Source organism: Luteibacter mycovicinus, from assembly GCF_000745235.1.
Classification (GTDB): domain Bacteria; phylum Pseudomonadota; class Gammaproteobacteria; order Xanthomonadales; family Rhodanobacteraceae; genus Luteibacter; species Luteibacter mycovicinus.
This window is the reverse complement of sequence record NZ_JQNL01000001.1, coordinates 853,351-908,286: the sequence shown is the minus strand read 5'-3', so window position 1 is coordinate 908,286 and position 54,936 is coordinate 853,351. Positions and strand designations below refer to the sequence as shown.

Here is a 54,936-nt window from a genome sequence, read left to right as displayed (position 1 = left end):
ATCTCGTTGGCGAGCGATGGCGCCTGGGCATGGACGGAGGTGACGAAGAGCAGGGCGATCAGGGTAAGCAGACGGTGCATCAGGGGGATCCGTGGCGGAACTTGCGAATGAGGAGGCGCGGTGCACGTGGCAGCATGCCGAGAAGGAGTCGCGTGTGCATCGCCGTGATACGCGCGTTGTCGCGCCACATGCGGAAATGCGAGAGTCCGTTCTCCGGGTAGATTACCCGCGTTGGCAGGTTGCGTACCGGCACGCCCCGCCAGTACAGGCGCACCGCGATCTCGGTGTCGAAGTCCATCCGCGTCGGCAGCGGCTTGCGGGCGATTTCGGCACGCGTCTCGGCAAGCGGATACAGGCGGTAGCCGCACATCGAGTCCTGAATGTCGAAGGATAGCGTTTCCGCCCAGACGCAGACGTGTGTGAGGTATCGACCGTAAAGGCGCGCGCGGGGCACCGAATCGTCGTAGATCGGCTTGCCGCAGATCATGGCTTCGGGTGCGGCTTCCGCCGCCGCGAGAAAACGAGGCACATCGGCCGTGTCGTGCTGACCGTCGGCGTCGATCTGCAGCACATGGCTGTAGCCCGCGTCGTGCGCGGCAACGAAACCCGCCGTCAATGCGGCGCCTTTGCCGCCGTTCTCCGGCAGGCGGATGAGGCGAAGGTCGTCGCGACCGCCGACAAGCGCGTCGAGGATGATCCGCGTCTCTTCGTTCGAACCATCGTCCACGATCAGCACGGGCACGCCATGGGCCGCGAGCGCATTGGCCGTCGCGCCGATGGTATGTCCGTGGTTGTAGATCGGTACGACCGCGCAGGGCGCGAAGGATCGCGCCGCGTCGTCGCGCGGTCCGGGCCTGCCCCCCATCGGTCGGCTCAGCGAGCGACCAGCGTCTGCACGGTGGCGACCACGTCGCCGACCGTACGCACGCTCTTGAAGTCCTCGGGCTTGATCCGGGTGCCGGTCATGTCCTGCACCTGGATCGCCAGATCGATCGCGTCGATGCTGTCCAGTTCCAGGTCGGTGAAGAGGTTGGCGTCGGGCGTCACCTTGGCCGGGTCGATCTCGAACGTCTCCTGCAGCACGGTGCGCAGGCGATCGAGTACATCGTCGAAGGTGAAGGTTTCAGCTGGGATCGCGCTCATAGCTCGGTAAGTCCATTTCATCCCCGGACGGGCGATCCACCGGTTGCGCGGGCAAGCGGGAGGCGGCGCCATCACCGAGGCGATGAAGGTGATCGGAAGTCTCTGGTTGTCGCCGCCTCTCGGACGGCATCCCCTGGGCCCCAAAAGCGCCGTGTAGGCAAAGCCTTACAAGATCCCCAGGGGCGACAAAAGTGTAACAGATCGCGCCCCTGAGCCAAGGCCGATCGTGTGAAATCGTGGGAATCGGCGGGCGCGTCGCGCCGATTCCCCGGCAGCCGTTGGCGCAGGCCCTTCGCGACGTATAGGCGGGTGGCGTCCGCCGCGTCCGCCCGGACACGGCGCCGGCGGACACCACGCGTCCGCGGACACGGAAATTTTTATGTCACATCGTGCGAAATGGCGCCGCAGGGCGGTCTGGCAGGCACATCGGCCGTTGGCACGACCGATGCAATCTCCCTGGTGAAAGCACTTCCCATCGTCCAAGGAGAACGACCATGAAATTCGAAACGATCCTGCTCAAGGGCTTTTTTGTCGCCGCCGTCCTGACCTGCCTGCTTACCTTCGGCGCCATGGTCGGCACCAGCACCCCGATCGCCAGCCCGACGCTGGTGGCGTCGGGGCGCTGATGCCCGGGCATCGCTCCCTCAGGGCATCTGCACCACGCAAATGTCTTAGCGTCCAACGTCGGCGGACCGGCGACGTGTGGAATCGACCCAAGGTCGTAGTCCGCAAAGAAAAAAAGCCGCCGGATCGCGCCGGCGGCCCTTAGTCTTGCCAGTTCCGCAAAGCGGCGGTTCCACGAACCGACACGGTTACGCGGGATTGACGTTGCTGGCTGACCCGCCGGGGTTGCCGGTGTACGTTACGCGCTGGCCATCCTTCGCTGTGGTGTAACCAGCGAAGGAGAGATCCTGCATGTTGCTGGTCTGTCCTTCCGGACGCACGCTTCCACGCTTGAAATTGTTGGCCTCGGTAGTGAAGACAATCAGGGTGCCGATAGGCATGACTTGCTCCTTGTCAGGTGGTTGGCTCGGCAACGTGCCGGGCCAGGAACAGTGTCGCTCGATGGTGCCGGGTGTCCAGACGCGCCGATCCGGCAGAAAAAAAGCCACCGGATTGCTCGCGGTGGCTTTCTTGGGCTCGCAGATAAACGCTTACTGACCGCGCATGCGGCCCTGGAAACGCGGCGCGCCGTTGCCCATGTGGGGCAGACGGATCTTGCCGATGGCGCTGATGCGCTCTTCCGCCATGCGGTCCGCGGCCTTGTAGGTCGGGATGTTGTCGCGCGAGGAGATTTCGAAGATGCGACCGACGTTGTAGTAGATCGTGCGCATCATGCGCATGGCGCGCTCGCGGTTGTAACCGTCGATCTCGAGCGAGACGTTCATCACGCCGCCGGCGTTGACCGCGTAGTCCGGTGCGTAGACGATACCGCGACGGGCGAGTTCGTCACCGATCGCGTCGGTTGCCAGCTGGTTGTTGGCCGCGCCGCAGATGATCTTCGCCTTGATGCGGTCGATGGTCTGCTCGTTGACCGTGCCGCCCAGCGCGCAGGGGCTGTACACGTCGGCGTCGACGTCGTAGATCTCGTCGAGACCCACGGCTTCGCAGCCCAGTTCGTCGACGCAACGCTGCACGGCATCCTTGTTGATGTCGGTGACGAACACCTTGGCGCCCTGCTCGCGGAGCAGCTTGATGAACTCGCTGCCGACGTGGCCGCAGCCCTGCACGGCGTAGCTGTACTTACCCACGTCTTCGTTGCCGTGCTTGGACTGCAGCGCGGCCATCAGGCCCTGCAGCGTACCGAACGCGGTGAACGGCGAAGGGTCGCCCGAACCGCCGTGCACCTGATGCACGCCGGTGACGTACTCGGTTTCACGGTAGACGTATTCCATGTCGTTGACGTCGATGCCCACGTCTTCGGCCGTGATGTAGCGACCGTTGAGCGAGTTGACGAAACGGCCGAAGGCGCGGAACAGCGCTTCGGACTTGTCCCTGGAGGGATCGCCGATGATCACGGCCTTGCCGCCGCCGAGGTTCAGGCCGGCCACGGCATTCTTGTACGTCATGCCGCGCGACAGGCGCAGCACGTCGTTGACGGCATCCTGCTCGGTCTTGTACGGCCACATGCGCAGGCCGCCGAGGGAAGGACCCAGCACGGTATTGTGGATCGCGATGATGGCCTTCAGGCCCGCGTCCTTGTTATGGCAGAAGACGACTTCTTCGTGGCCCGTGTTGGCGATGGTTTCGAAAATCATCGAACGCAAACTCCAGTGACAAGCGGCAGCAGCACCGCCTCTAGGTGATGACCGGCGGCGGGGACCACCGGTCGATAATGACGTTCCAAAAAAATCGCCCCGGCCTGGAAGGGCGGGGGCGATCTGTCGTGTCAGGTGCCTAGTTTAAACCGTTGTGAGCGTCCGTGTAGGTGCGGCGCAGCAGATGAGGCTCAGCGGTGCCAGTGAGGGTCGCGGACCCAGGTCTCACGCTCGACGCGCCAGCCCCGGCCGTAGGGGTGCCACACCGGCGGGCGGTAGACGTAGCCGGGACGTACCGTGGCCCAGCGGCCGCCGACCCAGACGTAGCGGCCGCCGTACCAGTTCCAATAGCCAGGCGCCCAGACATAGCCGGCGCGCGGGGGCGGGACGCGCTCGAAGCGCGGCGGCGGCGGACGGGTGCCGACGGTGACCTCGACATATTCCCGTGCCGCGACCGGCGGGGTGTAGCTTGCGGCGCCGGCGGCCAGGCCCATGACGGCGACGGCGGCGAGGGTACGGGTCAGCTTGGTCATCGGTGTTCTCCTTCGCGAGGTTCCGCGGATGCGGATTCGGGGGCCAGAACGCGGGTTCCTTCGAGCGGGTTGACCCGCCGGGGCGCGTAATGTTCAGCTTCGCGAAAGCTTCCCGTGGGGGAACCTTGCGACGCTCCGCTGCTCCAAGACCCACATGCCCACTCTTACCGCCACCGGCCCGCTCCCGCCCATGAAGCCTCCCCGCCGTTTTGGCGTGCGCACCATCGCGACCCTGCTGGGCATCCGTTTCGCATACCGGCTGGGCAGTCGCCTGGCACCTGCGCGCACGGTGGCCCACGCGGCGCGGACCTTCCAGACTCCACTGCCGAGCAGCCGGGTTCGCGCCGCCTACGCCGCGACCACGATGTCGGCGCGGCGTGAGACGGTGCGACTGGGCGGCGAATCGATCGAAACCTACATCTGGGGCGACCCTGCGACGCAGCCTTACATCCTGCTGGCTCATGGCTGGTCGAGTCTGGGCTTGCGCTGGGAGTCCTGGGCACCGTGGCTTCTCGCCAAGGGCTGGGCCGCGGTGTCCTTCGACCAGCCCGGTCACGGTCACAGCGGCGGCGATCTGTGCACGCTGCCCGATTTCGTCCGGACGCTGGCTGCGGTGGGCTGTCACTACGGTGACGCGCACGGCGTCGTCGCCCATTCACTGGGCGGCGCGGCCGCGACGCTGGCGCTGGAGGACGGGTGGACGGCGAAGCGGGTGGTGCTGATCGCTCCCGCGGCGGACCCCCAGGGCGCCACGCGGCGCTTCTCGCGCTTCGTCCGCCTCGCCGAGCATCTGCGTCCGTCGCTGCATGCGGCGCTGACCGAGCGCACCGGCATACTCATCGACGATCTGCATATCGCGCATCACGCGCCGAAGCGGACCCAGCCCGCCTTGATCTTCCACGACTTCTTCGACCGCGATGTCCCGGTGGAAGAGGGGGAGCTCTACGCGCGGCTGTGGCCCGATGCCACCTTGCTGAAAACCCGCAGACTGGGCCATCGCCGGATCGTCGATGACGAAAGCGTCATGACCGCGGCGATAGCCTTTCTGGATGGCGTGGAGCTTCGCTGAGCCCGCCACATAGTCCCCCCTTCGAGGAGCGAGCCATGACGACCACCTGTGCGGTGTGTGGAACGGAGCACGACGAAGAGGCACTGGAACTGGGCTACCGCCGGCCGGACGCCGTGATCGATCTCGATGCCGCTACGCGAGCCGCGGGCGTATTCGAGAACGACGACCTCTGTGTCATCGATGCGAAGCGTTTTTTCGTCCGCGCGACGTTGCCGCTGCCGGTTAACGGACGTAACGGAAATTACCAGATCGGTGTCTGGGTCGAAGTCGCTTCTTCCGACTTCGACCGGATCGGCAAACTCTGGACCGACCCGGGTCAGGCGGCCGAGCCTCCCATGTCGGCGACCCTGGCGAACGAGGTGCGTCTGCATCCGGACAGCCTCGGGCAGGCCTTGCTGCTGCAGCTCACGGGACCGAAGACACGCCCCCAGGTGTTCGTGCGTGACGCGACGTATTCGCTGGGTGCCGAGCAGCGGCACGGCATCAGCGCGCACCGGGCGAGCGAATACTCGGTCGGACTCAGGGCGGCGTGAGGCGTTACGCAGTGCGGCGGCGTATCGCTGCACTGCGTCAGAGGTCCCGGCACGGGCGGGGATAGAATCGACCGGTTCCCTCCCCAGACGTCGCGTTTTCCCGGAGTTTTCATGAGCTCGCAGCCCAAGCACATCCCCGCCAGCCACACCGACGCGGAGGCCACGCCGCTGCGCTTCGTCACGGCGGCCAGCCTGTTCGACGGCCATGACGCGGCGATCAACATCATGCGCCGGATCATCCAGAGCCAGGGCGCCGAGGTGATTCATCTCGGCCACAACCGCTCGGTGGAAGACGTCGTGCGGGCCGCTCTCCAGGAAGACGCGGATGCCATCGCGCTGTCCTCCTACCAGGGCGGGCACGTCGAGTATTTCAAATACATGGTCGACATGCTGCGCGAGCGTGGCGCGGGTCATGTACGCGTGTTCGGCGGCGGTGGCGGGACGATCACGCCGGAAGAGATTCGCGAGCTGCAGGATTACGGCGTCGAGCGCATCTATCACCCGAACGACGGTATGAAGCTCGGTCTCACCGAGATGATCGAGGACGTGATGGCGCGAACTCGCAGCGCCGTTCAGTCGCGCGTCGAAGCGGCGCCGGCCGACGTTGCCGTCGAGAACGAGATTTCCATCGGCGCGATGCTTTCGGCCATCGAAGAAGATTCGCTTCCCGAAGCCGAACTCGCCCGCCTGCGCAAGGAATGGCAGCTGGCGGGTAACAAGACCCCGGTGCTTGGCCTGACCGGTACGGGCGGCGCGGGTAAGTCGTCCGTGGTGGACGAACTGTTGCTGCGGTTCCTGCACGCGTTTCCGCAGATGCGGATCGCCGTGCTCGCGGTCGATCCGACCCGTCGCCGCAGCGGCGGCGCGTTACTCGGCGACCGCATCCGCATGAACTCGCTGCGCAGCCCGCGCGTGTATATGCGCTCGATGGCCACGCGTCGCCAGCACGCCGCCACCTCGATCGTGCTGCACGACTGCATCGATTTTCTCAAGGCCCAGGCTTACGACCTGGTGATCGTCGAAACGGCGGGTATCGGCCAGAGCGACTCCGAGATCGTCGACCTCGTCGATTTCCCGGTCTACGTGATGACCAGCGAATACGGCGCCGCCAGCCAGCTCGAGAAGATCGACATGCTGGACTTCGCCGAACTGGTCGTGCTCAACAAATACGACAAGCGCGGTGCCGAGGACGCCCTGCGCGACGTGCGCAAGCAGTGGAAGCGCAACCGCACCGCGTTCCAGATGGCCGACGAGAAAGTGCCGGTCTACCCGACCATCGCCAGCCAGTTCAACGATCCGGGCGTCACCTGGATGTTCGACAACCTGTGCCGTCTGCTGCGCGAGAAGCTCTCGTTGCCCGACGCGGTCTGGACGCCCGATGTCGACACGACATTGCGCGAACCGCGTGCCACGGTGCTGATTCCGGGCAATCGAGTGCGTTATCTGGCGGAGATCGCGGAGCAGGGGAGAGGCGTCAACGGCGGCATCGCGAAGCAGGCCGAGGCGGCCAGCAAAGCGCAGCACTACTACGAATCGCTGAAGGATATCGGCGACGACGCCCTGCCGCGTGCGTTCGATCTTTACGACCATGCCTTGCTCGCGGTCGACGGCGACCGTTCGCTGGCCACCCTGCGTCAGCGCTACAACGAGGCCGTGCGCGAGCTCACCAGCGAAGCGATCCACCTGCTGCGCGAGTGGCCTTCGCGCTTCGAAGCCGTCACCGCGGAGTTCAACGAATACCAGGTGCGCGACAAGGTCATTCGCGTCGAGAACTACCGCGAGTCGCTCAGCCACCAGAAGATTCCGAAGGTCTCTCTGCCGAAGACGAAAGACTGGGGCGAGCTGCTTTCGTTCCTCATGCGCGAGAACCTGCCGGGGCACTATCCGTACACGGGGGGCGTGTTCCCATACCGGCGCGCCGGCGAGGATCCGACCCGCATGTTCGCGGGCGAGGGTACGCCGGAGCGCACCAATCGTCGCTTCCACTACCTCTCACTGGGTGGCGCGGCCGCGCGTCTTTCGACCGCCTTCGACTCGGTGACGCTGTATGGTGAAGATCCCGCGCCGCGTCCCGATATCTACGGCAAGATCGGCAATTCCGGCGTCTCCATCGCCACGCTCGACGACATGAAGAAGCTTTATTCCGGCTTCGACCTGTCCGCGCCCTCGACGTCGGTGTCGATGACGATCAACGGTCCGGCCCCGATCATCCTCGCCATGTTCATGAACACGGCGATCGACCAGAACATCGAGAAGTACCTCAACGAGGACGTCTCCCGCTGGGAGGCCGCCAACGCGCACATCGCCCGGCTGTACCCGGGCGGCGACCGGCCGCGGTACCACGGCGAGCTGCCCCAGGGTAACGACGGCCTCGGTCTCGGCCTGCTTGGCGTGTCCGGCGAAGAAGTGGTCGATGCCGAGACCTACGCGCGGATCAAGGCCTGGACCCTGGCCAACGTGCGCGGCACCGTGCAGGCGGACATCCTCAAGGAGGACCAGGCCCAGAACACCTGCATCTTCAGCACGGAGTTCGCCCTGCGCATGATGGGCGATATTCAGCAGTACTTCGTCGATCACAAGGTGCGCAATTTCTACTCGGTGTCGATCTCCGGGTACCACATCGCGGAAGCGGGTGCGAACCCGATCAGCCAGCTCGCCTTCACGCTGTCCAACGGCTTCACCATCGTCGAGTACTACCTCGCCCGTGGCATGAAGATCGATGACTTCGCGCCGAACCTGTCGTTTTTCTTCTCCAACGGCATGGACCCGGAATACACGGTGATCGGCCGCGTCGCCCGTCGCATCTGGGCCCGCGCGATGCGCGAGCGTTACGGTGCCAGTGCGCGCAGCCAGATGCTGAAGTATCACATTCAGACGTCGGGGCGTTCGCTGCACGCGCAGGAAATCCAGTTCAACGACATTCGCACGACTTTGCAGGCGCTGTATGCGCTGTTCGACAACTGCAACAGCCTGCATACCAATGCGTACGACGAGGCGATCACCACACCGACGGAAGAGAGCGTTCGTCGGGCGGTCGCCATCCAGCTGATCATCAACCGCGAGCTCGGCCTCAACTTCAACGAGAATCCGTGGCAGGGCAGCTACGTCGTGGACGAGCTCACCGATCTGGTGGAAGAGGCCGTGTACAAGGAGTTCGAGGCGATCAGCGAACGCGGCGGCGTGCTTGGCGCGATGGATACGATGTACCAGCGCGGGAAGATTCAGGAAGAATCCATGTACTACGAGCACAAGAAGCACGACGGCTCGCTTCCCCTCATCGGCGTCAACACCTTTCTGCCCCGGGATCACGGCGGCGAGATCGCCACGGAGATTGAACTCATCCGCTCGACGGAAGAAGAAAAGGGCCAGCAGATCGACAACGTGCTGCTCTACGGCAAGGCCCGCAACGGCCTGGCCCCGGACAGCCTGACCACCTTGCAGAAGACCGCCCGCGATCGCCGTAACGTCTTCGAACAGTTGATGGACGCGGTGAAGAACAACTCCCTTGGCCAGATCAGCCACGCGTTGTACGACGTGGGCGGCGAGTATCGGCGGAATATGTAAGGCGGCACCCATCGCCAACCGGATCGGCTCCCACCAGAGCCGCTCTGCGGTTAAGCTCCGGGTTCTCCCAGGGAGCTTTTCATGCGTCGGATCCTCTTCTTTCTCAGTCTGGTCGTACTCGCCTTCCAGGCGCGCGCGGCGGACGATGTCCCTCCGCACGACAGCTTCACCATGCCCGGGGTAACTGCCGCCGAAACGCGGCACATCAACGTCTACACACCGCCGGGCTATGCTGCCTCGAAAGCCCGCTACCCGGTCCTCTACATGCCCGATGGCGGCCTGGAAGAAGATTTTCCGCACGTGGCCAGGGCGCTCGACGAGGGTATCCGCAAGGGCGAGATCCAGCCGCTGATTCTTGTCGGCATCGAAAACACCGAACGTCGCCGCGACATGACCGGACCGACCTTGGTCGCGTCGGACAGGCGGATCGCACCCCGCGTGGGTGGATCGGCCGGCTTTCGAGCCTTCATCGCGACGAAGCTGGTGTCCGAAGTCGGCAAGCGATATCGGGTCGACGGCCACAGAGGTGTCATCGGTGAATCGCTGGCCGGACTTTTCGCGCTGGAGTCGCTTCAGCGGGAGCCGAAGCTGTTCGACACGGTGATCGCCATCAGCCCCAGTGTATGGTGGAACGCGGGTGCCTTGATTCGTGATCTGCCGGTGGCCATGGCGGAGGGCGATCCATCGCCCCACCGCATCTACCTGACGTCAGCCGACGAGGAAAACATCGCTCCCGGTGTGGAGCAGCTTGTCAGGACGTTGCGTTCCAGCTTGCCCAGGCGCGCGGCGACGATCGAATACGTGCCTCGTCCTTCAGCGCATCACGATACGATCTACCGCGAGTCGGAGGCGCAGGCGTTGCGCTGGGCGTATCCGCCGATGGATAACTAGTCCGTCGCCTGGCGGCTTCCGAAGTCGATCTTCGTAAGACCACGAACTTTTGCTTCCGTCAGTACCTTGGTGACGTCCTCGTAGCTTGCGTTGTCGGCCGCGGCGATGACAAGGCGGGGCGGCTGCGCCGAGGCGGCGGCGATATCGATCTGCCTTTCGAGTGCCGCATCGGTGACGAGGGTCCCGTTCCAGAAAATCGAACCGTCGGCGTCGATCGCGACGCGTGCCGGGTCGGGCTCGACGTCCGTCGATGACCCGGGAGCGGGGAGGTCGACCCGTGCCTTATGCGCGACCACTGGCGCGGAGATCATGAAAATGATCAGCAGTACGAGAAGCACGTCGACGAGCGGGGTGACATTGATGCCCGAAATCGGGGCGGCGTCGTTCCTTGCAGAGAAAGCCATGGTTCTTCCTCCAAACGTTATCGATGTGGGTGTGCCCTGGTGCCGGGCCATAGGGGGATGCCCGGCAGGGCCAGACTAGGTGTCGGATGGGGCTTCCCACAAGGCCGCCGTCGGGTTCATGATGGCCGGATCGCCGACGATCGCCGCCATTCCGGTTCGAGGCTTGAACCAACCGCACCGTTCGTAGTCCCATGGAGACGTTTTTTCGTGGGAGCGTTACGTTGAGCAGTCAGTCGTCGGGTTCGAAGTGGGTCGCAGGTTTGTTGATCGTGGCGATCCTCGTGGTAGCGGGTATTTTCGTCTGGCGCGAGAAGCAGGCGCGCGATGCCGTCACCGCGCCACCTTTCGCCTCCGCGTCCTCGACGGCATCCGCTCCCGCTACGTCCGTGCACGACGCCGCGCTGCCGGAGCATCCGATCGATCCCGCCCGTGGTTCGACTTCCGCGCTTCCCGCGCTCGATCAGAGCGACGACGAGGTGCTGGCCGGGTTGCTCGCGCTCACCGGCGACGAAGCGTTGAAGTCGCTGCTGAAGTCGGATGCGATCGTGTCGCGGATGGTTTCCACCATCGATGCGTTACCGAAGCAGACTGTCGGTATGAACGTCCTTCCCTTGCGTACGCCGACAGGCCGGTTTCAGGTCGTTTCCGACGACGGCAATTTCGTCGCGTCGAAAAAGAATGCGGATCGCTATGCGACCTACATGTATGTCGCCGATCGTGTAAGTCCGAAGGCCGCGGCCGCCTGGTACAAGCACAACTACCCGTTATTCCAGCAGGCGTATCGCGACCTTGGTACGGGCGGTTATTTCAACGATCGCCTCGTCGAGGTGATCGATCACCTGCTGGCCGCGCCGGAGCCGAAGGGCAATCAGCAGCTGCTTCCGGAGAAGGTGGGGTATGTCTACGCCAATCCCGCGCTGGAGCAGCTGTCGGTCGGGCAGAAGTTCATGATTCGCGTCGGTCCGGAGAATGAGGCGAAGTTGAAGGCTAAGCTGCGGGCGTTGCGGGCTGAAGTGGTGAGTCAGAAGGACGAGGCGAGGGATTCGGCCGCTCAGGACTGAGGCGGGTTGAATCGCCAGCAGGCTGGCTCCTACCCGAGCCAGCCCTGCCTGCTCGAGTGGGAGCCAATCCTGTCGGCGATGCCCCTCGATCAGACCTGCCGATCGGTCAAGGCGCCTTCTGCGTCGGATCCCGCACCGGCACGCTGATATTGCAGAGGTCGATCTTCCCCGCCGGGCGCGTGTAGAAATCGTCCTTACGATTGCGCTTGGCCTCGATCACCGCCGAGAACGTCTTGCTGTCGGTGCGGAGCACCTGGATCGGCGTGCGCTCGGCTTCGGGAACGTCCGCCGCGAGGCGAACGCTCTTGATCGTCACGCGCTGCCCGGGCTTGTCGTAGAAGCCCATCGGCTCGCCGCCACGCGGGTAGGCGGCCAGCAGATCCATTCCCTTGATGACTTTGCCCGCTACCGCGAGGTTGCGGTCGAGGTTGCGCGGGGCCTGGCCGATGATCGCGTAGAGCGAGCTGCCGTTACCCGTCTCGGCGCCGACGTCGCGTGCAACGCCCACGGTCCCGTAGCAATGGGTGATCCAGGCCTCGCCCTTGTCGCGTGCGACCGGGAAGCCTTCGGAGAAACCGACTTCCGGTGCGTAGACATCGCCATCGGGAAGTTTCGTAAACGGAAACGCCTTGCCGTCCTTGCGGGTGAACTCGGGTGACAGGGTTTCCTTCGCCGTACCGAGCGATTTGGCCTTCTTCTTGTCGTCGCCGTCGGGATCGCCCCACTGGGTAACGAAGTTGTCCTGAACGCGGATCACCTGGGTGCCGTCGAAATAGTGTTCGCGAATCAGCGTGCGGATGTTCCCGGCATGCAGCGGCGACCAGTCCTGGGCCAGTTCGATGACCACGCGGCCCTGCGGCAGGTCCATGTAGACCAGATTCTCGGGGTCGGGCGTGCGCCATTCCGCCGGGGTGGACTTCGCCAGGAGCTCCTTCGGCGTGGGGGTATGGGCCTTCTTGGCCTCATCGGCAGCCATCGCGGGCAGGGCGATGGTGAGGGCGAGCGCGAGGCAGGTGCGAGCGAGCATGGGTTCCCCGTCAGTGATTGCTAACGGGGTGAAAGTAGCAGAGCCCGGCGAGTTCCGCTTATCGCCGTCGATATCGGGGAAAAGGGCTTTAGCCCGACAATCCCAACAGAGCCTTCGGCTCCAGATAGGCCTCCAGTCCGAGCACGCCGTACTCCCGTCCCCAGCCCGATTGCTTGAACCCACCGAACGGCGCCTTCGGATCGTGCTTCAGCGAATTGATCGCGACACGACCCGCGTCGACGCGTTCCGCGACGCGGCGTGCGCGTGCCTCATCCGCGGAGAAGACGTATGCCTGCAATCCATACGGCGTGTCATTGGCGATGGCGATTGCATCCTCGTCGCCGTCATACGCGATGATCGAGAGCACCGGTCCGAAGATCTCCTCGCGGGCAATGGCCATGTCGTTGCGGACATCGGCGAACACGGTCGGTTTCACCAGCCAGCCACGCTCGTAGCCGTCCGGCCGTCCCTCACCGCCGGCGATCAGGCGCGCACCGTCGTCGATACCGCGGCGTATATAGCCTTGCACACGATCCCACTGCTTGCGGCTGACCATGGGTCCGACCGTCGTGGCCGGATCGGACGGATCGCCTGACACGATATCGTCGATTGCCGCTACGACCATTGCTTCAAACTCGGCAAGACGCGCCCGGGGCACCAGCAGACGTGTACCAGCGATACACGCCTGCCCACTGTTGTTGAAACCCGCCATGACGGCGAGCGGCAACGCGACCGCGAAGTCCGCGTCGTCGAGGACGATCGACGGCGACTTGCCACCGAGTTCCAGCGTGACGCGCTTCAGCGTATCCGCCGCCGCCCGGACGATGCCTTTGCCGACGGCGGTCGAACCGGTGAACGACACCTTGGCGATATCCGGGCTGCCGACGATCTCGGCGCCGACCGTGTCGCCGCGTCCCGTGACGATGTTGAACACGCCCGCTGGCGCGCCGGCTTCATGCAGCGCTTCGGTGACGATGCGTGTCTGCAGCGCGCTCATCTCGCTGGGTTTGATGACGGCGGTGCAACCTGCGGCGAGCGCCGACGCCAGCTTGCCGCAGATGAAACCCGCATTGCTGTTCCAGGGCGTGATCAATCCCGCCACACCGACAGGCTGCATGCGCACGGTGGCGCTGCCCATGCGCGGTTCGAAGTCATACTCCCGGAGCGTCGCAATGACGTCCAGAAAGACGCCGGACGCGTGCCCGGTCATCCAGCGTCCGCGCGATACGGGTGCGCCGTACTCCTCGACGATCGCGGCGAAGAGGTCGTCCTCCCGCGCCACGATCGCGTCATGCATGCGCTGAAGCAGGGCGATGCGCTCCTCGATCGTCGTCCGCGAGAACGCGGGGAAAGCCCGCTTCGCCGCCGCAATGGCCTGCCGGGCGTCTTCGGCATCGGCCAGACGTACCGTCCCGATGACTTCCTCGGTCGCCGGATTGAACAGGTCGAAACGTTCCTCACCGTGGGGAGTGACAAACGCGCCATCGATATAAATGTGGTCGATCGTGTGCATGAGAGGCTCCCGTCGTGGAGACGGTTCCCAGCATGCGCCCGACCCATTAGTCTGATAAGACGGACAACGGTGGATGGGTCATTAAGCGGGAGAGGACAATGCGTACCGGTCTTACGGAATTCGAAGCCGTGCTGGCGGTCGCGCGGCACGGTAGCTTTCGCGCCGCGGCGGGTGAGCTGAATCTCTCCACCTCAGCCCTTAGCCAGTCCGTCGCCTCGCTGGAGGCCCGGCTCGGCACGCGGCTTTTTCACCGGACGACACGCAGCGTCCGGCTGACCGAAGCCGGCGAGCGCTTCGTGGCCGATGTGGCCCCCGCCATCGCAAGCCTCGGTGTGGCGATCGAGCGGGCCAGCGACGAGGGCGATGCACCGCGCGGGACGCTGAGGATCAATACGTCTTCCGGGGCCGCCCGGCGTGTGATGGCGCCGCTGCTGGTGCCCTATCTGACGCGCTATCCCGACGTGCGGCTCGATCTGGTCACCGACGACAGGCTTGTCGACATCGTGCGTGATGGGTTCGATGCGGGCTTCCGCACCGCGGACATCGTGCCGGGCGACATGATCGCCGTCCCTTTCGGGGAGCCGATCCGGTTCGCCGTGGTCGGCTCACCCGGCTACCTCGCGGCGAACGGCACGCCGCGCAATCCGTCGGATCTCGCCCGCCACCGCTGTATCCGGGCGCGTATGCGCTCCGGCCATATCTACCACTGGGAATTCGAGCGGCACGGTGAAGCGATCGAGGTCGACGTGCCGGGCGTGCTGACGCTCGACGAGCCGAACCTGATGCTCGAAGCGGCCCGCGCCGGCCTGGGCCTGACCTACCTCACCGAGTTCAACGTGGCGGAAGATCTTGCGTCCGGCAGCCTGGTGAGGGTGCTCGAGGACTGGACCCCGCCGTTCGACCGGCTGTGCCTGTATTACTCCGGCAGGCGCCACGTACCCGGCGCGCTGCGCGCGCTGATCGACCTCATCAGGGAAACCGGCTGAGCGCATGGGCCAGGGGTCACGGCAAACGTTTGCGACGCGGGGGGCATCCTATGCCGCAAGATGTCACGATCCGGACCCCGCATGTACCGTCGCCTCGCCCTGTTTGCCACGCTCCTCTTCGCTACGGCGGCCGCCCATGCCGAGGTGACGATCGACGGTCATATCGACCCTGCCGAATGGGCGGGGGCGAAGCGGATCACGGATTTCCGCGACACCCAGCCGATGAACGGCAAGCCGGGTAGCCAGCCGACCGAGGCCTGGGTGATGTCGACGCCCAAAGGACTGGCCGTGGCTATCCGGGTCACCCAGTCCGCCGACATCCCACGCTCGCGTCAGCAGACCCGGCGCGACGAGGATGCGATGGTCGATCGCGTCAATGTCATGGTCGACTTCGACGCGGACGGCCGTGTCGGTTACGACTTCGAGGTGCGGTCGCAGGGCGGCGTGGCCGACGAGGTGATCACCAACGAATCCGATTTCAGTTACGACTGGGACGGACGCTGGGATCACGCGGTCAGTGAGGACGCGGACGGTTATTCGGTGGAGATCCTCATCCCCTGGTACATCGCGCCGATGCGCAAGGCGAGCGGCGATACGCGCACGATCGGTCTGTATGTCGACCGTGTGATCGCCGCCACGGGAGAGCGCATGGCATGGCCGGCGATCGCGTTCGATCGCGGCAGGTTTCTCTCCAGTTTTCAGCGCATCGAGGTGCCGGCATATTCGCAGTCGTTGTTCGCCATCACGCCTTACGTGGTCGGCAAGGTGGATCGCGCGCACGGCGGCACGTCGTTCGAGCAGGGCGCGGACATCCTCTGGAAACCCAATGGGCAGACGCAGCTCACGGCCACGATCAACCCCGATTTCGGCCAGGTCGAGAGCGACGACCTGGTGGTCAACTTCTCGCCCGAAGAAACCTTCTTTACCGACAAACGCCCGTTCTTTACCGAGAACCAGGGCATCTTCGACTTCAGCCTGCTCGACGACTATTCGCAGTTGGTCTACACGCGCCGGGTGGGTGGTGCGGCGGATGACGGCAACGGTGCGGCCGATATTTCCACGGCGGTGAAGGTGAACGGCAGCGTGGGTTCGACCAGTTACGGCATCCTCGCCGCGCAGGAAAAAGGCGACGCGGGCCGCACGTTCGGCGCGTTCCGTCTGCTGCAGAATGCGGGCACCCAGTCATTCGGTCTGCTCGCCACGCGGGTCAACCACCCGTATCTCGACCGCGACGCCAACGTGCTTGGCCTGGACCATCGCTGGCAGCCGAACGAGCGTTTCACCATCACCAGCAACGTGGTCGGCAGCAAGATCGACCAGCCGCGCAACAACAGCGACGGCCTGGGCGCCACCAGCATCGCGTTCTGGGAAATGAACGATGTCTGGAGCCAGCAGTGGCTGGGCATGTACTTCGGCAAGCGACTGGACATCGACGACTTCGGCTACCTGCCGCGCAGCGACATGGAGTATCTGCATTGGGAAGTAAGGCAGCGTCAGGCCAATCTGCCGGCCGACTCGGCCTACGCCTCGCATCTGTGGCGGTATCGTATCTCCGAGCAGAAAAACACCGAGGGCGTGGTCGTGCGGCAGCGTCTTCGCATTCAGCGCAACAGCCAGCGTCGCGATGGCGGCGACGAACTGTGGCGGCTCGATGCCTTCACGGCCGCGTATGACGACCTGCTTACCCGCGGTGGCAACAACCAGCACACGCCACCGACCGCGAAGCTGACCTACGATCGCACCCGCCCGCGTATCGGCCGCTGGGCGTGGGAAGCGGAGGGCTTCGTCAGCGGCAACCAGCTCACCGGCTATCACCGGCTGGGCTACTACTTCAAGTTCACGCCGACGTACTTCGTCACCGATGCGTTCAGCGTCTTCGCTGGCGCGAGTTACGAATGGGACCCGAACTGGCTGATCTGGCAACACGACAACCTCGTCGGCGCGTATGACGGCCGTACCGTCGGCCTCGACAGCGGCCTCAACTGGAATCTCGGTAACAAGCAGGAGCTCCGCGTCAAACTGCAGACCCTGGCGGTGGGCGCCAAGCTTCGTCGTCGCCTGGAGATCACGCCCACCGGCGCGGCGGTCGACAGTGATGAACCGGTCGACGGTCTCGGCGTGGCCAACCTCGGCTTCCAGATCCGCTATCGCTACGAGATCGCGCCGCTGTCGAACCTCTACGTCGTCTATAACCGCGGCGGCTACGCCGAGGATACGGATGACGAACTCGACGGGCAGTTTCGTCGTGGTTTTGGCCTCAAGGACGTTGAGGAAGGCCTGATCAAGGTGGCTTACCGCCTCGAGTTCTGAGCCTCGCCTTCACATGGGTTGTGGCCTCCTCCGGCTATGCCACGACACACGACCCCATCCGAGTCACTCAATCCCGTGCCCGGCCGGACCATCGGCGAGCACGGTATCGTCGGGAACCTCGATACCACCGCGCTGGTCGCCAGCGACGGCACCATCGACTTCATGTGCTGGCCGCATATGGACAGTCCCACGGTGTTCGCCGGACTGCTCGATCCGGAGAAAGGTGGCGAGTTCACCGTGACGCCCGACCTTTCCGATGCGCGCACGATTCAGCTCTATGTCCCGGAAACGAACATCCTTATTACGCGCTGGATGGCGGAAGCGGGAAGCGTCGAGCTTACGGATTTCATGCCGCACCCGGACACGCAGCCGCGCGTCGCCAACTGCCTCCTCCGATGCATCCGTGTGCCTCGGGGCAAGGTAGTGATCCGTGTGCGCTGCCGGCCGCGCCTTGCGTATGCGAGGCATGTCCCGGAGGTCTCGGAATACGGTGATTCGGTGGTATTTCACGATGGGCCTCAGTCGCTGCGCCTCGCCGCGAGCGTGCCGCTTCTGATCGAAGAGGGCGAGGGCGCCGTGCACGCCGAGTTCGAGCTGAACCCCGGCGAAGAAGTCTGGTTCATGCTGGGCGACGAAGCCCATGACCCCTACGATGAAGCCGAGTGCCGCGCCGCCTTCGACAGCACGGCGGAGGCCTGGCGCCGATGGACGCGTCGCTCGACCTATCGCGGCCGCTGGCGCGAGCGTGTCGACCGTTCAGCGCTGGTGCTCAAGTTGCTGACGTCGCACCGGCATGGTTCCGTTGCCGCCGCGGCCACGTTCGGCCTGCCGGAGGCCACCGGCGCGGGGCGCAACTGGGACTACCGCGCGACGTGGATACGCGACGCGTCTTTCACCGTGTACGCCTTCATGCGACTCGGCTACATCGACGAGGCCGAACATTTCCGCCGCTGGATGGAAGCGCGGCTGGCCGATCTGGATCGGCATTCGGCGTTGCGCATCATGTATGCCATCGACGGTGAGGAAGCCGAGGACGAGGACGTGCTCGATCACCTCGCGGGGTATGCGGGGTCGCAGCCGGTGCGCATCGGCAACGCCGCGCGCACACAGACGCAGCTGGATATCTTCGGCGAGCTGATGGACAGCCTGTATCTGGCCAACAAATACGGCCGCGCCATCAGCCGTGCCGGCTGGCTGCACGTCGTCCGCATGGTCGACCATGTCAGTCGTCACTGGAAGGATGCCGACGAGGGCATCTGGGAAATGCGTGGCGGCAAGCAGCATTTCCTGCACTCGCGGCTGATGTGCTGGGTGGCGCTGGATCGCGCGGTGCGCCTGGCCGGTAAACGTTCCCTGCCAGGGCCCATGGTCGAATGGGCGACGGAGCGGGATCGTATCGCCGAGGATATCTGGAACAATTTCCGGCATCCCGAGCATGGCTACTTCGTGCAGACCAAGGGCGGTAAGGATCTCGATGCCGCGCTGCTGATGATGCCGCTGGTCCGCTTCGTCTCGGCGACCGACCCGGTGTGGCTGGCGACGCTGGATGCGATTCGCGACCAGCTGACCGACGATGGCCTGGTCTTCCGCTATCGCAATGCCGACGGCCTGGAAGGGGGAGAAGGCGCGTTCACGACGTGCACCTTCTGGTACGTCGAGTGCCTCGCACGTGCCGGCCGTCTGCACGAAGCGCGCGAGGTCATGGCGCGCGGGGTGCTGTACTCGAATCACCTCGGACTGTTCTCGGAAGAACTGAGCCTCCGCGCGGAGCAGCTGGGTAATTTTCCTCAGGCGCTCACGCATCTGGCCTTCATCAGCGCGGCTTACTATCTCGATCGCCAGCTGACCGATCCGGAGGGGCAGGTCTGGCAGCCTTAGACCAGCTGCAGATCCCGCGGCTTCGCACCGGGGAAGACCCGTGCGAGTTCGGCGTCGGATAAGGCGTACATGCGACGCAGCATGCCGCCGAGTACGTCGCGATAGTTGTTGAGCACCGGGTAGTCGCGATTCTGCAGGAGGTTCTGTGCATTGACCGCCACTTGCTGGCCGGCGATCCGGCCACCGCGCACCTTTCCGCCAAGCACCCAGTACGTCGTACCGTGGCCGTGATCGGTGCCCTTGTTGCCGTTCTCGCGAAACGTGCGGCCGAACTCCGACACGACCACCACGACGGTGTTGTTCCATTCCGCCTCGCCCAGTCCCTCGGCGAATGCCGCCAGACCCTGGCCCAGGTTGTCGAGATTGTTGGCGAGCTGGCCATCCGCGCCGCCCTGGTTGACATGCGTGTCCCAGCCGCCGACATCGACGAAGCCGAGTCGGTAGCGGTCACGCATCAGCGTGGCCATTCGCTGGCCCTGCTGCGCGAAACCGCGTGCATTCACGGCGCCCCGGCTCGCCGCGACCATCTCCGATTGCAGGTCCTGGGCCACCTGCTGGCGCAGCTGCAGCCCGTCCGTCGCGGCGGCCTGCAGAGGTGTGCCCTGATACATGCCGGCGAGGATCTTCGACTGCCTGTCGTCGAACACCGCCTTGCTGTCGCCCTTCAGCGAGATGTTGGGCACGTCGCCCGCGCCGCGGAACGACAGGGGCAGGGCATCAGTGAACGCGATGGGCGGTATGCCGCGCAGGACGGACGAGAGCCGGCCCATGAATCCGGAGCCGTAGTCCCGGGCGTCGCCCGATTCGCCGGACTCGATGTTGTCCTGCGTTTCAAAGTGGCTTCGCGAAAGATCGTCGGTGCCGGCGAACGGAATGAACGCCAGCTGGCGCTGGTCCCACAGCGGTCCCATGCTCTGCGCGACAGCGGGTGCGAGGCCCCAGGTCGCGTCCAGGGCACGCACCGACTTCGGATCGCCCGCCGTGGGTCGTGCCAGCGCGATGGTCGCGCGCGACTCGTAGTAAAAGTCGCTGGAATACGGCACGAGAAGGTTGTTGGCGTCGTACCCGCCGCGTAGAAACACGAGCAGAAAGCGTGGTGAACTGGCCGGAGCCGCGAAAACCTTGCCGCCCAGCGTAAGCGCGGGCGCGGTGGCGGCGAGAGCGAGGAGGAACTGGCGGCGATCCATGGGAGGCCTCAGCGGTAGTTGAAGTCGGGGGAGGAGAGCAGGAAGGTATTCCACTCCTGTTGCGAGGTGGCCTGGGCCAGCGCGTCGCGTGTCTTCTGACCGAGCCACGGCTCGATCGTGGCGTAGTACGTCGGCGTCGTCAGCTGGGGGAAGCCACCGCGCTGCACCTTGCCATCCTCGTCGACATCGAACAGATGGTTGGCGCCACTGCCGATCGAACGCGCGATCTCGAAACGCTTCGCCAGCTGACCGGAACTGGACCATTCGGAATCCGAGGTGGGCCAGCCATCGGGGGTGATGCGGCCGAACGGTGCCTGGCCCAGCTGGTTGATCCAGTTCACCAGCGGGCGCGGATTGGCCACCGGTTTTCCGTCATAGGCGAGACGCATCGTGGAGACGAGGAACTGTGTGGGGTCCTTGTAGCGTTTGCCCAGCGATGCGTTGAACTCCTTCGACTCGAGCATGGTTTTCATCACCGCGGCAATGTCGCCATCGGTATGGCTGAACGTCTTCGCCATGGCCTTGACCAGCGCCGGCGGCGGGTCGTCGGCGACGAAATATCTGGCCAGCTTCGTCGATACAAAGGTCGCGCAGGCCGGCTGGCTGACAATCAGGTCGACGGCTCTCTCCACTTCGTCGAAACCCCCGCCCGCTATGTTCCTGCCGAGCAGCTTCTGGTCGCTGAAGTCGTGTCGGTTCGGATTGAATTCGAACACACCGTCCTGGACGTAATACCGCTGCAGGTCCTGCTTTATCTTGCGCGGCTGTCCGTCGAAATTGACACCCACGCCGGTCAGGACGCGGGCGAGGTTCTGTACGTCGTCCTGCGTGTATCCCGAACCCACACCCAGGGTATGCAGCTCCATCAGCTCGCGCGCATAGTTCTCGTTGATCTTGTCGCGGGCGTTCTGCGCATTGTCGAGGTATTCGAGCATCGCCGGGCTCTTGAGCGTGGCGATGACCAGATCGCGGAACTTGCCCAGCGCATGCGGACGGATCGTGTCCTGTTCATAACTGGCCACCAGCCAGCGCACGCGTCCCTTGTTCTGGAACACGCTGAAATGGTTCATCCAGAACCACACGAGCTGCTCGCGCAGCTGGTTTTCGTCATAGACCGCGCGCAGCAACTCGGCAGCCTGGGCCTGCTGAGCGTACTGGTTACCCTGCTTCTGGAGCGCCTTCTTGGCGGTCTCCTTCGCATCGCCATCGGGCAGGTCCTTGATATCGCGATACTGATCGCGAACCTGCGCCAGCAGCGCGGGGGCAGGGGTTTTCATGACGTCGAATGAGGCGATCTGCGCCGCGATGGCGGGCGGCAGACCATCGGCCTTTGGATGTAGCTGTTCGTCGAGGAAGCGGCGTCTGCCGACATCGCGAAAGTGCGCCACCGTCGCGGAATCCACGCCGAAGGTCACCCGGTCCAGCCAGGCGACATCGTCTTTCGAAAGCGTGCCGTCACGTGCCATGGCAGGCAGCGTGACGAGAGCGAGCAGGACGGCCGCGGCCATGGATCGCATGAAACCTCCGTTCTCGGTGCGCATGTCACCTTAAACGGGGAGCCTTTCATGGGGTTTACGCATGAACGTCGCGGTGTCGTGCAACGTTCATGTTCGTGATTCAGATCTCGCTTTCGTCCGGACCGATGAACTCGATGGCCGCTTCGCGGGTTCCCGCGGTTTCTTCGGCGATCTCACGCACGCGCTCACCGACCTTCTCATTGGGCACTTCCACTTCCAGGGTGAAGGTGCGCGAGCCGACGTCGTCGGACAACTCGCTGGAACTGGAATCATCGCGGACGCCCATCATCAGGTCGTCGATTTCCTCGACGCGCTCGACGCGGTCGACGCCATGGATGGCGTTCATCACGTCGTCGAAGATGTCGCGGTCGCCGGTAATGCGAAGCTGGATACGGGGCATGAGAGTCTCCTTTTCGATAAGGTCCGATGCTGCGGTGAGGCATGTATGCCCGAAGTGTACGGCGGGCTACCATGGGCGTTTTCCGCGGCGCCTCGCCCATGACCAAGACCTACGACCAGGCCTATTTCGACAAGTGGTACCGCAGCGCGGAGCACGCCGTGCGCTCGCCGGCCGAGCTCACGCGCAAGGTGTCGATGGTGCTGGGGCAGGCGGAGTTCTACCTGGGGCGGCCGGTGCGCAACGTCCTCGACGTCGGCTGCGGCGAGGCCCCCTGGAGGGCGGTCCTGCGGCGCCTGCGTCCAGGCATCGAGTACCGGGGGCTGGAGGCCAGCGAATACGCCGTGGCCCGTTATGGCCGGACCCGCAATATCGGGCTGGCGCGATTCGGCCAGCTTGCCGAGTTGCGCTTCGACACGCGTTTCGACCTGATCGTCTGCACCGACGTGCTGCACTACCTGAAGCCCGCCGAGATCCGCGCGGGGCTGACCGGCATCGGTGAGATGGCCGAAGGGCTCGTCTTCCTCGAGGTCTATACCCGCGAGGACGATCCCGGCGGTGACCGGGTCGGCTTCCATGGGCGTCCCGCCCGCTTCTACCGGGACGCGTTCAACGAGGTCGGGCTGATTCCGGTCGGCTCGCAGTGCTACGCCAGCCCGCGTCTGGCCCGGCACGTGGCGGCTCTGGAGACGCTTTAACTACCGGTCGAGGCCGAAAACCAGGCCATGACGGCCAGCCCGTTGTTGGCCGCATGCGCGATATAGGACGGCCAGATCGAGCCGCTGCGCACGCGCAGCCACGCGCAGAAAATGCCCACGAGCACGAGGTTGGGCACGGCATACCAGAGCCAGCCCAGGTCGGGCAGGTGCACGGCGCCGAAAAGGACACCGGAGATGCCGATAGCCCAGCCGTCGCCTGTCAGGTGGCGCAGCCGGGCAAGCAATGCGCCACGGAACAGCACTTCCTCGACCAGAGGGCCGACAAGGACCGCGACGGGAACGAGGGCGACGCGCATGCCGAAGTGCGCCTTGTCCGCGATCTCGGAAACGGTCTGCGAGACGGCATGATCGCCTGCCAGCCACTGGGTGAGCAGCCCGCCCAGCAGCGGCGCGACGAGGCCCAGTACGGTGCCCGCGGCGATAAAGCGCCCGGCTGGCTCGGTGAAGCCCAGCCCGAGTACACCGCCTGATCGCGTGAGGCTGCCCCAGCGGCGTACCACCACACGAATCGTCAGCCAGGCCGAGGCGACGACGGTGAGCATCACCACCACGATGATCCGGTCGGGAGCGTCGGGGACACCGTCCGGGAACCAGCGGGCCAGGGCATCGGACAGCAGCTTGAAGCCCATCCCGAAGCCCAGCTGCAGGATGAAATAACCGAGGATCGTGAGAACCGCCTCAAGCAGGCCGGGGGCCTGGGCGGGACTGGCGGGAAGGACGGCCGGGGCGGCGGACGAGGGGGAGTCGTGAGGCATGCGGCACCCTAGCGGACGCCCCGCGACAAAAGCAACGGCGCTTCCGGCACAGACCGTCACGTGCCACCTGTATAGTGTTTCGTCCCTAAAGGAGGAAAACTGGCGCCTCGACGCGCCGTCCCATGTTCGCATTCGACTGGCTTGCCGACCCTTCGGCCTGGGCGGGTCTTCTCACGTTGATCGTGCTGGAGATCGTGCTCGGTATCGACAACCTCGTCTTTGTCGCGATCCTCGCCGACAAACTGCCCGCCCGTCAGCGCGACCACGCGCGGCTGTTGGGTCTTGGCCTCGCGCTGGTGATGCGCCTGTGCCTGCTCGCCGCCATGTCCTGGCTGGTGACGCTGACGACACCCCTCTTCAACTGGAACGGCTTCGGCCTGTCCTGGCGCGATCTGATCCTGGTGATCGGCGGCGCCTTCCTGTTGTTCAAGGCCACGCTGGAGCTGCACGAGCGGCTCGAAGCCGACGACGACGATGGCGGCAAGGCCGGCCGCCGGGCGAGCTTCTGGCTGGTCGTGGCGCAGATCGTCATCCTCGACGCCGTGTTCTCACTGGATTCCGTCATCACCGCCGTCGGCATGGTCGACCATCTGTCGATCATGATGGTCGGCGTGGTCATCGCCATGGCCCTGATGATCACCGCCAGCAAGCCGCTGACCACCTTCGTCAACGCGCGTCCGACGGTGGTGATCCTGTGCCTGTCCTTCCTGTTGATGATCGGTTTCAGCCTGATCGCGGAAGGTTTCGGCTTCCACATCCCCAAGGGTTACCTGTACGCCGCGATCGGCTTCTCGATCATGATCGAGGTGTTCAACCAGACGATGCGGCGTAATCGTCATCGTTCCCTCCTGGTCGGCGGGCGCGCGATGCGCGACCGTACCGCCAAGGCGGTCCTGCGCCTGCTCGGGGGCCGGTCGGACGAGGAGGGCGAGAACGGCAAGCACGAGGCGCGCACGGAGGCGTCCGAGGCGGCGGTGTTCGGTCAGGACGAACTGGAAATGGTCCAGGGGGTACTCGACCTGTCCCAGCGACCGGTGCGTTCGATCATGACGCCGCGCACCGAGATCGTCTGGGTCGACCCGGGCGAAGACCTGACGACACTGCTCACCGAGGCGCGCGAGTCCGCGCACCACTGGATGCTGGTGGCGGAGGGCGATCTCGACCAGCTCGTGGGCGTGGTTTCATCCCGCGACCTGCTGGCCAGCCTGGCCGATCACGGGCGACTGGAGACGGCGCAGTTCGTCCGCAAGCCGATAACGGTGCTGGAATCGCTGAGCGTGCTCCGCCTGATCGACGAGTTCCGTCGCGCGCCGCTCCAGATGGCGCTGGTGGTCGATGAGTACGGCAGCATCCTCGGCCTCGTGACCCCGGCCGACGTCCTCGAGGTGATCGCCGGTGAATTCCCGGACGAGACCCGCGAGGGCGATCCTTCCGCGGTGAGCGAGCCGGACGGGGCGTGGCTGCTCGATGCCAGTCTCGACGTGCGTCGGGTCGAGCACCTGCTCAGCCATCGCTTGCCGGGCTCGGCCGACGGCAACTTCTCCACGCTGGCCGGCTTCGTGCTGTCGCAGCTGGGCCGCCTGCCGGCCGCCGGCGACCGCTTCGAGGTCGACGGCTTCGAGTTCGAGGTGACCGCGATGGAAGGTGCCCGCATCCAGCGCGTCCGGGTGCTGGCGCTGGCGCGGGACGACGAAGACTGAGCAGCGCGTCCGGGAACGGATCCTCCCTTCCCGGATTTGCCGTTTATGCGCCCGTCGTATCGTCCACCGGCGGCGACGCGTTGTTTTCCATGATCGCCATGCCCATGCCACCGGCCGCCATCAGCATCAGCGCGGCCCAGGCGACCATCGAGACCAGGTATCCCGGGCCGCGGCGCGAGGCATCGCGTACGTAAGCCAGCGCATACCACACACGCCCCGCGAGCCAGACAAGGCCGGCGATGCCCGCCCACAGCGGATCGACGTACTGGGCGGCAAGCCACAGCGCCGGGATGAACATCACGGCGTTCTCGAGCGTGTTCATCTGGACCCGCCAGGCCCGCTCGAACGCCGGGTCGCCGGAGATGGACGGCGCCTTGATGCCATAGCGTTCACGCGCACGGCCTACCATCCATACCGTATAGAACATCAGTAGCAGGGTGAGCAGGGTGACGACGGCAGGAAGCTGGCTTGTCATGAAGCGATCCGGGGACTGAATAACCCGCAAGTTTACCGGCAATGGTCCATGCGATCATGCCGACCGCGTCTCGCTGGAGACGCTTTCAACCGAGGAGATGCCCATGCTCTGGCAAAAAGGCCGTAGAAGCGACAACGTGGAAGACGCCGGCCAGGGCAGTGGTGGCGGTGGAGGTGGCTTCGGAGGCCGCGGATTGGGTATCGGCGGCATCATCATCCTGGCCATCATCGGCATGGTGTTCTTCAAGGATCCGACGGCCCTGCTCGGCGGCCAGGGCGACCCGGGGACGACGTCCCAGCAGCAGACCCGGCAGGAACCGGCCCGTCAGGTGGGCGACCAGGCCGCGGCCAATGACCCGCAGGTGGACTTCGTCCGCGCCATTCTGGGCGAGACCGAGGACACCTGGGGCGAGGTCTTCGCCGCCAACGGTCAGCAGTACGAGCGGCCGAAGCTGGTGCTGTTCCGCGATGGCGTGCGCACGGCCTGCGGTTCGGCGTCATCGGCGGTGGGACCGTTCTATTGCCCCGGTGACCATAAGGTCTATCTGGATCTCGGCTTTTTCCAGACGATGCAACAGCGCTTTCATTCGGCCGGCGACTTTGCCCGCGCCTATGTCATCGCGCACGAAGTCGGCCACCACGTGCAGAACCTCGTGGGCGTGTTCGACAAGGTCAGCGACGCACGCCGCCGCGGTGCCGCCATGGAAGGGGCCAACGGCCTGTCCGTTCGTCAGGAGCTGCAGGCCGACTGCTTCGCCGGTGTCTGGGCGAACCGGTCCAACCAGCGTCAGCAGTGGCTGCAGCCGGGCGATGTGGAGTCGGCGATCAACGCGGCCTCGGCCATCGGTGACGACACCTTGCAGGAACAGTCGCAGGGGCGCGTTGTGCCCGATTCGTTCACGCACGGCACCTCGGCGCAGCGTGTGAAGTGGTTCAGGACGGGCCTCGAATCCGGTGACATCGGCAAGTGCAACACCTTCTCCGGAACGATCTGACCGTCCTCACATGACGCACCCCTGTCTTCTCTGCGGCGCCTGCTGCGCGACCTTCCGCGTGGCCTTCCATTGGATGGAAACCGATCTCGCCGGCGGCATCGTGCCGTCGGCGCTGACCGAGCATCTCGATCCGCACCGGGTGAACATGCACGGCACGAACGCGTACGAGCCGCGCTGCAAATCGCTCGTGGGTGAGGTCGGCATTGCCGCGCATTGCGGTGTATACGAAGTTCGCCCCTCGCCATGCCACGACCTGCAGCCGGCGTGGGAAAACGGACAGCCCAGTCCGCAATGCGACAAGGCACGGGTGAAGCACGGGATGTCGCCTTTGACGCCCGCGGACTTCGGGCACTGAACGATTCGCTGAAGCAGTCGCTGGAGAAGCACCATAAAAAAGGCCCCGTCTCCGGGGCCTTTTTTCCATTCATCAGAAATCGCGCTTCTTCCGCGGCGGCTTACCGCCGCTGGGCCGGTTGCCGTGCGGACGGAAGTTGCCACCGCGCGGCGGCGGACGCGAAGCGCCACCGGCGCCGGCACCGCTCTGCGGGGTTTCCTTGCCGTCCCACTCGGCGATCTTCAGCTGCTGCTGGGCGACCCACACCTTCTTGAGGTGCGTGAAGGTCTCGGCCGGCATGCCGTCCGGGAGGTCGATCAGGCTGTAGTCGTCACGGATGCTGACGCGGCCGATGAACCTGGCCTCGACACCGCCTTCGTTGGCGATGGCGCCGACGATGTTGCCCGGCTTCACGCCGTGCTCGTGGCCCACTTCGATGCGGTACGTACGCTTGCCGGCTTCCGTGGTATGCGGGCGCGGCTGGCGCATGCCTTCGCGGACCGGGCGACGGTCGCTGAAGTCGCCGCCGTCGCGGGACGGACGGTCGTCGCGCGAGGGGCGCTCACGATCGAAGTCGCGGGGCGGGCGCTCGGTGTACTCGCGTTTGGCGGGCGGCTCGAGCAGCAGCGGCTGGTCGCCCTGGGCGATCTTGGCCAGCGCGGCGGCGATCTCGATCGCCGGCACGTTGTGCTCCTGCTCGTATTTTTCTACGAGCTGCTGGAACAGGCCGAGGTCGCCGGTGGCCAGCGTGTCGGAGATCTTCTGGTTGAACTTGTTGACGCGCGTGTCGTTGACCGCCTCGATGGTCGGAAGCTGCATCTGCTCGATCGGCTGGCGCGTGGCGCGCTCGATCTGGCGGAGCAGGTTCTTCTCACGGGGGGTGACGAACAGGATCGCCTCGCCGCTGCGACCGGCACGGCCGGTACGGCCGATGCGGTGCACGTACGACTCGGTGTCGTGCGGGATGTCGTAGTTCAGCACGTGGCTGATGCGTTCGACGTCGAGACCGCGCGCCGCGACGTCGGTCGCGATCAGGATGTCGAGCTTGCCGGTCTTGAGCTGGTCGATCACGCGCTCACGCTGGGCCTGCGCGATATCGCCGTTGATCGCCGCCGCGGCGAAGCCACGCGCCTGCAGCTTGCTGGCGAGTTCTTCGGTGGCCGACTTGGTACGGGTGAACACGATCATGGCGTCGAAGCTTTCGGCTTCGAGGATGCGGGTGAGCGCATCCAGCTTGTGCACGCCGCTGACCCACCAGTAACGCTGGCGGATGTTGGCCGCGGTGGTGGTCTTGTTCTTGATCGTGACTTCGACCGGGTCTTTCAGATAGGTCTGCGCGATGCGGCGGATGGGCGCCGGCATGGTCGCGGAGAACAGGGCTACCTGACGGCCCTCCGGGGTCGCCTGGAGCAGCTTCTCGACGTCGTCGATGAAGCCCATGCGGAGCATTTCGTCCGCTTCGTCCAGCACGAGGAAGCGCAGCGCGGAAAGATCCAGCGTGCCCTTGTCGAGATGGTCGATGACGCGGCCGGGGGTACCGACGACGATCTGGGCACCGCGCTTGAGACCCTGCAGCTGCGGCCCGTAGCTCTGGCCGCCGTAGATCGGCAGGACCTGGAAGCCAGGCAGGTAGGTGGCGTACTTCTGGAACGCCTCGGCCACCTGGATGGCCAGCTCGCGCGTGGGCGCGAGCACCAGGGCCTGCGGCTTGTTGCCCGCCCGCAGATCGATGCGCGACAGCACCGGCAGCGCGAACGCCGCGGTCTTGCCGGTACCGGTCTGGGCCTGGCCGATGACATCGCGGCCTTCGAGCAGGGCCGGAATGGTCGCGGCCTGGATGGGGGAGGGGGTTTCATAACCCACCTCGGTCAGGGCGCGCACGACGTTAGCGTCGAGCGCGAGCGCGCTGAAGCCGGGCGATGCCGGAGCGTTGTCTGTTTCAGGGGATGACATGGCGACCTCGAAGAGGGGGCGCGACGGCGACATTCGCGCGCCGGCAGTAGCGTTATTGTAGCAGCGATGTGCGCTGTTCGTTGTGGTATGTGGCCACTTGTCACGCCGGCGTTACACTTCCCGGTCAGTTTTCGGATAGGAGAGATGCATGTCGGCGATCGAAACGGTGTCGGAGCAGCGCTGCTTCGGTGGATTGCAGGGCTTCTATTCGCATGAATCCGAGGCGTGCGGCGGCCCCATGCGCTTTGCGGTGTACCTGCCGCCGGCTGCGGAAAACGGGCCGGTGCCGGTGGTCTGTTTTCTTGCCGGGCTCACGTGCACGGCCGAAACCTTCACGATCAAGGCCGGCGCCCAGCGCATCGCCGCGGAACTCGGCATTGCGCTCGTCATGCCCGATACCAGTCCGCGCGATACCGGCATCGCCGGCGCCACCGGCGACTGGGAGTTCGGCGAAGGCGCAGGCTTCTATCTCGATGCGACGGAGGCGCCCTGGTCGTCCCGCTTCCGCATGTACACCTATGTCGTGGACGAATTGCCGCGCCTTCTGGCGGAACGATTCGCATTCGACATGGGCAGGCAAGGCATCTTCGGTCATTCCATGGGTGGTCACGGCGCGCTGACCATCGCGCTGCGCAATCCGGGCCGTTATCGCTCGGTTTCCGCATTCGCTCCGATCGTCGCCCCGGGCTCCGTGCCCTGGGGTGAGAAGGCGTTCCCTCGCTACCTCGGCGCCGACCGCAAGGCCTGGGCGAAGCACGATGCCACCGAACTGGTCGCCGCCGGCGCGCGCATCGACGGCACGATCCTCATCGACCAGGGTGAAGCCGATGGCTTCCTCGTCAGCCAGCTCCAGCCGCAGCGCTTCGAAGCCGCCTGCGAAGAGGCCGGTCAGAAACTGAAGCTGCGCATGCAGCCGGGTTACGACCACAGCTACTACTTCATTCAGAGCTTCGTCGAAGACCACCTCCGTCACCACGCGAAAGCACTGACCGCATGAGCGAGCCGATCCGCATGCGCACGTCGCGTACGGTGATCCGCCTGCTCGATGTCGAGGAGGCTGACGTCTTGCGACGTTACCGGACCGAGAACCGCGAGCACCTGGCTCCCTGGGAGCCCCTGCGCACGGAGTCGCATTACACGCTCGACGGATGCCGGCTGGCGATTGAAGCCGGACTGGAAGCGGCCCGTGCCGACCGCGGTTATCCCTTCGCGGTACTGACCCCGGATAGCGCGGAGATGATCGCGAGTTTCACGTTCGCGAACGTCGTCCGTGGCGTGTTTCAGGCGTGTCACCTGGGGTATGGCATCGCCCGGCGCCACGAGGGGCAGGGCCTGATGTTCGAAGCGCTGGATGCGGCTATCCGCTATGCGTTTGGCCCTCTGGACTTCCATCGGGTGATGGCCAACCACATGCCGCGCAACGAGCGAAGCGGACGCCTTCTGCAGCGCCTGGGTTTCGAGAAAGAGGGTTATGCGAAGCGTTACCTGAAGATCGATGGCCTGTGGGAAGACCATGTCCTGACCGCGAAGGTCAGGGCGCAGGGATAAGCAGGACCGGCTGTCCGGCCAGGCTTATCCCCGAGCGACCGGTCAGGCCTTGTTGGTCGCCGGACGGCCACCGCGGCCCTGACGGCGACGCTTGTGGCTGCCGGTGTTCTCACCGGTGCCGGCAGCCGAATGACCATGCGGACGATGCGACGGCGGACGACCGCCACCGTTGCCACCACCCGTACCGCCGCCGCCCTGACGTGCCTGGCCGTTGCCGGCCGGGCGACCACTACCGTTGCCGCCGCTCTGCGCACGCGGCTGGCGCTGCTGGCCGCCACCCTGCTTCGGACGCGGCGCACCGGCGTCGAGGCGAAGCGGGGTGCTCGGCTCGAAGCCGGCGATGTTGGCGATCTCGAGATCCGTCTTGAGCAGGCGGCCGATATCGCGCAGCAGGCCCGACTCATCATGGCTGACCAGCGAGATGGCTTCGCCCGTCGCGCCGGCGCGGCCGGTACGGCCGATGCGGTGCACGTAATCCTCGGCGACCATGGGCAGGTCGAAGTTGATCACGACCGGCAACTGATCGATGTCGATACCGCGGGCGGCGATGTCCGTCGCGACCAGCACCGTGATGCGGTTGGTCTTGAAGTCGGACAGGGCGCGGGTGCGGGCATTCTGGCTCTTGTTGCCGTGGATCGCGGCGGACTTGATGCCGAACTGCTCCAGGTGACGGACCAGCTTGTCGGCGCCGTGCTTGGTGCGGCTGAAGACCAGCGTCTGGCGACGGCTGTCCTGCGAGAGGATGTGCAGGAGCAGGTCGCGCTTCTTCGCGGCGTCGACCGGGTGCACACGGTGCGTGACCGTGTTGGCGACGGTGTTGGCCGGAGCGGTCGAAATCTCGCGCGGGTTGCGCATGAACTGCTGGGCGAGCGCCTTGATCTCCGGCGCGAAGGTGGCCGAGAACAGCAGCGTCTGACGCTCCTTCGGCACGGCGGCGAGGATGCGCTTGAGCGCCGGCAGGAAGCCCATGTCGAGCATGCGGTCGGCTTCGTCGAGCACCAGCACGTCGACCTTGGACAGGTTCACCGAGCGCTGCTGCATGTGGTCGATCAGGCGGCCGGGCGTGGCCACGACGATGTCGACGCCGCGACGCAGGGCGTGCAGCTGGTTGCCCATGCCGACGCCGCCGAAGATGACGGTGCTGGAGAGCGGAAGATATTTGCCGTAGTCACGCAGGTTGTCCTGCACCTGGGCAGCCAGCTCGCGGGTCGGGGTGAGGATCAGCGCGCGGATCGGGCGCGCCTTCTCGCCACGCACCTCGTTGGCGATGCGCTGCAGAAGCGGCAGAGCGAACGCGGCGGTTTTGCCGGTACCCGTCTGGGCGGCGGCCATGAGGTCGTGGCCGGCGATGACCTGGGGAATGGCGGCCGCCTGGATCGGCGTCGGCTTCTCGTAGCCGGCTTCGGAAAGGGCACGCAGCAACGCGGGCGCGAGGCCCAGCGAATCGAAAGACATGGGGTGGAGCTCCTGCTTGACTCGAGCGTTCCCTGGAACCGCGCTGCGAGTTATGGATTGGCGGCCGCTAACCATGACGAAGACAGCAGGCTGGCCGGTGTCGAGCGCGCTTCCGGGGGTGGGGGAACGGGCGGGAGAATCTCCACGCCGGGGGTCCGCAAGGGAGTCGGAGCGCTTCTCGACTCGCGCAGTATACCTTATTGCGGTGCACAAATGGGGATCGGCGATTCAGCTCCGCCGCGAGGCCGTCATCAGGTAGCTGTTGTAGGGCGTCCGCCCGAACAAGGGGCGGAAATCCACCCGGATCCCCCTGGGCTCCAGCACCCCGCGAATATCCGCCTCGGTCGGGAAGTACTGAGCCCCACCGGGAATCCAGCCGACCGCCTTGATGAATTTTTCCTCCAGCACGGTAGCCCGGTACCGCCACGTACCGTCCCGGATGACGTTGCGCAGGATCAGCACGCCATCTTCGGCGAGGTGGTCGACGGCGAACGACAAAAGGTCCGCCTGACGTTCCCTGGGCAGGTAGTGCAGCACGTCGAGCATGGCGACATGTCCGCGCAGGGGATGTGCCGCCGTGGCGTCGGCTTCGCGCAGCGCGATGGCGTCGCCAAGTCCGGCCCGTTCCGCCGCGTCCCGACCCGTGGCGATCTTGCGCGGGTCGTGGTCGATGCCGACATAACCATCGAGCGCGTCACAGGCATGGAGATAGTGGCCGAGAAGACCGAGCCCGCAACCGATATCCAGCAACGGCAGGCGACGTCCCGAAATGGCCTGGGCGGTGGCCGCATAGACGGGATCGCTGGCCAGCTTGCCGTGGATGTAGAGGCGGTCGCCACGGCGGCTGAAGCGTGAAGCGATCCGGCGTCGGATCCGGGTGTCGGAACTCATGCGGCGAGGTGTCCTTTCCTGAAGGAGGACCGGGCACCATACGCGGCACCCGGTCGTGACGGCTAGTTCTGCTGAGGTCGCTGGCTGCCCTTGGCGATGTAGGCGTCGTACTCGCCCTTATCGACCTTGCCGTCATGGTTGGTGTCGGCCTCGTTGAAATGGGCGCGCATTTCCTTCAGCGCATCGTTGTCCTTGGGCAGGTCGCTGCGTTTGATGGATTTGCCGTCTTTCGAGAGATCGGCGAACGAGGGCGCGCCGCTGTCGCTCTGGGCCATGGCGGTACCGGCACAGAACGCGGTCAGAACGGCAAATGAAACGATGGATCGCGAGTACTTCATGAGTCCTCCGTCTGTCGTGGCGAGAGCACCAGTTTTAGCGATGACCCGTCGCCGGGTCGTGAGGTGCCCGTTGGATTTTCGCGCTGTGCTAGCCTCGGCGCGGCCCGAATCTCGTTGAGGAAATTCTCATGCCGCTCCCCGCCGCCCTGCGCGAACTGGACCATACACAGCGACACACCGTGTTGGCCAGCTTCCTGGGCTGGACGCTCGACGCGTTCGATTATTTCCTGCTGACCTTCGTGATCCTTGCCGTCGCTCACGAGTTCAACGTGCCGAAGCAGGAGGTCACCTACGGATTGTTCCTCACACTGGCCGCGCGTCCGATCGGGGCGCTGATCTTCGGACGACTGGCCGACCGCTACGGTCGCCGTCCTGTCCTGATGTTCGACATCGTCCTGTTTTCGGTGCTCGAGGTCGCCTGCGCCTTCGCGCCCAGTCTGGGCATCCTGCTTGGCCTGCGCTTTCTGTTCGGAATCGCCATGGGCGGTGAGTGGGGCATCGGCGCCTCGCTGGCCATGGAGTCCATTCCCGCCAGGTCGCGAGGCTTCGTGTCAGGGCTGCTGCAAAGTGGCTACCCGTGCGGGTTCTTTCTCGCCGCTCTGGTCAACTGGCTGCTGGTCGACCATATCGGCTGGCGCGGGCTGTTCATCGTAGGTGCCCTCCCGGCCTTCCTCGTGCTGTACATCCGCCGCAAGGTGCCCGAGTCCCCGGTCTGGGAAGGTCGCCGGTCCAAGGCCAGGGAGAGCGTGTTCGTCTCGATGCGCGGTCACTGGAAGCTCTTCATCTATCTGATGCTGCTGATGGCGGCGTTCAACATGTTCAGCCACGGCTCGCAGGACATGTATCCGACCTTCGTGCAGGAGACGCTGAGGATTCCGGCCGGCTCCGGCACCGCCTTCATGCTCACGGCGCTGCTCAACCTCGGCGCTTTGTTTGGCGGTCTGACCTTTGGCTCGCTCTCGGAGCGGATCGGGCGGCGCAAGGCGATCATCATCGCGGCGGTGCTGGCCATCCCGGTCATTCCGTTGTGGACCTACGGCGGCTCGTTGCTGCTGCTCGGCCTCGGCGCGTTCCTTATCCAGGTGATGGTGCAGGGCGCCTGGGGTGTCGTTCCGACTCATCTCAACGAGCTCTCGCCCGACGCCGTCCGCGGGACCTTGCCGGGCTTCGCCTATCAGATGGGCAACCTGCTCGCGGCGATCACCGCCACCGCGCAGACCTGGCTGGCCGAACAGCGCGGGGGCGATTTCGCCTTCGCCATGTCGACCTGGATCGCCGTCGTGGCGGCCGTGCTGGCCCTGCTGACCTGGCTGGGACCCGAAGCGCGCGGTGTCGGCTTCGGCAAGGACCGTGACGCCGCGTGACGCCGGGGCCCGCGGCCGGTAAAATGCCGCGTTTTCATCCGGTAGAAACCAACATGCAGGCTGGTAAGGACAAGGTCATCTCGTTCCACTACACGCTCACCGTCGACGGCGAGAAAGTCGAAAGCTCGGTCGAGGGCGGCGAACCGTTGTGGATCCTGCTGGGCCATGGCCAGCTCATCCCGGGCCTGGAAGCGGGCCTCGAGGGCAAGTCGGTGGGTGATACGTTCGACATCGAAATCGCCCCGGAGCAGGGTTACGGCCCGCGTCAGGAAGGCATGACCCAGCGCGTGCCGAAGAAGTACTTCCCTCAGCAGGGCAAGGGCCTCAAGGTCGGCGACTCGACCGTGCTCTCCCTCAAGGAAGGCGGCAACCGCGTTGTCGTGGTGCAGAAGATCGGCTCCAGCGTGGTCGACATCGACCTCAACCATCCGATGGCCGGCAAGCACCTGACCTTCAACGTCGACGTGCAGGTCGTCCGTGACGCGACCGAAGAAGAACTGGCCCATGGCCACGCCCACCCGAAGGGTGACGGCGAGCACTGAGCTTTTGCTTCAGTGCGTTGCGACGAAAGCGCCTTCGGGCGCTTTTTTCTTGCCCGGGGCGAGGCCGGATCTGCCGGAGAACAAAAAAAGACGGCGCCCTCTGGATGCGCCTTCTCTTCTCGATCACGTCCGCGCGGCGATTACGCCAGCGACTTACCGTTCACCGACACGTCCACATCGACGTTGCCGCGCGTAGCGTGGGAGTACGGGCAGACATCTTCGTGCGCGGTCTTCACGATGTCCTGCGCGGTGGCGTCGTCGACACCCGGCAGGGTGACCTCGAGCTTGACCTGGATGGCGAAGCCGGAGCCTTCACACGGGCCGATACCGACGCTGCTGGCGACCGACGCGCCGTCGACCTTGACCTTCTTCTGGCCGGCGACGAAGCGGACCGCGCCCTCGAAGCAGGCGGCATAGCCGGCTGCGAACAGCTGCTCCGGATTGCTGCCACCACCGTTGCCGCCCATTTCCTTCGGCAGGCGGAGGTCGAGCTTGATCAGGCCATCGTCGCTCTCGACGTGGCCTTCGCGGCCGCCGGCGACCTTGGCATGGGCGGTGTAGACGATCTTCTGCACTTTCGAGAGGTTGCTCATGGCGTGTTCCTTTGTCGTGTAAGGGAATCGGGTGCCCGGGCTGCCGGGCGTGGAACGTATATAAGCACGCAATTAAATCGTGCGCAATCTAATTGATGCGGCTTTGCCAGGCTTGTTGTCGTTCGTTCAGTTAAGGACGCGGCGTCCGTAGACGAAGTTCTGCTTCCAGTAAGTGCCGTCCAGGTCGTCCAACCGCACGGTGCCGCCGGAGTTCGGTGCGTGGACGAAACGCCCCTTGCCGACGTAGACGCCCACATGGGTGACATGGCCACGGCCGAAGAACACGAGGTCACCGCTTGCGAGAGCCGACTCATCGACCTTGGGCTTGTCCAGCGCCGCCATTTCCTGGGAGGTGCGTGGCAGGCGAAGGCCGGTCGAGGTCAGATAGATGTAGTTGATCAGGCCGCTGCAGTCGAAGCCGCCCTGCGGCGTGTTTCCGCCCCAGCGGTAAGGCGTGCCGACGAGCCCGATCGCACGGAACAGTACATCGTTGGCGGCATCGGCCGGCGGCGCATCGGCGGGACGCGTCGACCATTCGAGGTTCTTCGCCAGCGGAACCGCCGACGCGGGATTGCGCTGCTGGGAGGACGAGCGCTTCGGCGGGGCGCTGCCGCACGCGGCCAGCAGGCTGAGGCAAACGCCAAGCATGACCGGGCCAAGAAAGCGCGATGGGCGGGGTGATGCGGGTAACGCGGGATGCACGGGCATATCCCCTGTAAGGATCGGCATGAGTCAGACTAGCAAAACCAATGGCTTACAGGGAATACCTGTTAAAGCGCACGAGTTTATCTTCCGGACAGGCCGGCCACGGCCATTCACACCGTTAAACTACGTGCATGGATAGATCCCGAAGCGATGTGCTGGTCATGGGCGGCGGCGTGATCGGCCTGGCCTGCGCGCTGTACCTGCTGAAGGCTGGCGCCAGCGTGCGGGTGCTGGAACAGGGTCTGCCGGGCAATGGCAGCTCCCACGGCAACTGCGGCACGATCACCCCCAGCCATGCGGGCCCTTTGACCATGCCGGGCATGGTCGGCACCGCGTTGCGTTCGCTCTGGCACCGCGATGCGCCGCTCTACGTGAGCCCCCGGCCGGACATCGCGCGCGCGCGGTGGCTGCTGGGCTTCGCGCGGCGCTGCACGTGGCGTGACTATCAGCAGGCCGGCGAAGCGCGTGGCGCCATCCTGGCCCGATCGCGCGCCCTGCTGGCCGATCTGGTCGCAGGCGACGGCATGGCCTGCGAGTTCGAAGAGGTCGGTGAGCTCTATGTCTATCGCCACGAGCGGAGCGTGCAGGCGGACCGGCCCCATGTGGAACTGCTGCGGCGCCTGGGCATGGACGTCCGCGTGCTGTTGGGTGACGACGTGCTCGCGCTGGAGCCTTCCCTGCGTGACGGCGTGGTGGGCGGCCTGCTGCATCCGGGCGATGCGCGTCTGCGACCCGACCGCTTCGTCGCCGAACTCGCACGGCGCGTGCGCGAACTCGGCGGCGCGATCGAGACGGGCGCGCGTGTGGACGAGTTCGGCTTCGATGGGGCCCGCATTTCACACGTCAGGACCACGCGTGGTGTTTTCTACGCGGATCGCGTGGTGATGGCGCTGGGCGCGTGGTCGCCGTTGCTCGGCAGACTGCTCGACATCCGTCTGCCGATGCAGCCCGGCAAGGGATACTCGCTGACCTGGGACACGCCGCCCGCGCAGTCGCCCACGCATTCGCTCGTGCTACGTGAGGCGGCGGTGTGCGTCACCCCCTGGGCGAGCGGTTTCCGGCTCGGTAGCACCATGGAGTTTTCGGGCTTCGACGAAGGGCTCAATCCGGTTCGCATCGACGCGCTGCGTCGTGGCGCGGCCGCCTACCTGCGCGAGCCTGAAGGACGCGGTGAAGTGACACCCTGGTGGGGCTGGCGGCCCATGAGCGTCGACGAGCTGCCGATCATCGGTCCGAGTTCGCGCTGGTCCAATCTGGTTTACGCCACGGGGCACGGCATGCTCGGAATCAGCATGTCGGCCGCCACGGGCGAGCTGGTGGCGAACCTCCTTTCCGGGCCCGCGCCGTCACTCGATCCGACCCCCTATGCGCCCTCGCGTTTCGACCTGTGAACCGACGCGCAGTCGTCAACTTCACTCCCGCGGCGCTAGCCTCGCCGTTTGATTTCTGGGAGCTCTTATGACTGTGGAAGCCTTCGACCTCATCGTGATCGGCGGCGGATCGGGCGGCCTCGCGGCGGCGATACGCGCGGCGAAACATGGCGCGAAGGTGGCGCTCGTCGAGCCGTCGGAACTGGGCGGCACGTGCGTCAATGCGGGCTGCGTGCCCAAAAAGGCCATGTGGTACGCGGCGCAGATGTCCGAGGCCCAGTACATCGCTGTGGACTACGGCTTCCATGAGAGTCCCGGCAGTCTCGACTGGCCTCGCTTCATCGACCGACGCGATGACTATATCGAGCATATCCACGCCAGTTACCGTCAGTCGCTCGACAAGGCACACGTCACGCTGGTCCACGAGCGCGCACGCTTCGTCGCGCCGGATCGCGTCCGCGCGGGCGAACGGGAACTCACCGCGCCGCACATCGTAATCGCCACAGGCTCGACACCGAAGAAGCTCGATAAGCCCGGCTTCGACCTCGGTGTGACATCGGACGGGTTCTTCCAGCTGCGCGAATGCCCGAAACGCACGGCGATCGTCGGCGGTGGCTATGTCGCCGTCGAGCTCGCGGGTGTGCTTCGCGCCCTGGGCAGCGAGGTCGACCTGTTCGTCCGCGGGAGGCTGATGAGTGGCTTCGATGAGGAAATCTCGTACCAGCTGGGTGAGGAGATGCAGAAGCATGGCATCGGTATCCATTACACGTGCCAGATCGACGCCGTGCATGAAAAGGACGGCGTTCTTTTGCTCGACTGCGACAAGGGCAGTCATCCCGGTCCCTACGATCTGCTGGTCTGGGCGGTGGGTCGCGAGGCGAATACCGAGTCGCTCGATATCGGCGTCATCGGTCTGGCGACCGATGACGAGGGTCACATCGAAGTCGACGATTTCCAGAACACCAACGTACCCGGGATCTATGCGGTCGGCGACGTGACCCAGCGGCTGGCGCTGACCCCGGTGGCCGTGTCCGCCGGGCGCAAGCTGGCCGACCGGTTGTTTGGAGGAAAACCGAACGCGCGTCTCGACTACCGGAACGTACCTACCGTCGTGTTCTCGCATCCGCCACTGGGCACCGTCGGCATGTCCGAGGAACAGGCCCGGGAGGCCTATGGCGCGGACGTGCACCTGTACAAGCAATCGTTCGTGCCCATGCAGCTCGCCCTGGCGCAGCGGCCGATGAAGGTCCGCTTCAAGCTGATCTGCACCGGCGAGGACTCGCGCATCGTCGGCATGCAGATGCTGGGTCCCGGCGTGGATGAGATCCTCCAGGGCTTCGCCGTGGCCATCAAGATGGGCGCCACCAAGGACGATTTCGACGCGACCCTGGCCGTCCATCCGACCTCGGCCGAAGAGATGGTGACCATGGGCGATCGCGTGCCCGGTTGAGCGCTACACTGAGCCCATGATTCCGTACACCCTTCATCGCGGCAACGCGCCGCTCCTGATCAGCCTGCCGCACAACGGCAGCGCCATTCCCGACGATATCGGCGCCCGCATGAAGCGCCGGGCACGCCGTTCGGTGGACACCGACTGGCACGTGGCCGAGCTTTATGACTTCGCCCGGAGCATGGGCGCCAGCGTCATCAAGCCCTTCGCGTCCCGCTACGTGGTCGATCTCAACCGTCCTTCTGACGGGCATGCCCTGTATCCCGGGCAGGCCGAGACCGGCCTGGCGCCGACGGTCATGTTCGACGGCAGCCCGATCTACCGGCCGGGTGCCGAGCCCGACGCGGCCGAGATCGCCGATCGCGTGACGCGTTGGTGGAAGCCCTACCACCAGGCGCTGGGCGACGAGATCGCCCGCCTGCGCAAGCAGTTCGGGCGTGTCGTGCTGTGGGAAGGCCATTCGATCCGCAGTGAAGTGCCGATGCTGTTCGACGGGCGCCTGCCGGATTTCAACATCGGTACGGTGGATGGCGCCAGTTGCTCGCCCGGGTTGCAGGAGGCGCTGGTCGGCGTGCTCGAGGGGCAGGGCGACTACAGCTTTGCCGTCAACGGGCGCTTCAAGGGCGGCCACATCACCCGTCATTACGGACGACCGGACAAGGGCATCGACGCGATCCAGCTCGAGCTGTCGCAGATCAACTACATGGACGAGGAATCGTTCGAGTATCTGCCCAGGAAGGCGGCCGGGGTGCAGGCGTTGATCGGCGACATGCTGAAGGTGTGCCTGGCTTCGGTTCCCGCGGTTTCCTGAGCCTTTTGGCGAACGCCTACGAAGCGAATGCGGCCACACACTTCAGCTCGATCGCGATCGCCGTAGGCAACGCATTCACCTCCACGGTGGTGCGGCACGCATCCACCCCCGCGAACGCCTCCGCGTAGAGCCGGTTATACGCTTCAAAATCGCCCGCCATATCGGTCAGGTAAACCGTCACATCGACCAGGTCCTCGAACCGGGCGCCGCTGGCTTCAAGCACCGCGCGAACATTGGCGAACACCTGGCGGCACTGCGCTTCGATGTCGTGGCCGACGAGCGTTCCGTCCGCATCGACCACGTTGCCGGGGATCGAATTGTCCGCGGGTACACGCGGGCCGATGCCTGAGAGGAAGAGCAACGAACCCACCCGCCGGGCGTGCGGATAAGCGCCGACGGGCTTCGGTGCGCCCCCGACACGGATGACGTCATGACCCATGGTCGATGCAGACATTTCTGGCCTCTGTGAAAAAACGCATGGCTTCGATGCCGCCTTCGCGGCCGACACCCGACTGACCCGAGCCGCCGAAAGGCGTGCGCAGATCGCGCAGCATCCAGCAGTTGACCCAGACGATGCCGAACCGCAGCCGCGCCGAAAACCGGTGTGCCCGCGAAACATCCCGCGTCCATACCGAGGCGGCCAGCCCATAAGGCGTACCGTTGGCGTTCGCCAGGGCGTCGTCTTCGCTGTCGAAGGGGATCAGCGTGACGACCGGGCCGAAGATTTCCTCCTGATTGGTCGCCGCCTCCGGCGGCAGCCCTTCGATGACCGTGGGTGCGACGAACCAGCCCTCTGCGCAGCGACCGTCCACCTGCACGCGCTCTCCCCCTGTCAGCAGACGTCCGCCTTCCTGGCGCGCACGTTCGATGCATCCCATGACCTTGTCGAAGTGCGCCCGCGAGACCAGTGCGCCGAGATCGCTCGTCGCGTCGTTCGGATCGCCGGTACGCAGTGCGCCGACACGCTCCAGGTAGGCCGAGCGAAAACGCTCGTAGATGCTTCGCTGCACCAGCAGGCGCGATCCGCAGAGGCAGATTTCACCCTGGTTCGCGAAGCCCGAGCGGACGATCGTGCTCATCGCCGCGTCGGAGAAATCGAAATCGTCGAAGACGACGGTGGGATTCTTGCCGCCGAGCTCCAGCGACACCTTCTTGAGCTGCGCCGCCGCCGCGGAGGCGATGGCGACACCCGTGCGCGTGCTGCCCGTGAACGAGACGGCCTTGACGCCCTCGTGCGTGACGACCGCCTCGCCGACGGCGGGCCCCGTCCCGTGGACGATGTTGAGGACGCCAGGCGGGAAGCCCGCGTCGCAGGCCAGTGTGCCGAGCAGCCACGCGGTATACGGCGTCACTTCCGAAGGCTTGGCCACCACGGTGTTGCCGGCGGCCAGCGCGGGGGCGATCTTCCACGTGAACAGATAGAGCGGAAGATTCCACGGACTGATGCAGCCGACGACGCCCAGGGGAAGCCGCAGCGTGTAATTGATGGCGCCGCGCTCCATCGCGTGCGACTCGCTGCTCCATTGCGTCGCGGCGGCCGCGAAGAAACGAAGGTTGGCGATCGCACGAGGGATATCCAGCGTGCGTGCGAGAGCGAGCGGCTTGCCGCTGTCTTGCGACTCCGCCGCGGCGAAGGCGGCGAGGCGCGCTTCGATCCGATCGGCAAGACGGGACAGGCACGCGGCGCGCGCGTCGGCCGGGGTCGACGCCCATCCGGCGGCGGCCTGTGAGGCGGCGCTCACGGCGTCCGCGACGTCGGCCGCATCGGAATCGGGGCACCGGGCAAAGACGTGGCTCGTGGCCGGGTCGATGACGTCGAGATAGCGATCGCCCCGCGGCGCGCGTGCCTTCCCGTCGATGAGGTTGGCGAGAACGATCATGGCTGCCTCAGTTGAGGTTTCGGGTGCGCCCGCCGTCGACAGCCAGGCTCACGCCATTGACGTAGCCGGCGGCCGGACTGGCCAGGAAGGCGATCGCGGCGGCCACCTCGGCCGGTTCGCCGAAGCGCGCCGCGGGAACGCTGGCGAGCAGATCGCGCTCCACGTCCTCGCGGCTGCGACCGTTCCCGCGCCTGGCCTCGATCAGTTCCTCGGTGCGCGAGGTGCGCGTATAGCCCGGCAGCACGTTGTTCACCGTGATGCCGTCGGCGGCCACTTCCGATGCGAGCGTCTTGGCCCAGCCGGCCGTGGCGGCACGTACGGTATTGGACACGCCCAGGTTCGGGATCGGCGCCTTGACCGAGGTGGAGACGACATTGATCACGCGGCCGTAGTGCGCCTCGCGCATGCCGGGCAGGCAGGCCTGGGTAATGACCTGGGCCGCCAGCACGTGCTGGCGAAAGGCTGTCAGGTAATCGTCCGGCGCGGCGGACCATGCGGGGCCTGGCGGTGGCCCGCCACTGTTGTTCACCACGATATGCACGGCATGCAGGCTGACCACTCGCGCGATAGCCGTGGTCAGGCCGGCGGTGTCGAGCATGTCGACGGCGAGGTGGTCGTGGGACTGGCCGGCATACCGGGCGGGCAGCTCGCGGGCGAGGGCGGCGAGCGCATCCGCGGAGCGGGAGAGCAGGGTGACGCTGGCGCCCAGTTCGGCCAGCTCGAAGGCGGTGGCGCGGCCGATGCCTTGCGATGCGCCGCAGATCAGCGCGTGTCGACCGGTGAGGCGAAGATCCATGCGAACTCCCTGCGGCGGGTGAAGGGAATCAGTGTTGCTTCATCGCCCACCACTGTAACGCCATCGCGGCCAACCAGCACGGCCACGCGAGCCAGGGGGCACGTCGCCACAAGGCCTGCCAGCGGTTGAGCTGGTCATCGTTGAACAGGGCGGGAGCGTCCGAGCGCAGGACGCGGCGCACGCGCAGCCAGTTGGACAAGCCGTTCGGGCGACCGGAGTCGGCCTCGACGATGGTTTTCCACTGGTCCGGATAGCGCTTGCGCAGTGTCGCCGTGAAGCGCCACTGCGCAACGATGTGCAGGACAAAGAACGCGACGGCGCCCAGCAAGAGAAGAAGATAGAAGAGAACCGCGGTCTGCATGATCGGGTCAGCTGTCCTTGTCTTTTTTCTTCGCGTCGGTGCCGAGAAGATCGGTGGTCACCACATCGCGAATGGTCGATATGACGCCGTTACCCTGCGACGCCTTCGAGCAGACGGCGTTGCCGATCGCCTTCTTGTACGTATCGTTCTGCATGCCCAGGAACAGCACGCCGTCCGGGCCGTGCGGGATCTTGAAGCTTCCCGCCGAGCTCATCTTGACGGGCGCTTCCGCCGAGAAGCTGCTGGGCGACTGCTCCCAGTAGGTCTGGCTCTTCTGCTGCTTGGCCGACGAATACACGACCAGGTAGCGCGCCTTGTCGTCTTCGACCTTGAACTTGCCGAAGGCGCCCGTCGTCTCGTTGGTCCAGCCCATGTATTCGCAGAGCTGGATGTCTTCCGCGTGCAGCGGCTGGAAGGCGTCGTCCAGCAGCACCATGGTCGGGGCGAAGAGGTAGCTGGAGCTGAGCCAGCGGCCGTTGAGTTCGGCTTTCAGCGCGATCGTGTACGGCATCTGCGCGCCCGCCGGCAGGCGGAACGCGAGGAAGTAGCTGCGGTCGCCGTTGAGATTGGCGACCGGGCTGTCCTTCGTCAGTTCGAACCGCTGCGGCTGCCAGGGCAGCATGTCCTGGTAGGAGAGGTCGGCGAAGCTGCCACAGCACGGCGAGGCGTCTTCGAGCGACTTGCGTGCGGCGTCGATCGCGGCCGTCGTTTTTTCCGGCGGACGGAAGTTCGGCGGCACGATCGCGCCCATCGTATGGCAGGCGGCGAGGCCCAGCAGGGCCACGGCGATCAACAGGGGACGTACGACGTGTGGGGGCATGGTCTTCAGTCGGGGAATGATCAGAACTCGGCGCTCCCTGCCGCGCGAGGGTAGGGGATGGCGTCACGTATGTTGGCCAGGCCGCAGACGTAGACCAGCAGGCGCTCGAAGCCCAGACCGAAGCCGGCATGCGGCACGGTGCCGTAGCGGCGCAGGTCGCGGTACCAGTTGTAGGTGTCCTTATCGAGCTTGAACTGGTCCATGCGGCGGTCGAGGTAGTCCAGGCGTTCCTCGCGCTGAGCACCGCCGATGATCTCGCCGATGCCGGGTGCGAGGACGTCCATGGCCGCCACGGTCTTGCCGTCGTCGTTGAGGCGCATATAGAACGCCTTGATCTCTTCGGGGTAGTTCATGACGACCACGGGACGGCCGATATGTTCCTCGGCGAGGTAGCGCTCGTGCTCGGTCTGCAGGTCGATACCCCAGGCGACCGGGTGTTCGAATTTTTTTCCGGACTTCTGCAGGATCTCGACGGCCTCGGTGTACTGGATGCGCTCGAACGGCTTGGCGATGAACGCTTCCAGGCGCGTGATGGCGTCCGGCTGCACGCGCTCGGCGAAGAACGCCATATCGTCCTGGCGCTCGTCCAGCACGGCCTTGAAGATGCCCTTGAGGAACAGCTCGGCCAGATCGGCGTTGTCGTTCAGGTCGGCGAAGGCCACTTCGGGCTCGACCATCCAGAACTCGGCCAGATGGCGCGTGGTGTTGGAGTTTTCGGCGCGGAAGGTGGGGCCGAACGTGTACACCTTGCTCATCGCCATGGCATAGCCTTCGACGTTGAGCTGGCCGGACACGGTGAGGAAGGCCTCGCGACCGAAGAAGTCCTTTTTCCAGTCGATGCCGCCCTTGTCGTCGCGCGGCAGGTTGGCCAGGTCGAGCGTGGAAAGGCGGAACATGTCACCGGCGCCTTCGGCGTCGGAGGTGGTGATGATCGGCGTGTTGATCCAGAAGAAGCCCTGCTCCGTCAGGATCCGGTGGATCGCCATCATCATGGTGTGGCGGACGCGGGTGACGGCCCCGAACAGGTTGGTGCGCGGGCGCAGGTGGGCGACCTCGCGCAGGAACTCCATCGAGTGCTGCTTTGGCTGAATGGGGTAGGTGAGCGGGTTCTCGACGAAACCGGTGACGTCGATGCGGGTGGCCTGGATCTCGAACGCCTGGCCCTTGCCCTGCGAAGGCACGAGCCTGCCGGTGGCGATCACGCCGGCGCCGGCGGAAAGATGCTTAACGTCGGTCTCGTAGTTGGCGAGATCCGAGGTGGCGACCACCTGGATGGGGGCGAAGCAGGAGCCATCGCTCACGTTAACGAAGGAGAGGCCACCCTTGGACTCGCGCAGGGTGCGCACCCAGCCGCGGACCGTGACTTCGTGTTCGCCTGCGGTCGTACCGCCGGCGAGGGCCTGCTTGACGCTTACCACCGTCATCGATTGAAACTCCAGAAAAGGCGCCGCACATAGGGAGGGCGCGTGGGACGCGACCTTGCATGATAATGTAAGGGTCACGTGAACGGCACCGTTCCCGGGTATATCACGGTAATAAAACGATTTCATGAGCATCCAGATCACTCCCGCCGCCTCCGACCGCATGCGAGCCTTCCTGTCCCGGGCACCTGAGGCCGCGGGCGTGCGTTTCTCCGTCAAGCGAATGGGCTGCTCGGGCTTCGGCTACGTGGTCGACCTGGCCGGCGCCATCGCCGCCGAGGACCAGGTGCTCGATATCGATGGGATCCGCGTCGTGGTCGACCCGAAGAGCCTGCCCCTGGTCGACGGCACTTTGATCGACTTCCAGCGCCAGGGCCTGAACGCCTCGTTCGTCTTCCACAACCCCAACGCCACCGGCGAATGCGGCTGCGGCGAAAGCTTCACCGTCTCGTAAGCCTCGCCGGTAGGAGCGCGCGATGCCTCATGCCAAGCCGTCCGCGCCAGCTCCCGGGCCCGGGGACGGGATTTCGCGGCCAAGGCTCGCTCCTGCCCAGCGGCGGCTGCGCCTCCGCTTGCGGTAGCCCCCTGAATCTCCTTACAATGCGCGGCTGGCCCTCCCCAAAGGAGGGTCTTCTTGCCTCACCGCACGTCGCGGGAGGCTGCCATCCCCGGAAGGGGTGCATCCACAAGGAGTCACCATGCGTCATTACGAAGTCGTGTTCCTGGTCCATCCGGACCAGAGCGAACAGGTGCCCGCCATGATCGAGCGCTACAAGGCGCTGATCGAAGGCGACAACGGCACGATCCATCGTCTGGAAGACTGGGGCCGCCGTCAGCTGGCTTACCCGATCGCCAACCTCGCCAAGGCTCACTACGTGATGCTGAACATCGAGGTTTCGCAGAACGCCCTCAACGAGCTCGAGACGGGCTTCCGTTTCAACGACGCTGTCCTGCGCCACCTCGTGGTCCGCCGCGACGAAGCCGACACCGAGCCGTCCTTCATCCTGAAGAGCAAGGAAAAGGATGAGCAGAAGGGTTCGCGTCGCCGTGACGACGACAGCGACGGCGACGACCGCCGTGGTGGTCGCGACAACGACAACGATCGCGACAGCGACGACTAATCGGGGATCACAGACATGTCCAAGTTCTTCCGCCGCCGTAAGTTCTGCCGCTTCACCGCTGAAGGCGTGAAAGAGATCGATTACAAGGATCTCAACACCCTGCGTCAGTACGTGACCGAGAACGGCAAGATCGTCCCGAGCCGCATCACCGGCACGAAGGCCCGCTACCAGCGTCAGCTGGCGACCGCGATCAAGCGCGCTCGCTTCCTCTCGCTGCTGCCTTACACCGACAACCACGACGTCTGATTTTTCAGGCGTCTCATTTCGGACAACCGTCCTGGCTGCATGGGGCCCAACCCGTGCTAACGAAAGTAAGGAATATTTATGGAACTCATTCTCCTCGAGAAGGTGAAGAACCTCGGCAACCTCGGCGACAAGGTCAGCGTCAAGCCGGGTTACGGTCGTAACTTCCTCCTCCCGACCGGCAAGGCCGCTCGCGCGACCGCCGCCAACCTCGAAGCGTTCGAAGCACGTCGTGCCGAGTACGAAGCCAAGGCCAAGGAACAGCTGGCCGGCGCCGAGGGTCGTGCCGCCAAGCTCGACGGCGCGGAAGTCACCATCGAAGTCAACGCTTCGCCGGAAGGCAAGCTGTTCGGCTCGGTGACCCCGCGTGACGTGGCCGAGGCATTTGTCGCCAAGGGCTACGAAGTCGACAAGAGCGAAGTGATCCAGGCCGAAGGCCCGTTCCGCAACACCGGCGAATACGATGTCACCATCGTGCTCCACGCCGATATCCAGCAGACGGTCAAGGTCAAGGTCGTCGGCGCGTAAGCACCGGCTACCGGCAACACCGAAGCGGGCGCCCTTGTGGCGCCCGTTTTTTTTGCCTCGCGCCGATGGACTCGGACATGCCGCGCTCCGGCAGGAGCCAGCCCTTCCGTGCTCCGGCAGGAGCCAGCCATTCCATCCTCAGGCAGGAGCCGCCGTTCCTTGCTCCGGCAGGCGCCCATCCTTCCGTGCTCCTGTAGGAGCCAGCCCTGCTGGCGACAGCCAACGAAGCGGCGAAGCGGCAACCCTCAATTTGCGTAACATCTCACAAGCCAACGCAGCATCCGTCATCGCCAGGCGTCCGCCTCCCCCAGCCAAAGCCCCACCCAGCGCGGCTTCCGTCAAATCCCGTCCGCCTCCCATTGGCTCCCGCCAACTCCCCCACCTAAAGTCACGCCTTTTGCGCAGTCAGCAAGCGAGCGGTCATGGGCAAGTGGTGGTGGCGGTCATGCATGGGCGTGGCTGGCGGTTCGATCATGGGAATGTCGGCCTGGGCTGCCGATGAGCCGGTCGAGGCGGAAAGCGCGCCCTACATCGAGGCACGCTACCGTTACAGCAATCTCCATTCCGACGGTGCGCCTAAGCGAGGTCACGCCAACACGTTGCGCACGCAGCTTGGCTATCACTGGGTGATCGGCAACGGCTGGAGCGTTTACGGCGAAGGCACCCGCACGTGGGCGCTGTTCGGTCAGCAATACGATGATGGCTCGGCCCGTATCACCCCCTATCCCACCGAAGCGGATCCCGCCTCCACCGGCGTGTCCAATGCGTGGGCGGAGTACCGCGACGATGCTTTCGCCGCGCGCGCTGGACGCCAGTACGTGCTTCTCGATGCCGGCCGTTTCATAAGCAACAACCCATGGCGGCAGAACCTGCAATCCTACGACGGTGTGCAGCTGTCCTGGAAAGCGTGGCAGGGAGCCGACCTGCGCTACTACTGGCTCGGCCGCGCGAACCGTACGCCTGGGTTCGATTTTCACGACCGTGACCAGCGTCGGTGGAAGCTCGCAGCGCACCTGCTGCACCTGGATCAGGCGTTGCCGGTAGGTAAGCTGGCCGCCTACGGTTATTTCATCCGCAACGACACGGTGGCCGCCAACTCCACGAAGACGGTCGGCGCGCGCTGGACGGGCTCCTACCAGCCCGCTGCCAGCGCGGCGAAACTGGGCTGGACCGTGGACGTGGCCCGTCAGTACGACTACGCGAATAACCCCGCGCGGTTCAGCCTCGGCTACCACCTGTTCGAGGTGAGCTACGGCCTGCCAGCACTTTCCGGGCGCGCCGGTGAGGAAAAGCTTGACGGCAACGGGCGCAACGCGGTCAACGTCGCCTACGGCGCGGCTCGCGCCTTCAACGGCTGGGTGGTGGCTTTCCGCATTCCCCGCACCGGCTTACGCGAACGCTACGTCGGTGTCCTCGGCAGCGTCGATGCGGGCCGCAAGATAAGCTGGCAGGTCACGTCGCGGCATTTCCGGGCAGAGAAGGGCGGTGCGCTGCTGGGCCGTGAACTGGACGCGGGCGTGCTGGTAGGGCTGGCCAGGGGCCTGACGCTGGACATCCAATATGGCGATTACCGTGCCTCATCCCACGGCGTCGATGAGCGAAAACTCTGGCTCATCGGCGAATACCGCTTCGGCCAGGCGCCGCGCTGATGGGATAACCCACAAGTTATCCACAGACTTATCCTCTCAAGGTTTGCGACCGGGGCGCGTATCATGGCGTCACGGCGACCCGGGCCCGGGTCATCAGCCGACGGCATGACGAGGTAAACGATGTCCTTCAATCCAGAGCGTGGCGAGCGCGGTGAGCGCGGCGACCGCAAGCGCCGCCGCGAGCGCGAGCCCAGCGCTTTCGAGTCCCTTCGCATCCCGCCGCACTCCATCGAGGCGGAACAGGCCGTCCTGGGTGGCCTGATGTTGTCTCCGGACTCGCTGGACAAGGTGGCCGACAAGCTGACCGACGACGACTTCTACCGTAAGGATCATCGTCTGATCTGGCGCGCCATCAACGAGCTGGCCAACAAGGGCATGCCCTGCGACGCCATCACGCTGGGCGACTGGTTCGTCGCCAACGAAATGGCCGAGATGGTCGGCGGTGCCAGCTACCTGATGGAACTGGCCAACTCCACGCCCAGCGCAGCCAATATCGCCGCTTATGGCGATATCGTGCGCGAAAAGTCGGTACTGCGCATGCTGATCGACGCGGGTACGTCGATCACCGAGGACGGTTTCCGTCCCGAAGGCAAAAGCGTTCAGGAGGTGATGGAGCTCGCCGAGCAGCGCGTGTTCCGTATCGCGGAATCGGGCGCGCGCGGCAAGAAAGACATCGTCTCCGTACGCGAAGCCGTGGGCGAGGCCTTCCGCATGCTGACCGAGCGCTATGAAAAGCGCGGCCAGCTGACCGGTCTGTCCACCGGCTTTACCGATCTCGACGAACTGACCTCGGGCTTGCAGCCGTCCGACCTGGTCATCATCGCGGCTCGCCCGTCGATGGGTAAGACGGCGTTCGCACTCAACCTCGCCGAAGCGGCGGCGATGCGCGGCAAGAAGGCCGTCGCGGTGTTCTCGATGGAAATGTCGGCCTCACAGCTGGCCTTCCGTCTGATCTCGTCGCTCGGTCGCGTGCATGCGCAGCACCTGCGAAACGGCGATCTGGCCGAAGAAGACTGGCCGCGCGTCACGTCGGCGATCACCATGCTCTCCGATGCGAAGATCTTCATCGACGACACGCCAGCCATGTCGCCGGTGGAAATGCGCTCGCGTTCGCGTCGTCTGCAGCGCGAACACGGGCTGGGCCTGATCGTGATCGATTACCTGCAGCTGATGCAGGTGCCCGGCAACAGCGAAAACCGCGCGACGGAAATCTCGGAAATTTCCCGCGGCCTCAAGGCGCTGGCGAAGGAACTCAACGTGCCGGTGATCGCGTTGTCGCAGCTGAACCGCTCATTGGAGCAGCGCGCCGACAAGCGTCCGATGATGTCCGATCTTCGCGAGTCCGGCGCTATCGAGCAGGATGCCGACGTCATCATGTTCATCTACCGCGACGAGTACTACAACAAGGAATCGCCCGATAAGGGCCTGGCCGAAATCATCATCGGCAAGCAGCGTAACGGTCCGACGGACACGGTGAAGCTGGCCTTCCTCGGTCACTACACCAAGTTCGAGAACTGGACGCCGGAATCCTACGTGGGGTCGTTCGACTAGCTTGCTGCTTTGGTTGTCTTTCATGTGTCGGGGATGGGGTCATGAGGCTTAGGTTCTGGGGAATGTCGCTGCTCATGCTCGCCACCGACGTGTCGGCGGCCGAACGTATCGCACTGCCCGACCACCCCACGGCCGACCAGCGCGCGGACATCGAGCAGCGCCTCAACGACTGGCCGCTGCTGGCGCGGTTCGCGAAGGACAACGCAACTTATCCGCCGCCCAGAGCCGGGGAGAAGCGCGTCATCTTCTTCGGCGACTCGATCACCGATTTCTGGGGTCGGCCCATCGGCGAGTTCTTCCCGGGACGGGGCTACATCAACCGCGGGATAAGCGGCCAGACGACGGCACAGATGCTGGTTCGCTTTCGCGCCGACGTGATCGCCCTGAAGCCGGCGGTCGTGGTGATCCTCGCCGGGACGAACGACATCGCGGGTAACACCGGCGCGTCGTCGCTGGGCATGATCGAGGACAATCTGTCGTCGATGACCGAGCTGGCCCGGGCGCATGGTATCCATGTCGTCCTCGCTTCGTTGCTGCCCGTCAGCGATGCGGTCATCAAGGATCAGACGGTGCGCCGGCCGCCCTCGGCGATTCTCGCCCTGAATGCGTGGATCCGTCAGTACGCGGGAGCGGAGCATCTCGTGTTGCTCGATTACGCGCCGGCGATGTCGGACGGCGCGGGCGCCCTGAAGGTCGACTTGACGGACGATGGGTTGCATCCGAACGCGAAGGGCTACGCCGTGATGGCGCCGCTTGCTCAGAAAGCCGTCGATGCCGCTTTGGCGGCGGCGACCGATTAACGCGTTGGCAAATTCCTACACCATTTTAGGACAACGCCCAACAGACGCATGCCTACCTGATCGCTAGCATCGTCCGCTCATTCGACGGCCTTTTCCCGCGTGCGTCCGGGCAGGGTCAAGGTCGTTCAGGGCCGGACGCATCAGGACAGAATCCATCATGGAAATTACCTTCAGGCACGCCGGTGTGGCGTCGCTTGCGCTTGGCCTCACCCTTACGCTTTCCGCGTGCGCCGCCACCAACCCGCTCGTCGCCAAAACGCAGAAGGAGCACGAAGCAAAGGTCGCCGCCATTCCCAAATGCGCACGCAAGCTCGGAAGCATCTCGGTGCTCGAGCCCGAGGGCGACGTGCACTGGTGGACGCAGCAGCAGCTGCCGTCGCCGACCAAACTCATCAAGGTGTTCGTCAACAAGTCCGGCTGCTTCACACTGGTGGATCGCGGCACGGGCATGAGCGCGGCGATGCGCGAGCGTGCGCTCGCGGCCGGAGGCGAACTCCGTGGTGGCGCCAACGTCGGCAAGGGGCAGGTCAAGGCGGCGGACTATGTCATGGTCCCCGATCTGGTTTCGGCCAATGGCAATGCCGGCGGCAGCGCGCTAGGCGCGCTGGCGGGTGGTCTGATCGGAGGTGGTGCCGGGCGCCTCGTCGGTTCCATCAACATCAGTTCCAAGACGTCGGACGTGGTGCTCACCGTCACCGATGTGCGCTCGTCCGAGCAGGTCGCGATGGCGGAAGGCCATGGCGAGAAGAATGACATCGGCCTCGGGGCCCGCGGCTCGTTCTTCGGCAGTCAGGGTATGGGCGGCGCCGGCATCGGTGGCTACGCCAACACCACGATCGGCCAGGTCATCACCATGGCCTACCTCGATGCCTACACCAAGCTGGTCAACGAAATGGGCGGCATGCCGGGCAACGCGTCCGCAGCGAATGTGCGGCAGTCCGGCACGGTTCGCGTGGCGACGCGCATGTTCGCCACGTCCAGCATGAAGGGCAAGGCCGTGCGCTCGCTCGAGCCCGGCATGACGGTCTATCCGACGGGCGACAAGGTCGGAGTCATCTGGGAGGTCGAGGACGAGCACGGCAACCGTGGCTGGATCTCGTCGGAAAACTTCGACCTGGCGCGCTGACCGGCCGGTAACCGCCACCCTCGCGCCACACGGCTGCCCGGTCGATCCGGCTAGACTGGGCAGTCTTCTTCGTCAGCGTCGCCGCATTCAAGCCCATGAGCCGTACCACCGTCGCCACCATCCATCTCGGTGCCCTGCGCCATAACCTCGCTCGCGTGCGGGCACTGGCGGGTACCGCGAAAGTCATGGCGGTGGTGAAGGCCGACGCGTACGGGCATGGCCTCGAGCGCGTGGCCCGCGCACTGGATGGCGAGGCCGAGGCCTTTGCGGTCGCGGCCATTGCGGATGGTCTGCGGCTTCGCGCGGCCGGTCACCGGCAGCGCATCGTCGTTCTCTCCGGCCCCGACACGTCGTCCGATATCGCGGAAATGCAGCGCCTTCGGCTGGACGCACTGATTCATCACGATGCCCAGCTGCCCTGGCTGGCGAAAGCCGATCCTTCGCGAGGTCCGCTGCGGGTCTGGATCAAGGTCGACACGGGCATGCACCGGCTCGGTTTCGATCCGGTGCGTGCACGTGAGGTGCATGCGGCTTTGTCGGCCATGCCAGCCATCGACCCTGAGCTGGGACTGATGACGCATTTCGCGTCGTCGGAGGAATTCGAGGGGCGCGAGACCGCCTTGCAGATCGCCCGGTTCCGCGCGGCGACCGAAGGACTCGACGGCCCGCGAGCGCTGTCCAACTCCGCCGCGGTGCTCGGCTGGCCGGATGCGCGCGCCGACTGGGTTCGCACAGGCGGCCTGCTCTACGGACTTTCCGTGGTCGAGGGCAAATCCGGTAGCGATTTCGGCTTCCGTCCCGTCATGACCCTCGCCACCCGTCTCGTAGCGATCAATCGCCTCGCAAAGGGGGAGCGTGTCGGCTACAACGGCACCTACGAGTGCCCTGAAGACATGCCGGTCGGCGTGGCCGCCATCGGCTACGGGGATGGTTATCCACGCAGTGCCGCCCCCGGCACGCCGGTGTCGATCCATGGCCGCCTGGCGCCGCTGATCGGCCGGGTCTCCATGGATCTCATCACGATCGACCTGCGCGGCATACCCGAAGCGCGTACCGGCGACCGCGTGACGTTGTGGGGTGACGAGCTTCCGGTCGAGACGGTGGCGGCGTCGGCGGGTACGATCTCGTATGACCTGACCTGTGGCATGACCCGTCGGGTACTGTTCGTCGAAGACGAAACCTGAGCGAGCGTCACCCGCGTATCGGTCCCTGCGACAGCGCTGTGCGATACAGCCTCATCCACTTCACGGAATTCCCCGACGATGGCCAAGGCCAAGACCGCTTACGTGTGCACCCAGTGCGGTGCCGAGCACAGCAAATGGCAGGGCCAGTGCGCTGAATGCAACGAATGGAACGTTCTCACCGAATTCGTCGTGCAGCCCGCCAAGCCCGCGGCGGTGTCATCGCCGGGTGCCCGGCGCGGCGGTTATGCGGGGGATGCCGCGGGCGCGCCGAGGATCACGCCACTCACCGAGGTCCTGCTGACGGCCGAAGCCCGCACGAATACCGGCATAGGCGAGCTCGATCGCGTGCTCGGCGGCGGTCTGGTCGACGGGTCGGTGGTGCTTATCGGCGGCGATCCGGGGATCGGCAAGTCGACCCTGCTGCTGCAGATGCTCGGCACGCTGGGTGCCGTGTTGCCAAGCCTGTATGTCACGGGCGAAGAATCGCTGAGTCAGGTGGCGAGCCGCGCGCAGCGCCTCGATTTACCGCTGGCGCCTTTGCATGCACTGGCGGAAACCTGCATCGAGCGGATTCTCGAGCAGGCGGTGACTGCGCGGCCGCGCGTCCTGGTGATCGACTCGATCCAGACGATCTGGACCGAGATGCTCACCGCCGCACCGGGGTCCGTCAGCCAGGTGCGCGAGTCCGCCGCCAAGCTCACGCGGTTCGCCAAGGAAACCGGCACCTCGGTCTTTCTGGTCGGCCATGTGACGAAAGAGGGCGGCATCGCCGGACCGCGCGTGCTTGAGCATATGGTCGACGCCGTCCTGTATTTCGAAGGCGAGTCGGGCAGCCGTTTCCGCGTGCTGCGCGCGTTCAAGAACCGCTTCGGCGCCGTCAACGAGCTGGGCGTGTTCGCCATGTCCGAGAAAGGTCTGCGCGAAGTCCCGAACCCTTCGGCCATTTTTCTTTCCGCCCATGCGGGCCCCACGCCCGGCAGTGCGGTCATGGTGACCCGCGAAGGCACACGGCCGTTGCTGGTCGAGGTCCAGGCGCTGGTCGATCAGTCGTCACTGGGTAACCCCCGGCGCGTGGTGCTGGGGCTGGAGCAGAACCGTCTGGCCATGTTGCTCGCCGTCCTTCATCGCCACGGCGGTGTGGCGGCATATGACCAGGACGTCTTCGTCAACGTGGTCGGCGGTATTCGT

At 65.3% G+C, this 54,936-nt stretch carries 56 protein-coding genes (2 of these 56 cut by a window edge); 30 read left to right on the top strand and 26 right to left on the bottom strand.

Annotated features, from left to right (window positions below; genetic code table 11):
• The 3 genes in view from FA85_RS04210 to FA85_RS04200 are tightly spaced (at most 8 nt apart) and all read right to left on the bottom strand, a layout consistent with a single transcriptional unit that may run on beyond the window.
• On the bottom strand, positions 1-80 hold the beginning of the coding sequence (locus FA85_RS04210) for a LolA family protein (protein ID WP_036111596.1). The gene continues 529 nt to the left of window position 1, outside the view; 80 of the gene's 609 nt are visible here — the first part of the coding sequence; its start codon is at positions 78-80; its stop codon lies beyond the left edge, outside the window.
• On the bottom strand, positions 80-865 hold the full coding sequence (locus FA85_RS04205; RefSeq protein WP_051943407.1) for a glycosyltransferase family 2 protein: 786 nt from the start codon (positions 863-865) through the stop codon (positions 80-82). Before FA85_RS04205 ends, FA85_RS04210 begins: the two co-directional genes overlap by 1 nt.
• An 8-nt stretch (positions 866-873) precedes the next feature.
• Positions 874-1,143, bottom strand: coding sequence for an acyl carrier protein (locus tag FA85_RS04200; protein WP_051943409.1), 270 nt, complete (start codon positions 1,141-1,143; stop codon positions 874-876).
• Positions 1,144-1,637: 494 nt separating this feature from the next.
• Between FA85_RS04200 and FA85_RS22525 the strand changes: the two genes are divergently transcribed.
• A complete protein-coding gene (locus tag FA85_RS22525; protein WP_255349722.1) occupies positions 1,638-1,769 on the top strand; it encodes a hypothetical protein in 132 nt (43 codons plus the stop codon).
• A 186-nt stretch (positions 1,770-1,955) separates the two neighbouring features.
• On the opposite strand, the gene FA85_RS04195 is transcribed toward FA85_RS22525, so the two are convergent.
• The 3 genes from FA85_RS04195 to FA85_RS04185 all read right to left on the bottom strand — a co-directional run bounded on the left by FA85_RS04195 (position 1,956) and on the right by FA85_RS04185 (position 3,934).
• Entirely contained in the window at positions 1,956-2,147 is a 192-nt protein-coding gene (locus tag FA85_RS04195) for a hypothetical protein (protein WP_036111599.1), read from the bottom strand.
• A gap of 150 nt (positions 2,148-2,297) precedes the next feature.
• The gene (locus FA85_RS04190) at positions 2,298-3,401 is read right to left on the bottom strand and encodes a Glu/Leu/Phe/Val dehydrogenase dimerization domain-containing protein (protein ID WP_036111602.1); all 1,104 of its coding nucleotides are present in this window, start codon (positions 3,399-3,401) and stop codon (positions 2,298-2,300) included.
• A 191-nt stretch (positions 3,402-3,592) separates the two neighbouring features.
• A complete protein-coding gene (locus tag FA85_RS04185; protein WP_051943411.1) occupies positions 3,593-3,934 on the bottom strand; it encodes a YXWGXW repeat-containing protein in 342 nt (113 codons plus the stop codon).
• Between the two features lie 190 nt (positions 3,935-4,124).
• Between FA85_RS04185 and FA85_RS04180 the strand changes: the two genes are divergently transcribed.
• From FA85_RS04180 to FA85_RS04165, 4 genes are all read left to right on the top strand, one after another.
• Complete coding sequence (locus FA85_RS04180) at positions 4,125-5,003, top strand: alpha/beta hydrolase (RefSeq protein WP_051943413.1); 879 nt, start codon at positions 4,125-4,127, stop codon at positions 5,001-5,003.
• Positions 5,004-5,038: 35 nt separating this feature from the next.
• On the top strand, positions 5,039-5,536 hold the full coding sequence (locus FA85_RS04175; RefSeq protein ID WP_036111605.1) for a DUF2199 domain-containing protein: 498 nt from the start codon (positions 5,039-5,041) through the stop codon (positions 5,534-5,536).
• Between the two features lie 111 nt (positions 5,537-5,647).
• On the top strand, positions 5,648-9,100 hold the full coding sequence (locus FA85_RS04170; protein ID WP_036111608.1) for a methylmalonyl-CoA mutase family protein: 3,453 nt from the start codon (positions 5,648-5,650) through the stop codon (positions 9,098-9,100).
• A gap of 81 nt (positions 9,101-9,181) precedes the next feature.
• Positions 9,182-9,991, top strand: a complete 810-nt coding sequence (locus FA85_RS04165) for an alpha/beta hydrolase (RefSeq protein ID WP_036111611.1) — start codon at positions 9,182-9,184, stop codon at positions 9,989-9,991.
• Here the strand turns inward: FA85_RS04165 and FA85_RS04160 are convergent.
• A complete protein-coding gene (locus tag FA85_RS04160; protein WP_036111614.1) occupies positions 9,988-10,395 on the bottom strand; it encodes an ExbD/TolR family protein in 408 nt (135 codons plus the stop codon). The two genes, FA85_RS04165 and FA85_RS04160, sit on opposite strands and share 4 nt — an antisense overlap.
• Positions 10,396-10,616: 221 nt before the next feature.
• Here FA85_RS04160 and FA85_RS04155 point away from each other — a divergent pair, with 221 nt between their 5' ends.
• Positions 10,617-11,456, top strand: coding sequence for a DUF3014 domain-containing protein (locus FA85_RS04155; RefSeq protein ID WP_036111615.1), 840 nt, complete (start codon positions 10,617-10,619; stop codon positions 11,454-11,456).
• A gap of 106 nt (positions 11,457-11,562) precedes the next feature.
• On the opposite strand, the gene FA85_RS04150 is transcribed toward FA85_RS04155, so the two are convergent.
• On the bottom strand, positions 11,563-12,483 hold the full coding sequence (locus tag FA85_RS04150) for a peptidylprolyl isomerase (protein ID WP_036111618.1): 921 nt from the start codon (positions 12,481-12,483) through the stop codon (positions 11,563-11,565).
• Between the two features lie 88 nt (positions 12,484-12,571).
• On the bottom strand, positions 12,572-13,996 hold the full coding sequence (locus FA85_RS04145; protein ID WP_036111620.1) for an aldehyde dehydrogenase family protein: 1,425 nt from the start codon (positions 13,994-13,996) through the stop codon (positions 12,572-12,574).
• Between the two features lie 98 nt (positions 13,997-14,094).
• Between FA85_RS04145 and FA85_RS04140 the strand changes: the two genes are divergently transcribed.
• The 3 genes from FA85_RS04140 (at position 14,095) to FA85_RS04130 (ending at position 19,170) form a co-directional block, all read left to right on the top strand.
• Positions 14,095-14,982: a LysR family transcriptional regulator gene (locus FA85_RS04140; RefSeq protein WP_036111623.1), complete on the top strand. Its 888-nt coding sequence runs from the start codon at positions 14,095-14,097 to the stop codon at positions 14,980-14,982.
• 81 nt (positions 14,983-15,063) lie between these two features.
• Positions 15,064-17,292: a DUF5916 domain-containing protein gene (locus tag FA85_RS04135; protein WP_036111627.1), complete on the top strand. Its 2,229-nt coding sequence runs from the start codon at positions 15,064-15,066 to the stop codon at positions 17,290-17,292.
• A 75-nt stretch (positions 17,293-17,367) separates the two neighbouring features.
• Positions 17,368-19,170 (top strand): glycoside hydrolase family 15 protein, encoded by a 1,803-nt coding sequence (locus FA85_RS04130; protein WP_036111630.1) that lies wholly within the window; start codon positions 17,368-17,370, stop codon positions 19,168-19,170.
• Here the strand turns inward: FA85_RS04130 and FA85_RS04125 are convergent.
• From FA85_RS04125 to FA85_RS04115, 3 genes are all read right to left on the bottom strand, one after another.
• Entirely contained in the window at positions 19,167-20,357 is a 1,191-nt protein-coding gene (locus tag FA85_RS04125; protein WP_036111632.1) for a DUF1501 domain-containing protein, read from the bottom strand. The genes FA85_RS04130 and FA85_RS04125 overlap by 4 nt on opposite strands.
• Positions 20,358-20,365: 8 nt before the next feature.
• Positions 20,366-21,874 carry a DUF1800 domain-containing protein gene (locus tag FA85_RS04120; RefSeq protein WP_036117282.1) on the bottom strand — a complete coding sequence of 503 codons (1,509 nt, stop codon included), beginning with the start codon at positions 21,872-21,874 and terminating at the stop codon, positions 20,366-20,368.
• Between the two features lie 100 nt (positions 21,875-21,974).
• A complete protein-coding gene (locus tag FA85_RS04115) occupies positions 21,975-22,274 on the bottom strand; it encodes a hypothetical protein (RefSeq protein ID WP_036111635.1) in 300 nt (99 codons plus the stop codon).
• A gap of 98 nt (positions 22,275-22,372) precedes the next feature.
• Between FA85_RS04115 and FA85_RS04110 the strand changes: the two genes are divergently transcribed.
• The gene (locus FA85_RS04110; protein WP_036117284.1) at positions 22,373-22,969 is read left to right on the top strand and encodes a class I SAM-dependent DNA methyltransferase; all 597 of its coding nucleotides are present in this window, start codon (positions 22,373-22,375) and stop codon (positions 22,967-22,969) included.
• Here FA85_RS04110 and FA85_RS04105 read toward each other — a convergent pair.
• Positions 22,966-23,745 (bottom strand): CPBP family intramembrane glutamic endopeptidase, encoded by a 780-nt coding sequence (locus FA85_RS04105; protein ID WP_036111637.1) that lies wholly within the window; start codon positions 23,743-23,745, stop codon positions 22,966-22,968. The genes FA85_RS04110 and FA85_RS04105 overlap by 4 nt on opposite strands.
• Positions 23,746-23,867: 122 nt before the next feature.
• Between FA85_RS04105 and FA85_RS04100 the strand changes: the two genes are divergently transcribed.
• The gene (locus tag FA85_RS04100; protein ID WP_036111640.1) at positions 23,868-25,445 is read left to right on the top strand and encodes a hemolysin family protein; all 1,578 of its coding nucleotides are present in this window, start codon (positions 23,868-23,870) and stop codon (positions 25,443-25,445) included.
• Between the two features lie 43 nt (positions 25,446-25,488).
• Here the strand turns inward: FA85_RS04100 and FA85_RS04095 are convergent, their stop codons facing one another.
• Positions 25,489-25,920, bottom strand: coding sequence for an MAPEG family protein (locus FA85_RS04095; protein ID WP_051943421.1), 432 nt, complete (start codon positions 25,918-25,920; stop codon positions 25,489-25,491).
• A 103-nt stretch (positions 25,921-26,023) separates the two neighbouring features.
• Between FA85_RS04095 and ypfJ the strand changes: the two genes are divergently transcribed.
• Both ypfJ and FA85_RS04085 read left to right on the top strand, forming a co-directional pair.
• Positions 26,024-26,914 carry a KPN_02809 family neutral zinc metallopeptidase gene (gene ypfJ, locus FA85_RS04090; RefSeq protein ID WP_036111642.1) on the top strand — a complete coding sequence of 297 codons (891 nt, stop codon included), beginning with the start codon at positions 26,024-26,026 and terminating at the stop codon, positions 26,912-26,914.
• A gap of 10 nt (positions 26,915-26,924) precedes the next feature.
• Positions 26,925-27,269, top strand: a complete 345-nt coding sequence (locus tag FA85_RS04085) for a YkgJ family cysteine cluster protein (RefSeq protein ID WP_036111645.1) — start codon at positions 26,925-26,927, stop codon at positions 27,267-27,269.
• A gap of 72 nt (positions 27,270-27,341) precedes the next feature.
• Here FA85_RS04085 and FA85_RS04080 read toward each other — a convergent pair whose 3' ends face one another.
• Complete coding sequence (locus FA85_RS04080) at positions 27,342-29,201, bottom strand: DEAD/DEAH box helicase (RefSeq protein ID WP_036117287.1); 1,860 nt, start codon at positions 29,199-29,201, stop codon at positions 27,342-27,344.
• Between the two features lie 148 nt (positions 29,202-29,349).
• Between FA85_RS04080 and fghA the strand changes: the two genes are divergently transcribed.
• Positions 29,350-30,198: an S-formylglutathione hydrolase gene (fghA, locus tag FA85_RS04075; RefSeq protein WP_036111649.1), complete on the top strand. Its 849-nt coding sequence runs from the start codon at positions 29,350-29,352 to the stop codon at positions 30,196-30,198.
• Positions 30,195-30,749, top strand: coding sequence for a ribosomal protein S5-alanine N-acetyltransferase (rimJ, locus tag FA85_RS04070; RefSeq protein WP_036111652.1), 555 nt, complete (start codon positions 30,195-30,197; stop codon positions 30,747-30,749). The genes fghA and rimJ overlap by 4 nt, the downstream gene beginning before the upstream one ends.
• 42 nt (positions 30,750-30,791) lie before the next feature.
• On the opposite strand, the gene FA85_RS04065 is transcribed toward rimJ, so the two are convergent.
• From FA85_RS04065 to FA85_RS04055, 3 genes are all read right to left on the bottom strand, one after another.
• Positions 30,792-32,204, bottom strand: coding sequence for a DEAD/DEAH box helicase (locus FA85_RS04065; RefSeq protein ID WP_036111655.1), 1,413 nt, complete (start codon positions 32,202-32,204; stop codon positions 30,792-30,794).
• Between the two features lie 228 nt (positions 32,205-32,432).
• Positions 32,433-33,095: a class I SAM-dependent methyltransferase gene (locus FA85_RS04060; protein WP_036111657.1), complete on the bottom strand. Its 663-nt coding sequence runs from the start codon at positions 33,093-33,095 to the stop codon at positions 32,433-32,435.
• A 62-nt stretch (positions 33,096-33,157) separates the two neighbouring features.
• On the bottom strand, positions 33,158-33,433 hold the full coding sequence (locus FA85_RS04055) for a hypothetical protein (RefSeq protein WP_036111659.1): 276 nt from the start codon (positions 33,431-33,433) through the stop codon (positions 33,158-33,160).
• Between the two features lie 128 nt (positions 33,434-33,561).
• On the opposite strand from FA85_RS04055, the gene FA85_RS04050 reads away from it, so the two are divergent.
• Together FA85_RS04050 and FA85_RS04045 are read left to right on the top strand one after the other, a co-directional pair.
• On the top strand, positions 33,562-34,797 hold the full coding sequence (locus FA85_RS04050) for an MFS transporter (protein WP_036111660.1): 1,236 nt from the start codon (positions 33,562-33,564) through the stop codon (positions 34,795-34,797).
• 53 nt (positions 34,798-34,850) lie between these two features.
• Complete coding sequence (locus tag FA85_RS04045) at positions 34,851-35,339, top strand: FKBP-type peptidyl-prolyl cis-trans isomerase (protein ID WP_036117288.1); 489 nt, start codon at positions 34,851-34,853, stop codon at positions 35,337-35,339.
• A 140-nt stretch (positions 35,340-35,479) separates the two neighbouring features.
• Here FA85_RS04045 and FA85_RS04040 read toward each other — a convergent pair whose 3' ends face one another.
• Together FA85_RS04040 and FA85_RS04035 are read right to left on the bottom strand one after the other, a co-directional pair.
• A complete protein-coding gene (locus FA85_RS04040; RefSeq protein WP_036111661.1) occupies positions 35,480-35,932 on the bottom strand; it encodes an organic hydroperoxide resistance protein in 453 nt (150 codons plus the stop codon).
• Positions 35,933-36,058: 126 nt separating this feature from the next.
• Positions 36,059-36,640 (bottom strand): C40 family peptidase, encoded by a 582-nt coding sequence (locus tag FA85_RS04035; protein WP_036111663.1) that lies wholly within the window; start codon positions 36,638-36,640, stop codon positions 36,059-36,061.
• 128 nt (positions 36,641-36,768) lie between these two features.
• On the opposite strand from FA85_RS04035, the gene FA85_RS04030 reads away from it, so the two are divergent.
• The 3 genes from FA85_RS04030 to hutG all read left to right on the top strand — a co-directional run bounded on the left by FA85_RS04030 (position 36,769) and on the right by hutG (position 40,268).
• On the top strand, positions 36,769-38,028 hold the full coding sequence (locus FA85_RS04030) for an NAD(P)/FAD-dependent oxidoreductase (protein WP_036111664.1): 1,260 nt from the start codon (positions 36,769-36,771) through the stop codon (positions 38,026-38,028).
• A 67-nt stretch (positions 38,029-38,095) separates the two neighbouring features.
• Complete coding sequence (gene gorA / locus FA85_RS04025) at positions 38,096-39,457, top strand: glutathione-disulfide reductase (protein WP_197056484.1); 1,362 nt, start codon at positions 38,096-38,098, stop codon at positions 39,455-39,457.
• Between the two features lie 16 nt (positions 39,458-39,473).
• Positions 39,474-40,268 carry an N-formylglutamate deformylase gene (hutG, locus tag FA85_RS04020; RefSeq protein ID WP_036111666.1) on the top strand — a complete coding sequence of 265 codons (795 nt, stop codon included), beginning with the start codon at positions 39,474-39,476 and terminating at the stop codon, positions 40,266-40,268.
• Positions 40,269-40,284: 16 nt separating this feature from the next.
• Here hutG and FA85_RS04015 read toward each other — a convergent pair whose 3' ends face one another.
• Genes FA85_RS04015 through asnS form a run of 6 tightly spaced genes read right to left on the bottom strand, consistent with a single transcriptional unit; the run spans position 40,285 to position 45,549 of the window.
• Complete coding sequence (locus tag FA85_RS04015) at positions 40,285-40,707, bottom strand: RidA family protein (RefSeq protein WP_036111667.1); 423 nt, start codon at positions 40,705-40,707, stop codon at positions 40,285-40,287.
• On the bottom strand, positions 40,697-42,148 hold the full coding sequence (locus tag FA85_RS04010) for an aldehyde dehydrogenase (protein ID WP_036111670.1): 1,452 nt from the start codon (positions 42,146-42,148) through the stop codon (positions 40,697-40,699). The genes FA85_RS04015 and FA85_RS04010 overlap by 11 nt, the downstream gene beginning before the upstream one ends.
• Before the next feature lie 7 nt (positions 42,149-42,155).
• Complete coding sequence (locus FA85_RS04005) at positions 42,156-42,944, bottom strand: SDR family oxidoreductase (protein ID WP_036111673.1); 789 nt, start codon at positions 42,942-42,944, stop codon at positions 42,156-42,158.
• Positions 42,945-42,972: 28 nt separating this feature from the next.
• On the bottom strand, positions 42,973-43,305 hold the full coding sequence (locus tag FA85_RS04000; RefSeq protein WP_036111675.1) for a hypothetical protein: 333 nt from the start codon (positions 43,303-43,305) through the stop codon (positions 42,973-42,975).
• Between the two features lie 7 nt (positions 43,306-43,312).
• Positions 43,313-44,125 carry a MalM family protein gene (locus FA85_RS03995; RefSeq protein WP_051943425.1) on the bottom strand — a complete coding sequence of 271 codons (813 nt, stop codon included), beginning with the start codon at positions 44,123-44,125 and terminating at the stop codon, positions 43,313-43,315.
• Positions 44,126-44,145: 20 nt separating this feature from the next.
• Complete coding sequence (asnS, locus tag FA85_RS03990) at positions 44,146-45,549, bottom strand: asparagine--tRNA ligase (protein WP_036111678.1); 1,404 nt, start codon at positions 45,547-45,549, stop codon at positions 44,146-44,148.
• A gap of 124 nt (positions 45,550-45,673) precedes the next feature.
• On the opposite strand from asnS, the gene FA85_RS03985 reads away from it, so the two are divergent.
• The 10 genes from FA85_RS03985 to radA form a co-directional block, all read left to right on the top strand.
• A complete protein-coding gene (locus tag FA85_RS03985) occupies positions 45,674-46,000 on the top strand; it encodes a HesB/IscA family protein (RefSeq protein ID WP_036111679.1) in 327 nt (108 codons plus the stop codon).
• Positions 46,001-46,244: 244 nt separating this feature from the next.
• On the top strand, positions 46,245-46,667 hold the full coding sequence (gene rpsF, locus FA85_RS03980) for a 30S ribosomal protein S6 (RefSeq protein ID WP_036111682.1): 423 nt from the start codon (positions 46,245-46,247) through the stop codon (positions 46,665-46,667).
• Positions 46,668-46,682: 15 nt separating this feature from the next.
• Positions 46,683-46,913: a 30S ribosomal protein S18 gene (gene rpsR / locus FA85_RS03975; protein ID WP_029214018.1), complete on the top strand. Its 231-nt coding sequence runs from the start codon at positions 46,683-46,685 to the stop codon at positions 46,911-46,913.
• A 78-nt stretch (positions 46,914-46,991) separates the two neighbouring features.
• A complete protein-coding gene (rplI, locus tag FA85_RS03970; RefSeq protein WP_036111689.1) occupies positions 46,992-47,438 on the top strand; it encodes a 50S ribosomal protein L9 in 447 nt (148 codons plus the stop codon).
• A 422-nt stretch (positions 47,439-47,860) separates the two neighbouring features.
• The gene (locus FA85_RS03965) at positions 47,861-49,087 is read left to right on the top strand and encodes an alginate export family protein (RefSeq protein WP_156108693.1); all 1,227 of its coding nucleotides are present in this window, start codon (positions 47,861-47,863) and stop codon (positions 49,085-49,087) included.
• A 120-nt stretch (positions 49,088-49,207) separates the two neighbouring features.
• Entirely contained in the window at positions 49,208-50,638 is a 1,431-nt protein-coding gene (locus FA85_RS03960) for a replicative DNA helicase (protein WP_036111694.1), read from the top strand.
• Between the two features lie 41 nt (positions 50,639-50,679).
• Complete coding sequence (locus FA85_RS03955; RefSeq protein ID WP_036111697.1) at positions 50,680-51,438, top strand: SGNH/GDSL hydrolase family protein; 759 nt, start codon at positions 50,680-50,682, stop codon at positions 51,436-51,438.
• Positions 51,439-51,595: 157 nt separating this feature from the next.
• Complete coding sequence (locus FA85_RS03950; RefSeq protein ID WP_036111700.1) at positions 51,596-52,564, top strand: CsgG/HfaB family protein; 969 nt, start codon at positions 51,596-51,598, stop codon at positions 52,562-52,564.
• Positions 52,565-52,659: 95 nt separating this feature from the next.
• Positions 52,660-53,748: an alanine racemase gene (gene alr / locus FA85_RS03945; RefSeq protein WP_036111702.1), complete on the top strand. Its 1,089-nt coding sequence runs from the start codon at positions 52,660-52,662 to the stop codon at positions 53,746-53,748.
• A gap of 78 nt (positions 53,749-53,826) precedes the next feature.
• A protein-coding gene (radA, locus tag FA85_RS03940) for a DNA repair protein RadA (protein ID WP_036111704.1) crosses the window boundary here: on the top strand, positions 53,827-54,936 show its 5' portion. Its footprint extends 285 nt past the window's final position; only the first 1,110 of its 1,395 coding nucleotides appear in the window; its start codon is at positions 53,827-53,829; its stop codon lies beyond the right edge, outside the window.

What these genes read in the sequence shown, in the direction of transcription:
- FA85_RS03985 (WP_036111679.1), top strand. Translation starts at nt 45,674, where the DNA reads ATGAGCATCCAGATCACTCCCGCCGCCTCCGACCGCATGCGAGCCTTC.
- FA85_RS04050 (WP_036111660.1), top strand. Translation starts at nt 33,562, where the DNA reads ATGCCGCTCCCCGCCGCCCTGCGCGAACTGGACCATACACAGCGACAC.
- rpsR (WP_029214018.1), top strand. Translation starts at nt 46,683, where the DNA reads ATGTCCAAGTTCTTCCGCCGCCGTAAGTTCTGCCGCTTCACCGCTGAA.
- FA85_RS04175 (WP_036111605.1), top strand. Translation starts at nt 5,039, where the DNA reads ATGACGACCACCTGTGCGGTGTGTGGAACGGAGCACGACGAAGAGGCA.
- FA85_RS04060 (WP_036111657.1), bottom strand. Translation starts at nt 33,095, where the DNA reads ATGAGTTCCGACACCCGGATCCGACGCCGGATCGCTTCACGCTTCAGC.
- rpsF (WP_036111682.1), top strand. Translation starts at nt 46,245, where the DNA reads ATGCGTCATTACGAAGTCGTGTTCCTGGTCCATCCGGACCAGAGCGAA.
- FA85_RS04080 (WP_036117287.1), bottom strand. Translation starts at nt 29,201, where the DNA reads ATGTCATCCCCTGAAACAGACAACGCTCCGGCATCGCCCGGCTTCAGC.
- FA85_RS04095 (WP_051943421.1), bottom strand. Translation starts at nt 25,920, where the DNA reads ATGACAAGCCAGCTTCCTGCCGTCGTCACCCTGCTCACCCTGCTACTG.
- FA85_RS04045 (WP_036117288.1), top strand. Translation starts at nt 34,851, where the DNA reads ATGCAGGCTGGTAAGGACAAGGTCATCTCGTTCCACTACACGCTCACC.
- FA85_RS04195 (WP_036111599.1), bottom strand. Translation starts at nt 2,147, where the DNA reads ATGCCTATCGGCACCCTGATTGTCTTCACTACCGAGGCCAACAATTTC.
- alr (WP_036111702.1), top strand. Translation starts at nt 52,660, where the DNA reads ATGAGCCGTACCACCGTCGCCACCATCCATCTCGGTGCCCTGCGCCAT.
- ypfJ (WP_036111642.1), top strand. Translation starts at nt 26,024, where the DNA reads ATGCTCTGGCAAAAAGGCCGTAGAAGCGACAACGTGGAAGACGCCGGC.
- hutG (WP_036111666.1), top strand. Translation starts at nt 39,474, where the DNA reads ATGATTCCGTACACCCTTCATCGCGGCAACGCGCCGCTCCTGATCAGC.
- FA85_RS04105 (WP_036111637.1), bottom strand. Translation starts at nt 23,745, where the DNA reads ATGCCTCACGACTCCCCCTCGTCCGCCGCCCCGGCCGTCCTTCCCGCC.
- FA85_RS04125 (WP_036111632.1), bottom strand. Translation starts at nt 20,357, where the DNA reads ATGGATCGCCGCCAGTTCCTCCTCGCTCTCGCCGCCACCGCGCCCGCG.
- FA85_RS04005 (WP_036111673.1), bottom strand. Translation starts at nt 42,944, where the DNA reads ATGGATCTTCGCCTCACCGGTCGACACGCGCTGATCTGCGGCGCATCG.
- FA85_RS04145 (WP_036111620.1), bottom strand. Translation starts at nt 13,996, where the DNA reads ATGCACACGATCGACCACATTTATATCGATGGCGCGTTTGTCACTCCC.
- FA85_RS04115 (WP_036111635.1), bottom strand. Translation starts at nt 22,274, where the DNA reads ATGCCCCGTATCCAGCTTCGCATTACCGGCGACCGCGACATCTTCGAC.
- rplI (WP_036111689.1), top strand. Translation starts at nt 46,992, where the DNA reads ATGGAACTCATTCTCCTCGAGAAGGTGAAGAACCTCGGCAACCTCGGC.
- FA85_RS03995 (WP_051943425.1), bottom strand. Translation starts at nt 44,125, where the DNA reads ATGCCCCCACACGTCGTACGTCCCCTGTTGATCGCCGTGGCCCTGCTG.
- FA85_RS04110 (WP_036117284.1), top strand. Translation starts at nt 22,373, where the DNA reads ATGACCAAGACCTACGACCAGGCCTATTTCGACAAGTGGTACCGCAGC.
- rimJ (WP_036111652.1), top strand. Translation starts at nt 30,195, where the DNA reads ATGAGCGAGCCGATCCGCATGCGCACGTCGCGTACGGTGATCCGCCTG.
- FA85_RS04000 (WP_036111675.1), bottom strand. Translation starts at nt 43,305, where the DNA reads ATGCAGACCGCGGTTCTCTTCTATCTTCTTCTCTTGCTGGGCGCCGTC.
- FA85_RS04040 (WP_036111661.1), bottom strand. Translation starts at nt 35,932, where the DNA reads ATGAGCAACCTCTCGAAAGTGCAGAAGATCGTCTACACCGCCCATGCC.
- FA85_RS03960 (WP_036111694.1), top strand. Translation starts at nt 49,208, where the DNA reads ATGTCCTTCAATCCAGAGCGTGGCGAGCGCGGTGAGCGCGGCGACCGC.
- FA85_RS22525 (WP_255349722.1), top strand. Translation starts at nt 1,638, where the DNA reads ATGAAATTCGAAACGATCCTGCTCAAGGGCTTTTTTGTCGCCGCCGTC.
- FA85_RS04065 (WP_036111655.1), bottom strand. Translation starts at nt 32,204, where the DNA reads ATGTCTTTCGATTCGCTGGGCCTCGCGCCCGCGTTGCTGCGTGCCCTT.
- FA85_RS03950 (WP_036111700.1), top strand. Translation starts at nt 51,596, where the DNA reads ATGGAAATTACCTTCAGGCACGCCGGTGTGGCGTCGCTTGCGCTTGGC.
- fghA (WP_036111649.1), top strand. Translation starts at nt 29,350, where the DNA reads ATGTCGGCGATCGAAACGGTGTCGGAGCAGCGCTGCTTCGGTGGATTG.
- FA85_RS04185 (WP_051943411.1), bottom strand. Translation starts at nt 3,934, where the DNA reads ATGACCAAGCTGACCCGTACCCTCGCCGCCGTCGCCGTCATGGGCCTG.
- FA85_RS04035 (WP_036111663.1), bottom strand. Translation starts at nt 36,640, where the DNA reads ATGCCCGTGCATCCCGCGTTACCCGCATCACCCCGCCCATCGCGCTTT.
- FA85_RS04030 (WP_036111664.1), top strand. Translation starts at nt 36,769, where the DNA reads ATGGATAGATCCCGAAGCGATGTGCTGGTCATGGGCGGCGGCGTGATC.
- FA85_RS03965 (WP_156108693.1), top strand. Translation starts at nt 47,861, where the DNA reads ATGGGCAAGTGGTGGTGGCGGTCATGCATGGGCGTGGCTGGCGGTTCG.
- FA85_RS04165 (WP_036111611.1), top strand. Translation starts at nt 9,182, where the DNA reads ATGCGTCGGATCCTCTTCTTTCTCAGTCTGGTCGTACTCGCCTTCCAG.
- FA85_RS04015 (WP_036111667.1), bottom strand. Translation starts at nt 40,707, where the DNA reads ATGGGTCATGACGTCATCCGTGTCGGGGGCGCACCGAAGCCCGTCGGC.
- FA85_RS04160 (WP_036111614.1), bottom strand. Translation starts at nt 10,395, where the DNA reads ATGGCTTTCTCTGCAAGGAACGACGCCGCCCCGATTTCGGGCATCAAT.
- FA85_RS04135 (WP_036111627.1), top strand. Translation starts at nt 15,064, where the DNA reads ATGTACCGTCGCCTCGCCCTGTTTGCCACGCTCCTCTTCGCTACGGCG.
- FA85_RS04010 (WP_036111670.1), bottom strand. Translation starts at nt 42,148, where the DNA reads ATGATCGTTCTCGCCAACCTCATCGACGGGAAGGCACGCGCGCCGCGG.
- asnS (WP_036111678.1), bottom strand. Translation starts at nt 45,549, where the DNA reads ATGACGGTGGTAAGCGTCAAGCAGGCCCTCGCCGGCGGTACGACCGCA.
- gorA (WP_197056484.1), top strand. Translation starts at nt 38,096, where the DNA reads ATGACTGTGGAAGCCTTCGACCTCATCGTGATCGGCGGCGGATCGGGC.
- FA85_RS04055 (WP_036111659.1), bottom strand. Translation starts at nt 33,433, where the DNA reads ATGAAGTACTCGCGATCCATCGTTTCATTTGCCGTTCTGACCGCGTTC.
- FA85_RS03955 (WP_036111697.1), top strand. Translation starts at nt 50,680, where the DNA reads ATGAGGCTTAGGTTCTGGGGAATGTCGCTGCTCATGCTCGCCACCGAC.
- FA85_RS04170 (WP_036111608.1), top strand. Translation starts at nt 5,648, where the DNA reads ATGAGCTCGCAGCCCAAGCACATCCCCGCCAGCCACACCGACGCGGAG.
- FA85_RS04190 (WP_036111602.1), bottom strand. Translation starts at nt 3,401, where the DNA reads ATGATTTTCGAAACCATCGCCAACACGGGCCACGAAGAAGTCGTCTTC.
- FA85_RS04120 (WP_036117282.1), bottom strand. Translation starts at nt 21,874, where the DNA reads ATGCGATCCATGGCCGCGGCCGTCCTGCTCGCTCTCGTCACGCTGCCT.
- FA85_RS04180 (WP_051943413.1), top strand. Translation starts at nt 4,125, where the DNA reads ATGAAGCCTCCCCGCCGTTTTGGCGTGCGCACCATCGCGACCCTGCTG.
- FA85_RS04100 (WP_036111640.1), top strand. Translation starts at nt 23,868, where the DNA reads ATGTTCGCATTCGACTGGCTTGCCGACCCTTCGGCCTGGGCGGGTCTT.
- FA85_RS04150 (WP_036111618.1), bottom strand. Translation starts at nt 12,483, where the DNA reads ATGCTCGCTCGCACCTGCCTCGCGCTCGCCCTCACCATCGCCCTGCCC.
- FA85_RS04085 (WP_036111645.1), top strand. Translation starts at nt 26,925, where the DNA reads ATGACGCACCCCTGTCTTCTCTGCGGCGCCTGCTGCGCGACCTTCCGC.
- FA85_RS04205 (WP_051943407.1), bottom strand. Translation starts at nt 865, where the DNA reads ATGGGGGGCAGGCCCGGACCGCGCGACGACGCGGCGCGATCCTTCGCG.
- FA85_RS04200 (WP_051943409.1), bottom strand. Translation starts at nt 1,143, where the DNA reads ATGAGCGCGATCCCAGCTGAAACCTTCACCTTCGACGATGTACTCGAT.
- FA85_RS04140 (WP_036111623.1), top strand. Translation starts at nt 14,095, where the DNA reads ATGCGTACCGGTCTTACGGAATTCGAAGCCGTGCTGGCGGTCGCGCGG.